Annotated in this window: 45 protein-coding genes and 1 pseudogene (1 of these 46 only partly in view); 30 read left to right on the forward strand and 16 right to left on the reverse strand. The window is 73.0% G+C overall.

Features of this window, described 5'->3' with window-relative positions; translation table 11 throughout:
* The 12 genes and pseudogenes from ACL02U_RS15390 to ACL02U_RS15445 all read left to right on the forward strand — a co-directional run.
* Positions 1–430: the 3' portion of a YqgE/AlgH family protein gene (locus ACL02U_RS15390; protein WP_412791378.1), read on the forward strand. It extends 143 nt beyond the left edge of the window; 430 of the gene's 573 nt are visible here — the last part of the coding sequence; the start codon falls outside the window, past its left edge; its stop codon occupies positions 428–430.
* Between the two features lie 30 nt (positions 431–460).
* Positions 461–742 (forward strand): DUF3039 domain-containing protein, encoded by a 282-nt coding sequence (locus tag ACL02U_RS15395; protein WP_412791379.1) that lies wholly within the window; start codon positions 461–463, stop codon positions 740–742.
* Between the two features lie 224 nt (positions 743–966).
* Positions 967–2,028: pseudogene (locus ACL02U_RS15400) on the forward strand (beta-N-acetylhexosaminidase); the annotation flags it as partial.
* Positions 2,029–2,537: 509 nt separating this feature from the next.
* Positions 2,538–3,431, forward strand: a complete 894-nt coding sequence (locus tag ACL02U_RS15405) for an FAD binding domain-containing protein (RefSeq protein ID WP_412791380.1) — start codon at positions 2,538–2,540, stop codon at positions 3,429–3,431.
* Entirely contained in the window at positions 3,428–5,539 is a 2,112-nt protein-coding gene (locus tag ACL02U_RS15410; RefSeq protein ID WP_412791381.1) for a 2Fe-2S iron-sulfur cluster-binding protein, read from the forward strand. Before ACL02U_RS15405 ends, ACL02U_RS15410 begins: the two co-directional genes overlap by 4 nt.
* Positions 5,536–7,851, forward strand: coding sequence for a xanthine dehydrogenase family protein molybdopterin-binding subunit (locus tag ACL02U_RS15415; RefSeq protein WP_412791382.1), 2,316 nt, complete (start codon positions 5,536–5,538; stop codon positions 7,849–7,851). Before ACL02U_RS15410 ends, ACL02U_RS15415 begins: the two co-directional genes overlap by 4 nt.
* A gap of 198 nt (positions 7,852–8,049) precedes the next feature.
* Entirely contained in the window at positions 8,050–8,538 is a 489-nt protein-coding gene (locus ACL02U_RS15420) for an SUKH-4 family immunity protein (protein WP_412791383.1), read from the forward strand.
* A 25-nt stretch (positions 8,539–8,563) separates the two neighbouring features.
* Positions 8,564–8,764: a CopG family transcriptional regulator gene (locus ACL02U_RS15425; protein ID WP_412791384.1), complete on the forward strand. Its 201-nt coding sequence runs from the start codon at positions 8,564–8,566 to the stop codon at positions 8,762–8,764.
* Entirely contained in the window at positions 8,761–9,150 is a 390-nt protein-coding gene (locus ACL02U_RS15430) for a type II toxin-antitoxin system death-on-curing family toxin (protein ID WP_412791385.1), read from the forward strand. The genes ACL02U_RS15425 and ACL02U_RS15430 overlap by 4 nt, the downstream gene beginning before the upstream one ends.
* 114 nt (positions 9,151–9,264) lie before the next feature.
* A complete protein-coding gene (locus ACL02U_RS15435) occupies positions 9,265–11,064 on the forward strand; it encodes a DEAD/DEAH box helicase (RefSeq protein WP_412791386.1) in 1,800 nt (599 codons plus the stop codon).
* A gap of 353 nt (positions 11,065–11,417) precedes the next feature.
* The gene (locus tag ACL02U_RS15440) at positions 11,418–12,059 is read left to right on the forward strand and encodes an IclR family transcriptional regulator (RefSeq protein WP_412791387.1); all 642 of its coding nucleotides are present in this window, start codon (positions 11,418–11,420) and stop codon (positions 12,057–12,059) included.
* 202 nt (positions 12,060–12,261) lie between these two features.
* A complete protein-coding gene (locus tag ACL02U_RS15445) occupies positions 12,262–13,053 on the forward strand; it encodes a S16 family serine protease (RefSeq protein ID WP_412791388.1) in 792 nt (263 codons plus the stop codon).
* 61 nt (positions 13,054–13,114) lie between these two features.
* Here ACL02U_RS15445 and ACL02U_RS15450 read toward each other — a convergent pair whose 3' ends face one another.
* The 3 genes from ACL02U_RS15450 to ACL02U_RS15460 are packed head-to-tail and all read right to left on the reverse strand — an operon-like array spanning position 13,115 to position 17,083.
* A complete protein-coding gene (locus ACL02U_RS15450; protein ID WP_412791389.1) occupies positions 13,115–13,729 on the reverse strand; it encodes a flavin reductase family protein in 615 nt (204 codons plus the stop codon).
* Positions 13,726–15,858: a tetratricopeptide repeat protein gene (locus ACL02U_RS15455; RefSeq protein WP_412791390.1), complete on the reverse strand. Its 2,133-nt coding sequence runs from the start codon at positions 15,856–15,858 to the stop codon at positions 13,726–13,728. Before ACL02U_RS15455 ends, ACL02U_RS15450 begins: the two co-directional genes overlap by 4 nt.
* Entirely contained in the window at positions 15,845–17,083 is a 1,239-nt protein-coding gene (locus ACL02U_RS15460) for a hypothetical protein (protein WP_412791391.1), read from the reverse strand. The genes ACL02U_RS15455 and ACL02U_RS15460 overlap by 14 nt, the downstream gene beginning before the upstream one ends.
* A gap of 697 nt (positions 17,084–17,780) precedes the next feature.
* Here ACL02U_RS15460 and ACL02U_RS15465 point away from each other — a divergent pair.
* A complete protein-coding gene (locus ACL02U_RS15465; RefSeq protein ID WP_412791392.1) occupies positions 17,781–18,140 on the forward strand; it encodes a transposase in 360 nt (119 codons plus the stop codon).
* Positions 18,141–18,703: 563 nt separating this feature from the next.
* Here ACL02U_RS15465 and ACL02U_RS15470 read toward each other — a convergent pair.
* The 5 genes from ACL02U_RS15470 to ACL02U_RS15490 are packed head-to-tail and all read right to left on the reverse strand — an operon-like array spanning position 18,704 to position 23,009.
* Positions 18,704–19,663 carry a glycine betaine ABC transporter substrate-binding protein gene (locus tag ACL02U_RS15470; RefSeq protein WP_412791393.1) on the reverse strand — a complete coding sequence of 320 codons (960 nt, stop codon included), beginning with the start codon at positions 19,661–19,663 and terminating at the stop codon, positions 18,704–18,706.
* Positions 19,660–20,511 (reverse strand): ABC transporter permease, encoded by an 852-nt coding sequence (locus tag ACL02U_RS15475; protein ID WP_412791394.1) that lies wholly within the window; start codon positions 20,509–20,511, stop codon positions 19,660–19,662. Before ACL02U_RS15475 ends, ACL02U_RS15470 begins: the two co-directional genes overlap by 4 nt.
* Complete coding sequence (locus ACL02U_RS15480; protein WP_412791395.1) at positions 20,508–21,863, reverse strand: betaine/proline/choline family ABC transporter ATP-binding protein; 1,356 nt, start codon at positions 21,861–21,863, stop codon at positions 20,508–20,510. Before ACL02U_RS15480 ends, ACL02U_RS15475 begins: the two co-directional genes overlap by 4 nt.
* Positions 21,856–22,503 carry an ABC transporter permease gene (locus tag ACL02U_RS15485; RefSeq protein WP_412791396.1) on the reverse strand — a complete coding sequence of 216 codons (648 nt, stop codon included), beginning with the start codon at positions 22,501–22,503 and terminating at the stop codon, positions 21,856–21,858. The genes ACL02U_RS15480 and ACL02U_RS15485 overlap by 8 nt, the downstream gene beginning before the upstream one ends.
* Positions 22,504–22,526: 23 nt before the next feature.
* Positions 22,527–23,009, reverse strand: a complete 483-nt coding sequence (locus ACL02U_RS15490) for an Lrp/AsnC family transcriptional regulator (RefSeq protein WP_412791397.1) — start codon at positions 23,007–23,009, stop codon at positions 22,527–22,529.
* Positions 23,010–23,135: 126 nt separating this feature from the next.
* Here ACL02U_RS15490 and hppD point away from each other — a divergent pair, with 126 nt between their 5' ends.
* The gene (gene hppD, locus ACL02U_RS15495; protein WP_412791398.1) at positions 23,136–24,281 is read left to right on the forward strand and encodes a 4-hydroxyphenylpyruvate dioxygenase; all 1,146 of its coding nucleotides are present in this window, start codon (positions 23,136–23,138) and stop codon (positions 24,279–24,281) included.
* Between the two features lie 197 nt (positions 24,282–24,478).
* Here the strand turns inward: hppD and ACL02U_RS15500 are convergent, their stop codons facing one another.
* Entirely contained in the window at positions 24,479–26,059 is a 1,581-nt protein-coding gene (locus ACL02U_RS15500; RefSeq protein ID WP_412791399.1) for a tetratricopeptide repeat protein, read from the reverse strand.
* 90 nt (positions 26,060–26,149) lie between these two features.
* Here ACL02U_RS15500 and ACL02U_RS15505 point away from each other — a divergent pair, with 90 nt between their 5' ends.
* Complete coding sequence (locus tag ACL02U_RS15505; RefSeq protein ID WP_412791400.1) at positions 26,150–27,607, forward strand: FAD-binding oxidoreductase; 1,458 nt, start codon at positions 26,150–26,152, stop codon at positions 27,605–27,607.
* Between the two features lie 16 nt (positions 27,608–27,623).
* Here the strand turns inward: ACL02U_RS15505 and ACL02U_RS15510 are convergent, their stop codons facing one another.
* Entirely contained in the window at positions 27,624–28,034 is a 411-nt protein-coding gene (locus ACL02U_RS15510; protein WP_412791401.1) for an SsgA family sporulation/cell division regulator, read from the reverse strand.
* A 232-nt stretch (positions 28,035–28,266) separates the two neighbouring features.
* Between ACL02U_RS15510 and ACL02U_RS15515 the strand changes: the two genes are divergently transcribed.
* Both ACL02U_RS15515 and ACL02U_RS15520 read left to right on the forward strand, forming a co-directional pair.
* Entirely contained in the window at positions 28,267–29,886 is a 1,620-nt protein-coding gene (locus ACL02U_RS15515; RefSeq protein WP_412791402.1) for an RDD family protein, read from the forward strand.
* An 89-nt stretch (positions 29,887–29,975) separates the two neighbouring features.
* On the forward strand, positions 29,976–30,608 hold the full coding sequence (locus ACL02U_RS15520; RefSeq protein ID WP_412791403.1) for an RDD family protein: 633 nt from the start codon (positions 29,976–29,978) through the stop codon (positions 30,606–30,608).
* Between the two features lie 72 nt (positions 30,609–30,680).
* Here the strand turns inward: ACL02U_RS15520 and ACL02U_RS15525 are convergent, their stop codons facing one another.
* Positions 30,681–30,971, reverse strand: a complete 291-nt coding sequence (locus ACL02U_RS15525; protein ID WP_412791404.1) for a hypothetical protein — start codon at positions 30,969–30,971, stop codon at positions 30,681–30,683.
* Positions 30,972–31,465: 494 nt separating this feature from the next.
* Between ACL02U_RS15525 and ACL02U_RS15530 the strand changes: the two genes are divergently transcribed.
* Together ACL02U_RS15530 and ACL02U_RS15535 are read left to right on the forward strand one after the other, a co-directional pair.
* Positions 31,466–33,817 (forward strand): immune inhibitor A domain-containing protein, encoded by a 2,352-nt coding sequence (locus ACL02U_RS15530; protein WP_412791405.1) that lies wholly within the window; start codon positions 31,466–31,468, stop codon positions 33,815–33,817.
* Between the two features lie 121 nt (positions 33,818–33,938).
* Positions 33,939–34,283: a hypothetical protein gene (locus ACL02U_RS15535; RefSeq protein WP_412791406.1), complete on the forward strand. Its 345-nt coding sequence runs from the start codon at positions 33,939–33,941 to the stop codon at positions 34,281–34,283.
* Positions 34,284–34,560: 277 nt separating this feature from the next.
* Here the strand turns inward: ACL02U_RS15535 and ACL02U_RS15540 are convergent, their stop codons facing one another.
* Complete coding sequence (locus tag ACL02U_RS15540) at positions 34,561–35,148, reverse strand: isochorismatase family protein (RefSeq protein WP_412791407.1); 588 nt, start codon at positions 35,146–35,148, stop codon at positions 34,561–34,563.
* Between the two features lie 238 nt (positions 35,149–35,386).
* A complete protein-coding gene (locus ACL02U_RS15545) occupies positions 35,387–36,733 on the reverse strand; it encodes a nicotinate phosphoribosyltransferase (RefSeq protein WP_412791408.1) in 1,347 nt (448 codons plus the stop codon).
* Positions 36,734–36,741: 8 nt separating this feature from the next.
* Here ACL02U_RS15545 and clpS point away from each other — a divergent pair, with 8 nt between their 5' ends.
* The 8 genes from clpS to ACL02U_RS15585 all read left to right on the forward strand — a co-directional run bounded on the left by clpS (position 36,742) and on the right by ACL02U_RS15585 (position 42,838).
* Positions 36,742–37,107, forward strand: a complete 366-nt coding sequence (gene clpS, locus ACL02U_RS15550) for an ATP-dependent Clp protease adapter ClpS (protein WP_412791409.1) — start codon at positions 36,742–36,744, stop codon at positions 37,105–37,107.
* A 161-nt stretch (positions 37,108–37,268) separates the two neighbouring features.
* Complete coding sequence (locus ACL02U_RS15555; RefSeq protein WP_412791410.1) at positions 37,269–37,871, forward strand: DUF2017 domain-containing protein; 603 nt, start codon at positions 37,269–37,271, stop codon at positions 37,869–37,871.
* Positions 37,872–38,224: 353 nt separating this feature from the next.
* Positions 38,225–39,655: an amino acid permease gene (locus tag ACL02U_RS15560; protein ID WP_412791411.1), complete on the forward strand. Its 1,431-nt coding sequence runs from the start codon at positions 38,225–38,227 to the stop codon at positions 39,653–39,655.
* A 149-nt stretch (positions 39,656–39,804) separates the two neighbouring features.
* Positions 39,805–40,227 carry a Mov34/MPN/PAD-1 family protein gene (locus ACL02U_RS15565; protein WP_412791412.1) on the forward strand — a complete coding sequence of 141 codons (423 nt, stop codon included), beginning with the start codon at positions 39,805–39,807 and terminating at the stop codon, positions 40,225–40,227.
* A gap of 98 nt (positions 40,228–40,325) precedes the next feature.
* Positions 40,326–40,421 (forward strand): putative leader peptide, encoded by a 96-nt coding sequence (locus ACL02U_RS15570; RefSeq protein WP_412791413.1) that lies wholly within the window; start codon positions 40,326–40,328, stop codon positions 40,419–40,421.
* A gap of 123 nt (positions 40,422–40,544) precedes the next feature.
* Entirely contained in the window at positions 40,545–40,868 is a 324-nt protein-coding gene (locus ACL02U_RS15575; RefSeq protein WP_412791414.1) for a MoaD/ThiS family protein, read from the forward strand.
* 2 nt (positions 40,869–40,870) lie between these two features.
* Positions 40,871–41,821, forward strand: coding sequence for a PLP-dependent cysteine synthase family protein (locus ACL02U_RS15580; RefSeq protein WP_412791422.1), 951 nt, complete (start codon positions 40,871–40,873; stop codon positions 41,819–41,821).
* Between the two features lie 444 nt (positions 41,822–42,265).
* The gene (locus tag ACL02U_RS15585) at positions 42,266–42,838 is read left to right on the forward strand and encodes a hypothetical protein (protein ID WP_412791415.1); all 573 of its coding nucleotides are present in this window, start codon (positions 42,266–42,268) and stop codon (positions 42,836–42,838) included.
* A gap of 83 nt (positions 42,839–42,921) precedes the next feature.
* Here the strand turns inward: ACL02U_RS15585 and ACL02U_RS15590 are convergent, their stop codons facing one another.
* Entirely contained in the window at positions 42,922–43,347 is a 426-nt protein-coding gene (locus ACL02U_RS15590; RefSeq protein WP_412791416.1) for a type II toxin-antitoxin system PemK/MazF family toxin, read from the reverse strand.
* Between the two features lie 221 nt (positions 43,348–43,568).
* On the opposite strand from ACL02U_RS15590, the gene ACL02U_RS15595 reads away from it, so the two are divergent.
* Positions 43,569–44,321 (forward strand): MBL fold metallo-hydrolase, encoded by a 753-nt coding sequence (locus ACL02U_RS15595; RefSeq protein WP_412791417.1) that lies wholly within the window; start codon positions 43,569–43,571, stop codon positions 44,319–44,321.
* A 90-nt stretch (positions 44,322–44,411) separates the two neighbouring features.
* On the opposite strand, the gene ACL02U_RS15600 is transcribed toward ACL02U_RS15595, so the two are convergent.
* Both ACL02U_RS15600 and ACL02U_RS15605 read right to left on the reverse strand, forming a co-directional pair.
* Positions 44,412–45,659 carry a PTS transporter subunit EIIC gene (locus ACL02U_RS15600; RefSeq protein WP_412791418.1) on the reverse strand — a complete coding sequence of 416 codons (1,248 nt, stop codon included), beginning with the start codon at positions 45,657–45,659 and terminating at the stop codon, positions 44,412–44,414.
* Between the two features lie 144 nt (positions 45,660–45,803).
* The gene (locus ACL02U_RS15605) at positions 45,804–47,117 is read right to left on the reverse strand and encodes a PTS transporter subunit EIIC (protein ID WP_412791419.1); all 1,314 of its coding nucleotides are present in this window, start codon (positions 47,115–47,117) and stop codon (positions 45,804–45,806) included.
* Positions 47,118–47,324: 207 nt separating this feature from the next.
* On the opposite strand from ACL02U_RS15605, the gene ACL02U_RS15610 reads away from it, so the two are divergent.
* Positions 47,325–47,558: a glucose PTS transporter subunit EIIB gene (locus ACL02U_RS15610; protein WP_412791420.1), complete on the forward strand. Its 234-nt coding sequence runs from the start codon at positions 47,325–47,327 to the stop codon at positions 47,556–47,558.
* Positions 47,559–47,642: 84 nt separating this feature from the next.
* On the forward strand, positions 47,643–48,380 hold the full coding sequence (gene rph, locus ACL02U_RS15615) for a ribonuclease PH (protein WP_412791423.1): 738 nt from the start codon (positions 47,643–47,645) through the stop codon (positions 48,378–48,380).
* Positions 48,381–48,443 lie beyond the last annotated feature (63 nt).

Raw genomic sequence — 48,443 nt, forward strand, 5'->3', positions numbered from 1 at the left:
CGTGGACGTGGGCGACATCCTGGAGGGCTGGGCCGACCTCGCGGGCGAACCCGGAGTCGTCTTCCAGGGCGGCCCCGTCTCCCTCGACTCCGCGCTCGGCGTCGCCGTCATCCCCGGCGGCAGCGCCGCGGAGGCCGCCCCGCTGGGCTGGCGGCGGGTGCACGGCGCGATCGGCCTGGTCGACCTGGAGGCCCCGCCCGAGCTGCTCGCCTCCGCCCTCGGCTCGCTGCGGATCTTCGCCGGGTACGCCGGCTGGGGCCCCGGCCAGCTCGAGGACGAACTGACGGACGGCGCCTGGTACGTGGTGGAGTCCGAGCCGGGCGACGTCTCCTCGCCGGCCCCGGAGCGACTGTGGCGCTCGGTGCTGCGGCGCCAGCGCAGCGAGCTGGCGATGGTCGCCACCTACCCCGACGACCCTTCGCTCAACTGATGCCCGCGCGCTTCGCTACCCTTGGCGGTTATGAGCACTCTCGAGCCCGAGCGCGGGACTGGTACCGGGACCCTCGTAGAGCCGACACCGCAGGTCTCCCACGGCGACGGTGACCACGAGCGCTTCGCCCACTACGTCCAGAAGGACAAGATCATGGCGAGCGCCCTCGACGGGACCCCCGTCGTGGCGCTGTGCGGGAAGGTGTGGGTGCCGGGCCGCGACCCGAAGAAGTACCCCGTCTGCCCCATGTGCAAGGAGATCTACGAGTCCATGAACGGCGGCGACGACGAGGGCAAGGGCGGCGACAAGTAGCCCGCGGGCCCTCCCGCCCGACCCTCACGGGCCCTCCCGGAGCGCCCCCGCCGCGCCCGGGGGCCCGTGCGAGCGCCCGGCCCCGGAACCGCGGCCGCACCCGTCGCCCGGTGACCGCTCCCCGCCCGGTGTCCGCTCCCCCGCCCGGTGAACGCTCCCCGTTCGGCGTGCGCTCCCCGGTCGCGGTCCTGCCCGGCCCGCGTCCTCCTCCCGCCCGGTGTCTCCCCCGCCTCACCCGGCGCGGCTCCTGGCGCACCCGCACGAAACGCGGCCACCGCGCCTCGCCGCTGTGGGACGACGCACCGCACGGCGGCCACTACGGCCCGGACGACATCCGCGAGATCGTCGCCTACGCCGCCGACCGGCACGTCACCGTCGTCCCGGAGATCGGCGTACCGGGCCACTCGCAGGCCGCCATCGCCGCCCACCCGGAACTCGGCAACACCGACGTCGTCGACACGACCGCCCTCGCCGTCCGGGACACCTGGGGCGTCAACCCCCACGTGCTCGCCCCGACCGAGGACACCCTGCGCTTCTACGAGGGGGTCCTGGAGGAGGTGCTGGAGCTGTTCCCCTCGCGGTACGTGCACGTCGGGGGAGACGAGTGCCCCAAGGACGAGTGGCGGGCCTCGCCGACCGCCCGGGCCCGCGTCAAGGAGCTCGGGCCGGCCGACGAGGACGCCCTGCAGTCCTGGTTCGTCGGGCACTTCGCGGCCTGGCTGGCAGCGCGCGGACGCCGGCTGATCGGCTGGGACGAGATCCTCCGGGGCGGGCTCGCCGAGGGCGCGGCGGTGTCCTCCTGGCGGGGCTACGCGGGCGGGATCGCGGCCGCCCGGGCCGGACACGACGTGGTGATGTGCCCCGAGCAGCACGTGTACCTGGACCACCGGCAGGCGCCCGGGGACGAGGAGCCCGTCCCGATCGGCCACGTGCGCACCCTGGAGAACGTCTACCGCTTCGAGCCGGTACCGCCCGAGCTGACGGGCGAACAGGCCCGGCACGTGCTGGGCACGCAGGCCAACATGTGGACGGAGGTGACGGAGGACCAGAGGCGCGTGGACTACCAGACGTTCCCCCGGCTGGCCGCGTTCGCCGAGGTGGCCTGGAGCGCGCTGCCCGCCCCGCGGGCACGCGACTTCGCCGACTTCGAGCGCCGGATGACCGCGCACTACCGGCGCCTCGACGCCCTCGGCGTCGCCTACCGGCCGGCGGAGGGGCCCCGGCCGCGGCAGCAGCGCCCGGGTGTACCCGGGCGGCCCCTCGACGGCCCACCCCCGCACCGGTAGGGGCTGCCACCGGCAGGGGCCGCCCTGCACCGGTAGGGGTTGCCCCCGCGCCTGTAGGGGTCGCTCCCGCACCGGTAGGGGTTCCCCGCCCCTGCCGGCCACCGTGCCGCCGCCCGTCCGTCACCGCGTCGCCGCCCGCCGGCCGCCGCGCCGGCACGGGCACCCGCCCGCCGCCGCCCGTCCGCCCGGTCTCCGCCCTGCCGACACCCGCCGGTCACCGCACCGGTGGCGGCGGAGGCCGCGCCCCGCGCTCCCGGCGGGGCGGTCACCCCGAACACGGGGTCGGAAAAACCCCGGCAGGGTCACCGAAGAGTGGCAATTCGAGCGCATCGCCGATGCTGTGCGAAAGCGGACCATCTCCACGGTGAAATGGGCGAACACCTCCTAGCGGACCCCTGTCCTCGGCCCTTGCGAAGATGTGCCAGAGTTGCCACGTCCGGCCTGTCAGCACGTACCGTACGGCGCAACAGGTGGGACCAGGTGGGGGCAGCGGGAAGGGGCAGCCGGTTTTGACCACGCACGCACCGCAGGCGGCGCAATCCGTCACGCTGCCCACGACGCTGGACGAGGCGGTGGCCGCGCTGGCCGCCATGCCCGCCGCCGTCCCCGTCGCCGGCGGCACCGATCTGATGGCCGCGGTCAACTCCGGCCGGCTCCGGCCCACCGCACTGGTCGGCCTCAACCGCATCAGCGAGATCCGCGGCTGGCAGTACCAGGACGGCCACGCCCTGCTGGGCGCCGGCCTCACCCACGCCCGCATGGGCCGCCCCGACTTCGCCGCCCTCATCCCCGCCCTGGCCGCCGCCGCGCGCGCCGCGGGGCCGCCGCACATCCGCAACGCCGGCACCCTCGGCGGCAGCATCGCCTCGGCCGCCCCCACCGGCGACGCGCTGCCCGTGCTGGCGGCGCTCGAGGCGACGCTGATCGTCGCCGGACCGGGCGGCGCCCGCCGCGAGGTACCGGTGTCGCACCTGCTGGCCGGGGTGGAGATGCTGCGCGGCGGCGAACTCATCGGCTTCGTGCGCGTCCCGCTGCTGCATGCGCCGCAGGTCTTCCTGAAGGCGACCGGAAGGACCGGCCCCGGGCGGGCGGTCGCCTCCGTCGCGCTGGTCCTCGACCCCGCCCGGCGCGGGGTCCGCTGCGCTGTCGGAGCCATAGCACCGATGCCGCTGCGGCCGCTGGAGGCGGAGCAGTGGGTCGCCGGGCTCATCGACTGGGACAACGACCGCGTCCTCGTCCCCGAGGCCCTGCACGCCTTCGGCGAGTACGTCGCCGCGGCCTGCATCCCCGATCCGGCCCCCGCCGAGGACGGCACCGTGGAGCAGCTCCCGCCCGCCGTACTGCACCTGCGGCGCACCGTCGCCGCGCTGGCCCGACGAGCACTGGGGAGGGCGCTCTCGTGACCGACGAACAGCAGGGACGGGGCACACCGCAGGGCGGCGGCCGCTGGGACCCGCTGCCCCAGGGCGACTACGACGACGGCGCCACCGCCTTCGTCAGGCTGCCCGAGGGCGGCGTCGACGCACTCGCGTCCGGCGACAGCCCGCTCGCCGCGCCCGGCCACGGCTACGTGCCGCCGCAGATAACGGTCGCCTCCGCCGCGACCGCGGGCACCGACCCGGCCGCGACCGGTAGCTGGACGATGCCCGCCGTGCCCGCGGACGGCGACCGGTGGCCCGACCCGCCGGCCGCCGCCGGGTACGAAGCGCCGCAGGGACCCGAGGGCGACCGCTTCCCCCACCATCCCGGCGGCACCGGCCAGTGGACCTTCGAGGACCCCGCCGCGCCCGACCCCGCCGCGCCCGACCGTGCCGCGCCGGAACCCGCGCCCGGCAGCGACGTGACCGGGCAGTGGTCGATCCCGGTCGCCGGCGGCGACCTTCCCGACGAGTCCGGCGAGTTCACGGCCTCCTCCCTGACCGAGCAGTGGGGCGGCGGCAGCCCGCCCGCGACCCTTCCCGGCGGCGCCACCGCGCCCTGGGCGCACGACCGGCCGGAACACCCCTGGGCGGAACGGGAGGCGGAGGCGGGCCCCGGGGCGCCGCCCGCCGACGGGCGCACCGGCGGGCACCCCGCGGACCGGGCGCACCCCGCCGACGAGGGCCGGACCGACCGGGCCGGGTCGGCGGGCGGGGCCGGGCGGTACCCGGACGCCGGGAACCCCGACGCACCGGGGCGGTCGGCACCGCACCACCCGGCGCACGGGCAGGCGCCCCCGCCGCACCAACTGCAGGGCCCCGCCGAGCCGTACGGTGCCCCGTACGGCGCCGACCCCTACGGTGCCGAACCCCACGGACGGGAGCCGTACGGGGAGCGCACGCACGCCCCCGGCGCCACGGTGCCCGGAGGGGGCCCCGAGCACCGCGGGGCGGAAACCGACCCCGCCCGGCAGGGTCCCGGTTCCGCCGGCGCGGGCCGCGGACACGGAGCCGCGGACCGGGAGGGCTCCGCGGAACCCCGGACACCCGGCCACGCGCCCGTGCCCGGCTCGGGGGAGGGGGCCTTCGACTCTTCCGGCCCCGCCGCCCCCTCCGGCCCTTCAGGCTCCTCCGACCCGACCGGACCGACCGCTCCCGCCGACCCGACCGGACCGACCGACCCGACCGGACCGACCGGAGAGCGCGCGGAGCACACGTCCGCACCGGACGAGTCCCCCGCCGGACCGGTCGACCGGGCAGCCGCGGAGACCGGCGGCGCACCGCGACCGGACTCCGCCCCCCGGGCGCACGAGCCGACGGCCGCCGGCGCCGACGCACCGGCAGCCCTCCCCCCGGACCCCGGCCCGACCGCCCTCGGGGAGACAGCCCTCGGGGAGACCGCCTCCGAGGAGACCGCACCGCCGCTGGACGCCCCCGCGCCCGCCCCGGAGGAGCACCCGCTGGCCTCCTTCGTGCTGCGCGTCAACGGCACCGAGCGCCCCGTCGCCGACGCCTGGATCGGCGAGTCGCTGCTGTACGTGCTGCGCGAGCGGCTCGGCCTCGCGGGCGCCAAGGACGGCTGCTCGCAGGGCGAGTGCGGCGCGTGCAACGTGCAGGTCGACGGGCGGCTCGTGGCGTCCTGCCTGGTGCCGGCCGTCACCGCCGCCGGCAGTGAGGTCCGCACCGTCGAGGGGCTGGCCGCCGACGGCCGTCCCTCGGACGTGCAGCGGGCCCTAGCCCGGTGCGGCGCGGTGCAGTGCGGCTTCTGCGTACCCGGTATCGCGATGACCGTGCACGACCTGCTGGAGGGCAACCCGGCTCCCGGCGAACGGGAGACCCGCCAGGCCCTGTGCGGCAACCTGTGCCGCTGCTCCGGCTACCGGGGCGTCCTGGACGCCGTCCAGGAGGTCGTCGCCGAACGCGAGGCCGCGCACGCCGCAGCCGACGCGGACGGCGGGACGGACGAGGCGCGCATCCCGCAGCAGGCGGGCCCGGGCGCCGGCGGGGTCCGGCCGAGCGCGTTCGGAGCGCCGGGTGCCGAGGGGCCGCACGAGGAGACGTACGGCCGGGGACAGGACGGAGGCCAGGCGTGAGCGAAGAAGCCGCCACCGTGACGGGCGCCGCGGAGGCAGTATCCGCCCCGGAGCCCGTCCCGCACGGCCTGGGCGCCTCCCTGCCGCCCGCCGACGCCCGCGCCAAGACCGAGGGCACCTTCCCCTACGCGGCCGACCTCTGGGCCGAGGGACTGCTGTGGGCGGCCGTACTGCGCTCCCCGCACCCGCACGCGCGCATCGTGTCCGTCGACACCGGCCACGCCCGCGAGATGCCCGGCGTGCGAGCCGTCCTGACGCACGAGGACGTCCCCGGCACCTCGCGGTACGGCCGAGGCAGGGCCGACCGCCCGGTCTTCGCCTCCGACGTCGTCCGCCACCACGGCGAACCGATCGCGGCGGTCGCCGCCGACCACCCCGACACCGCGCGGATGGCCGCCGCCGCCATCATCGTCGAGTACGAGGTGCTCGACCCGGTCACCGACCCCGAACAGGCCTTCGAGGCCGAGCCGCTGCACCCCGACGGCAACCTGATCCGGCACATCCCGCTGCGCCACGGCGACCCGGACGCGGTCGGCGAGATCGTCGCCGAGGGCCTCTACCGCATCGGCCGGCAGGATCCGGCACCGATCGGCGCCGAGGCCGGCCTCGCCGTGCCCCGCCCGGACGGCGGGGTCGAGCTGTACACCGCCTCCACCGACCCGCACGCCGACCGCGACGCGCTCGCCGCCTGCTTCGGTCTGGAACCGGAACGGGTGAAGATCGTCGTCACCGGCGTCCCGGGCGCCACGGCCGACCGCGAGGACCGGGGTTTCCAGCTCCCGCTCGGGCTGCTGGCGCTGCGCACCGGCTGCCCGGTCAAACTCACGGCGACCCGCGAGGAGTCCTTCCTCGGCCACGCCCACCGCCACCCCACCCTGCTGCGCTACCGCCACCACGCGGACGCCGAGGGCAGGCTGGTGAAGGTGGAGGCGCAGATCCTGCTCGACGCGGGCGCCTACGCGGACACCTCGGCCGAAGCGCTCGCCGCCGCGGTCTCCTTCGCCTGCGGCCCGTACGTCGTACCGCACGCCTTCATCGAGGGCTGGGCCGTACGCACCAACAACCCGCCGTCCGGGCACGTGCGGGGCGAGGGCGCGATGCAGGTCTGCGCCGCCTACGAGGCGCAGATGGACAAGCTGGCGAAGAAGCTCGGCCTGGACCCGGACGAACTGCGCCTGCGCAACGTGCTCGCCACCGGCGACGTCCTGCCCACCGGGCAGACGGTGACCTGCCCCGCGCCGGTCGCGGAACTCCTCCAGGCGGTACGCGACTTCCCCCTCCCACCGCTGCCCAAGGACACCCCCGAGGAGGAGTGGCTGCTGCCCGGCGGCCCCGAGGGCGCGGGCGAACCGGGCGCGGTGCGCCGGGGCGTCGGCTACGGCCTCGGCATGGTGCACATGCTCGGCGCGGAGGGCGCGGACGAGGTCTCCACGGCGACCGTGAAGGTCCACGACGGCGTGGCGACGGTGCTGTGCGCGGCGGTGGAGACCGGGCAGGGCTTCACCACGCTCGCCCGGCAGATCGTCCAGGACACCCTCGGCATAGACGAGGTGCACGTGGCGCCCGTCGACACCGACCAGCCCCCCGCGGGCCCGGGCTGCCGCGGGCGGCACACCTGGGTGTCGGGCGGCGCGGTGGAACGCGCGGCGAAGATGGTCCGCACCCAACTGCTCCAGCCCCTCGCGCACAAGTTCGGCATGTCCACCGAGTTGCTGCAGATCACCGACGGCAGGATCACCTCGTACGACGGTGTCCTGTCGACCACGGTCACCGAGGCGATGGACGGCAAGGAGCTGTGGGCGACGGCCCAGTGCCGGCCGCACCCGACCGAGCCGCTGGACGAGGCCGGGCAGGGCGACGCCTTCGTCGGCATGTCGTTCTGCGCGGTCCGCGCCGTCGTCGACGTGGACGTCGAGATCGGCTCGGTGCGGGTGGTGGAACTGGCGGTCGCCCAGGACGTGGGCCGGGTGCTGAACCCCGCACAGCTCACCGCGCGGATCGAGGCGGGCGTCACCCAGGGCGTCGGCATCGCGCTGACGGAGAACCTGCGCAGCCCGCGCGGCCTGATCCGCCACCCCGACCTGACCGGCTACGCCCTCCCGACGGCCCTGGACGCCCCGGACATCCGGATCGTGAAACTCGTCGAGGAACGCGATGTGGTCGCCCCCTTCGGCGCGAAGACGGTCAGCGCGGTGCCGGTGGTGACCTCCCCCGCGGCCATCGCCTCCGCGGTGCGCGCGGCGACCGGACGTCCCGTCAACCGCCTCCCGATCCGCCCGCAGGCCGCGGTCGTGACGGCGCCGCGGTCGTGACGGCGCCGGGGTCCTGGCGCCGCCGCCGTCCTGACGGCTCCGCGGTCCCGGAACGATCCGGGCTCGCGGGCAACGCCGGGAGGTCTCCGGGCGTCTGAGAGGACGAGGGCCGCTGTCAGTGGCGAGCCGTAGTGTGGCGGTCGGTGGAACAGCCCCTCCCCGCCCGGGGGGCCGGGAACTGTCACGCACGGGGGAACCATGAGCACCATCACTCTCACCCAGGACCGTCCGGCCCTGCGCACACCGGCGGGCCCGCACACCCGGTCGGGCCTGTCGCTGGACCTGCCGGCCCGCCTCCTCGACGAGGCTTTCGGCCGCGGCCGCGTGGTCCGCTTCGAGGACCTCGACTTCCCGCCCGCGCTCGGCCACGGGCCGACCCGGCGCTTCCTGCGCGAGGTGGGCCTGCCGGAGGAGGCCGCAGGCTTCCGCCTGGACCTGGACGCGCCGCTGCGCACGCTCGCGGAGTACGCCGCGGACGAGTTCCCGGCCCCGTGCGCCCTCCCGTCCGGCCCGCACCGGCTGATACGGCTCGCCCGCCTCACGCACGACACCAGCGCCGTCCTGGTCGCGGCGACGGGCGAGGTACTGCGCTGGCACGAGCGGGACGCGCTGCTGACCGCCCTGGAGCCGGACGTGTCCTCGCTGGCGTTCTCGCTGTGGCGGTCGGCCCGAGTGGTACTGCTCTGACCCCACACGGCGGTACCATTCTGGTATGGCGATGAACCTGCGTCTCCGCGACGACCAGACGGAAGCCCTGAAGCTGCGCGCCGAGGAAGAGGGCGTCAGCATGCACGCCATAGTGCTGCGGGCCGTGGACGACTACATGGCCAGGACGGCGCACGAGGCGCTGGTCCGCAAGGCGGCCAAGGAGCAGACCGCCAAGTGGGCCGAACTGCTGGAGCGGCTCAAGTGACCTCCGTCTACCTGTCGGCCGAGGACGCCCTGGCCGTCGCGGAGCAGGCCGTCGACGACCAAGGCGTCCTCGTCCGCGACGTCGGCCTGTTGGAGTCGGCCGTGCACCGCCCTTCCGCCGCGATGTTCGGCCAGGAGGCGTACCCGGACCTCTTCGGCAAGGCGGCTGCGCTGCTGCAGTCGCTCGCGGTCAACCACCCCTTCGTCGACGGGAACAAGCGCACCGCCTGGGTGTCCTGTGTCGTCTTCCTGGCGCTCAACGAGGTGCAGTTGCGACCGGACATCGACGCGGCCGAGCGACTGGTCGTCGCCGTGTCCACCGGAGCCCTGGACGAGCTCAAGGCGATCGCCGAGGCCCTGCGGGAGTTGGCCGAGCCGCCGATGTGACCTGAATCCCACCCGCGCACCACCAGGCCCCGTTCGCGCGTGGACGGGGTCGGGGCGCCGGTAGGGTGGCCCGGTTGTCATACGTAGCCGCCGCCCTACCCCCGTACGGAGACCGTGACTACCACCGCCGCCAGCTCGTCCCACTCGCACCACCTCTCGCCCGCCTTCCCGGGCCGCGCCCCCTGGGGCACCGCCGGCAAGCTGCGCGCCTGGCAGCAGGGGGCGATGGACAGGTACCTCCAGGAGCAGCCCCGCGACTTCCTCGCCGTCGCCACACCGGGCGCCGGCAAGACGACCTTCGCGCTCACCCTGGCCTCCTGGCTGCTGCACCACCATGTCGTGCAGCAGGTCACCGTCGTCGCGCCCACCGAGCACCTGAAGAAGCAGTGGGCGGAGGCGGCGTCCCGGATAGGGATCAGGCTGGACCCCGAGTACAGCGCCGGACCGCTCAGCCGGGAGTACCACGGCGTCGCCGTGACCTACGCCGGTGTCGGAGTGCGGCCCATGCTGCACCGCAACCGCGTCGAGCAGCGCAAGACCCTCGTCATCCTCGACGAGATCCACCACGCGGGCGACAGCAAGTCCTGGGGCGAGGCCTGCCTGGAGGCGTTCGAGCCGGCGACCCGCCGGCTGGCGCTGACCGGCACCCCGTTCCGCTCCGACACCAACCCGATCCCCTTCGTCGCGTACGAGGAGGGCAACGACGGGATCCGGCGGTCCGCCGCCGACTACACCTACGGCTACGGCTCCGCCCTCGCCGACAACGTCGTCCGCCCGGTCATCTTCCTCTCCTACAGCGGCAACATGCGCTGGCGCACCAAGGCCGGCGACGAGATCGAGGCCCGGCTCGGCGAGCCGATGACCAAGGACGCGATCAGCCAGGCCTGGCGCACCGCGCTGGACCCGCGGGGCGAGTGGATGCCGTCCGTGCTGCGCGCCGCCGACCAGCGGCTGACCGAGGTCCGCAAGGCCGTCCCCGACGCCGGTGCCCTAGTCATCGCCTCCGACCAGGACTCCGCGCGCTCCTACGCCAAGCTGATCCGCGAGATCACCGGCCGCCCGGCGACCGTCGTGCTCTCCGACGACGCGGGCGCCTCCGACCGGATCGACGAGTTCAGCCACGGCACCGACCGGTGGATGGTCGCCGTCCGCATGGTCTCCGAGGGAGTCGACGTGCCCCGCCTCGCGGTGGGCGTGTACGCGACCACGATCTCCACACCGCTGTTCTTCGCGCAGGCCGTCGGTCGTTTCGTGCGGTCGCGGCGGCGGGGCGAGACCGCCTCCGTGTTCCTGCCGACCGTTCCCGACCTGCTGGGCTTCGCCAACGAGATGGAGCGCGAACGGGACCACGTCCTCGACAAGCCGAAGAAGGACGGCGAGGAGGACCCGTACGCCGAGGAGGACAAGCTCCTCAAGGAGGCCGAGCAGCAGCAGGACGAGGACACCGGCGAGCAGGACATGCTGCCCTTCGAGGCGCTGGAGTCCGACGCCGTCTTCGACCGGGTCACCTACAACGGCGCCGACTTCGGTATGCAGGCCCATCCCGGCAGCGAGGAGGAGCAGGACTACCTCGGCATCCCGGGCCTCCTGGAGCCGGAGCAGGTGGAACTGCTGCTGCAGAAGCGGCAGGCCCGGCAGATCGCGCACAGCCGCAAGAAGCCCGACGCGGAGGCCGACCTGCTGGAGCTGCCCGCCGAGCGCCGGCCGGTCGTCAGCCACAAGGAGCTGATGGAACTGCGCCGGCAGCTCAACACCCTGGTCGGCGCCTACGTCCACCAGAGCGGCAAGCCGCACGGGGTGATCCACACCGAGCTGCGCCGGGTGTGCGGCGGCCCGCCGAGCGCCGAGGCGACCGCCGGACAGCTGCGGCAGCGCATCGCCAAGGTGCAGGAGTGGGCGACGCGGATGAAGTGACCCCCTCCGGCGGGGGGTGCGGTCGCGGCCCGCGCGCGACCTCCCGCGGTGGTCACCGATGCCCGCCGACGCCGCCGTGCGCGGTACGTATCGGGACGAACGGAAGAAGTCACCACCGGTCGATGACCGGATTCTGGACGGAGGCTTCCGCTGAGCGAACCTGCTTCGCTACTGTCCCGCTACGCACACGCCCCGTGGCAGCGCCGCCGCGGAGCGCAGCCGTGAAGCGACTCGGGTCCGGGGCAAGCCGGGCCTTCACCGATCGGCGGCCTCTGAAGCGCGTCGCTGACGGGACTCGGCGACGCACCGCCGCGAGGAGGCCGCGGACCTCACCGCTTGGAGGAATGGGCGTCGTGACCGCGGAGACCTCCCAGACGCTCGACCGAGGACTACGGGTCCTCAAACTGCTGGCCGACACGGACCACGGGCTGACCGTCACCGAGCTTTCCCTCAAACTGGGCGTCAACCGGACCGTGGTGTACCGGTTGCTCGCCACCCTGGAGCAGCACGCGCTCATCCGGCGCGACCTGGGCGGCCGCGCCCGGGTCGGGCTCGGGGTGCTGCGCCTGGGCCGCCAGGTGCACCCGCTGGTGCGGGAGGCGGCACTGCCCGCGCTGCGGGCGCTCGCCGAGGACATAGGGGCGACCGCGCACCTGACGCTGGTGGACGGCACCGAGGCGTTGGCCGTGGCGGTCGTCGAGCCGACCTGGACGGACTACCACGTGGCCTACCGGGCCGGGTTCCGGCATCCGCTGGACCGGGGGGCCGCCGGCCGGGCGATCCTCTCGGCCCGCGGGCAACTGCCGGCGGACCCCGGATACACCCTCACCCACGGCGAGCTGGAGGCGGGCGCCAGCGGTGCCGCCGCGCCGCTGCTGGGTGTGACCGGGGTCGAGGGCAGCGTGGGCGTGGTGATGCTGGCCGACGCGGTGCCGGAGCGGGTGGGGTCGCGGGTCGTCGACGCGGCACGGGAGGTGGCCGAGGCGCTGCGCTGACGGCGGCCGGCACCCACCGGCGCCCGCACACGGCAGCCCGCGCAGCGCCCCCGGGCGGGGGGCCCGTGCGGGGCCGTTGCGGGGCCCGTGAGGGCGCCGTACGGGCGCCGCAGCGTTCCGGACGCCGCCCGGCGGGGCGCGGCGCCGGTCGCGGCCGGGGCGGCCGGAGGGCCGGTCCGCGGCCCCGGGTTAGATTGACCCCGTGCTCTCTCGCCTCACACGCCCCCAGGCCGTCGCCGTCTGCGCCCTGCCCGCCGTGGCCCTGCTCGCCACGGCGGTGTTCGCGCCGCTGCCGTTCACGGTGGCGCAACCGGGCCTGACCGCGAACGTCCTGGGCGACCACCAGGGCACCCCGGTGATCACGATCTCCGGTGCCCCGGTCCGCACCACCAGCGGTCAGCTGCGGATGACGACCATCGAGGCGACCTCCCCGAACACCCACGTCTCACTGGGCGATGTGATCGACGGCTGGTTCGACACCGACCGGGCGATCATGCCGCGCGACGCGGTCTACCCGAGCGGCGAGAGCGTCAAGGAGATCGAGAAGCACAACGCCCGGCAGATGCAGCAGTCGCAGAACGCGGCGACCCGGGCCGCCCTGCGCTACCTCAAGCTGGGCGGCGAGGACGTCAAGGTCACCCTCACCCTGGCCGACGTCGGCGGCCCCAGCGCCGGGCTGCTCTTCACCCTCGGCATCATCGACAAGCTGGACGGCGACGGCGGCGGCGGCGACCTGACCGGAGGGCGCACCATCGCCGGCACCGGCACCATCACCGCCGACGGCACGGTCGGCCCCGTCGGGGGAGTGGCGCTGAAGACGCAGGCCGCGCGCCGTGACGGGGCGACGGTGTTCCTGGTCCCCCGGGCCGAGTGCGCCGACGCGCGGGCCGAGTTGCCCCGCGGACTGCGGCTGGTCCCGATCACCACCCTGCAGGGCGCGGTGAACGCCCTGACCGCGCTGGAGAAGGACAAGGGAGCAGTGCCGAGCTGCTAGGGGCGCTTCGCCTGCCCGGCACCGGTGGGAGCCCTGCCCGGCGCCGGGGCAGCGTCGAACGTCAGGACGGTGGACGGCCCCGGTCCGGCTCCGCGGGCGTGACCGCGGCGCCGGCGCTCCGGGGGGCCGGGGCCGCCGGACCCTCGTGGTAGGCGCCGTCGGCGAACAGCAGCACCCGGCGGCCGGTACGGGTGTGCTGCTCCACGGCCCCGAGCAGCAGGAGGTGGTCGCCGGCGGGCACCAGCCCGGAGCGCCGGCAGCACAGCGTCGCCGCGGCGCCCGGCAGCAGCGGCTCCCCGTGCGGCCCGGACCGCACGGCCAGCCCGCGGAACCGGTCGCCCGGGCCGGCGAACCTGGCCGCCAGGTCGCGCTGGCCGGCGGCGAGCACGTTCACGGCGAAGTACTCGGCGGCGGTGAAGGCCGGCCGGGCCCGTGAGGACAGCGCGAGGCACCACAGGACCAGGGGCGGGTCGAGCGAGACGGACGTGAACGAGTTGACCGTCAGCCCGGCCGGGCCGCCCGGCGCCCCGGCGCAGGTGACCACGGTGACGCCGGTGGCGTACCGGCCCAGCACGTCGCGCAGCGCTCGCTCGCCGGGACCGGCCGGTGCGGCACGCCGCGACGGCGTACCGGCCGCGCCGCCGGGCACCAGCGCGGCTTCGGGCCGGGTCGTCATGCTCCGTCCGGCCGGCCGCGCAGGGCGGCGAGCGCCTCGGCGGTCTCGGCGTCCTCGGGGTCGAGCACGGCGGCCAGCTCCAGGTCGTCCAGGGCCTCCTGCCGGTGGCCGGCCTCCTGGTGGAGGAAGGCGCGGTTGTAGCGCAGGGCGGGGTCCTTCGGCGCGAGTTCGACCGCACGGCACAGGTCCGCCAGGGCGTCCTGCAGGCGTCCCGCCTCGTAGCGGACGCCGGCCCGCCCGGACAGGGCGCTCACCAGGTCCGGGTCGGCGGCCACCGCGCGGTCGTAGGCGGCCTCCGCCTCGCCGGGTTCGCCGCTCTCGGTGAGCGCCTGTCCGACCGCCGCGTGCAGATGGGCGTTGTCGGGGTCGACCCGCAGTCCGGCCCGGGCGTCGGCGAGGGCCGCGGCCGGGTCCCCGGCCTCCAGGTGGATGGCGCAGCGGTTGATGTACGCGTCGACGAACTCCGGGTCCTGCTCGATGACGTAGCCGAAGTCGGCGAGCGCCCCGTCCACGTCGCCCTCGTTCAGCCGCAGGTCGCCGCGGTTGTAGTAGATCTCGGGGAACGGCGGCGACAGGCTGAGGGCGCGGGAGTAGTCCGCGAGCGCCTCCCCGGTGCGGCCCAGGCGGCGGAACAGGTTGCCCCGCTCCAGGTAGTGCTCCGCGTGGTTGGGGTCCTGCTCGATGACGACCGCGTAGTCGGCGAGCGCGTCGTCGAGTCGGCCCAGGCCCGCGTACACCCGGGCGCGGTTGTTCTTGAGCACCGAGCGGTGCAGCCGGTGCTCGTCGGGGGTGAGCCGCTCGTCCAGGTCCTCGATGCACTCGGTGACCAGCCGCAGCGCCTCCTGGGGGTCCCCGAGGTTGACCTCCACGAGCGCGCGGCCGTTCCGGTAGAACGCGCTCTGGAAGGCCCGTTCCACCCGGTCCTGCAGCAGGGACGCGGTGGCGATCGCCCCGTTGAGGAGCGCCTTGGCCTTCTTCTCGTCGCGGTCGGCCGGGTCGTTGTGGCGGGTGTACAGCATGGCGGTGGAGTAGGCGCACGCCATGTGCACCGCCGGGTCGGTGGAGAGCAGCCGCGCCTCGTCGTAGACCGCCTCGGCCTCCTTCGTGCGGCCCAGGATCGACAGGGCCAGGCCGAGCTGCACGCCGAACCTCCACCACCGCCCGCTGTCCTGCCGGCCGTCCACCAGGCGCTGGCCGCGGCGGCCGTAGTCGACGACGGCGTCGTAGAAGCCGTTGACCAGGCAGTGGTCCGATGCGGTCCACAGGGCGGGCACGGCCTCGGCCACCGGGTCGCTGCCGCGCTCCAGGTGGTACGGCAGCGCGCCGAGGGCGAGCGAGAACTCCTCCGCCTCCCGCAGCCGTGCGGCGCGCCGGTCGTGCAGGGCGGCGCGGTCGGCGTCCGGCAGCGACCGGTAGGCTCTGCGGGCGGCCTCGCCGTCGGGGCCGTCGAGCAGCCCGTCGGCCTCGACCCAGCGCCGGGCCTGCTCCTCGTCGCCGCCGTCACCCGCGTCGGCCGCCGGCGCGGAGTCGTCCGGGCGCACGGCCACCTCGGTGGTGCGGTGCTCCAGGACGGAGGCCAGCACGCCGCCGGGGTCCGGGGCGTGGGCGCCGCACAGCACGACGGTCAGGACGTCCGCGTCGACGCGCCGCAGCAGCGCGGCGAGGAACTCCCGGTCCGTGGCCTCGGCGTGCTCGACGTTCTCCACCAGCAGGCACCGCGGACCGTCATGGCCGAGGGCGGGCAGCGCGTCGCGGACGAACTCCACCAGTCCGCCGGCGATCCGCCGGGTGCGCAGCCGGGCGTAGAAGCGGGTGCGTTCCGCGGGCAGCGCCATGGAGGTCAGGGTCTCCCGCGAGTTGGGCACCAGGTCCGCCAACTCGGGTGCGACGGAGAGCAGTTCGATGTCGTGTCGGCGTACCAGCTCGGGGTCGGCCGCGAGTACCGCCGGCACCAGCGCCCGTGCCACGGTGCCCGCCGCGGTGTACGGTCCGCGCAGCCTGCGGTGCGCGTCGACCGGTTCCAGGAGCCCGGGCGGCAGCCGGCGGGCGCCCACGGCCGCGGCCCGGGAGCGCCGGGTCCCGCCGTGGCACCTCAGATGTCCGGGGGCCGTGGGGTCAGCCTGCTGCATGTGCGGTCTCCTTCGCGGTCGGGACGGCCGGGCGGCTGCGGCGCCGCCAGGCACGGAACGCCAGGTAGGCGGCGAGGACCGGTTCCCAGAAGTTGAGGACGAGGAACGTCAGCACGTCGGCGACGTTGACCGGGGACAGGTCGGTGTGGAGCTTGTGGACCGCGACCTCGGTCAGGCGTATGCCGGTGGGTATCGCGGCGGTCAGCAGGGTGACGGTGAGGAAGACGTACCCGGCCAGCATCAGCCAGGAGTACCAGCGGGCGACGTCGCGGTCGCGCTCGCGCCAGGTGCTCTCGTCCACCGTCCGCTCCGGCCTGCGCAGCAGCCGCATCAGGCGGTTGCGCAGCATCTGGCGGGCCGTGGTCTGCAGGTCGTTGCAGCCGAGCACGGTGATGGCGAGGTAGTACAGGTCGGTGCGGAGGAAGAAGTAGAACTGCCAGACCAGCCGCAGCACGGCCGCGAAGGCCATCGACAGGCACAGCCGCCGCACCAGGCCCCCCGCGCCGGTCGCGTCGTGCAGCGCCGCGGCGACCAGGGTCAGGCCGCAGACGGCCACCACATCGGTGATCATTCCGGCGAGCATCGGCAGGTAGCGCTTGCGCCGGGGTACGGCGACCAGGCCGTCGAGCGCGGTCACGAAGACCACGTAGTAGAAGCGGCGGCTGATCGACAGCGTGGAGTTGAGTCCGAGGCGGCGGCCCGCGAGCGCGTGCGCGGCCTCGTGCAGCAGGATCAGCGGCACCTGGCCGATGACGATGCCGAGGGTGAGCAGCACCAGTGACCGGCGGGTGAAGAACAGGTTCTGGTAGTGCGGCGCCAGGTCGGGCCGGCGGATCATGGCGACCACGGCGGCCAGTACGAGCAGGCCGTAGCCGGCCCACGCGAGCGGGGAGAAGACGGCCGCGCCGAGACGCTGCCAGCGCACCGGGCCCGTCGGCGCGGACACCTGCTCCCCGTCCTTGACCACCAGTTCGAGTTCCTCGAGCACCTCGAGGAACTCGGCCATGTCCACCTGCTCGCCGTACTGCTCGGTGTACCAGCGGGCAGCGGCGTTCGGCGGCGTGCCGGCCTCCAGGCGGCGCAGCAGTTCGGCTCCGTCCGGCGGGAAGAGGCCGTAGGAGTCGATGTCGGCCCGCCCGACGGTGACTTCCTCGCCCTCCGCCAGGTAGGTGAGCGGATGCAGCCGCACAGGTTCGTCGAAGTCCCGGGACGGCGGTGTCGTCACTGCCTCACCTCACTGGTCGGCGGCCGGTGTGCGGTGCGCGCCGGGCACCGGGCCCGGCGCGCACCTGCCTGGGATCAGGCGGGGTTGGTGCCGCAGCAGTACGTGGCCGCGGCGGCGGACGTCAGGCGGACGGTCCCGGCCTTGCGCACGGCGATCTTCTTCATGGGGATCTCCTTCTCTGCGAGATGGTGCACAGCGCCGCCGGGGACCCGGCCGGCGCACCCGATTTCTCGGGCGTTCTTGGGTGGGAGCGAGAAGGAATGCCTGGAATTATTCCAGGGAATTTCGCACGGGAATTCCGTCGGTGCGATGAATGAGAAGCCGCGTGAAAAGGCCGTGGGCAGGGCTGCAGACGTCCGTTGTGAACTCGTCGAAAACCGCTTCGTCATGGCATCGGGATTTTCACCCCCTGATTCGATGCGTGACAGATTTACATCCCGTTCACAGGCATGTCAACGGCCCCGGCACGGTAGCCATGACCACCGTGTAAGGCCGTTCACGTGCTGCGGCCAAGGGGAATTGAACGTTCTGTAATGGCGGTCGCGTGCGGTGGACAGGCGTCGTGGGGCAAGGCATGGTCGCCGGATCGAGCCCGACTTCGGTCCGATGCCGGGCGATTCCATGTCTCACGTGGTCGGGTCGACGGCACATAAGGCGGACGGCCGAATGCGAAAGGCGTCCGCGGAATGGGGGAACGATGGAATACGAGCTGGCCCGGCGGCTGGTGCCGGACGGGATGTGGGGCGTGGTCGAACCGCTGCTGCCCGCCTTCACCGGCCGCCGGCAGGGCGGCGGCACGGCCCCGCTGGACGAGCGGCGGGCCTTCACCGCGGTGGTCTACGTGCTGGTCTCGGGCTGTGCCTGGCGGCAGCTGCCGTCCTCGTTCGCGGTCTCCTCGGCCACGGCGCACCGCAGGTTCACCACCTGGACGCACTCCTCGCTCTGGGACCGCCTGGAGGAGGCCTGCGTCGGGCATCCCGACGAGCGGTGGATCGGCGACGTCGCGGCCGCGGCCCGCAGGAGAGCCGCGGGCCGGGCGGTCCTGGAGGGGTCCTGAGGTCGGCCACGTGAGATGCACGCAATGCCCGGATTGCTGTTCCGGTGGGGCGGCTCCGCGTGGACGGGGCCCGGACCGGCGCGGGTCCCCCACGGCGGTCGCGCGGTCACGGATCGTCATCGCCCGGGTGCCCGACTGCAGGCCCCTTCCGGGCGCCGGCCCTGTTTTGGCAGGTTCCTGCCATTGGGGTGGAGGCCCCCCGGCGGGCCGGCCGGCACCGCCGCGGGCCGCGTCCCGGCCGGTCCCGGCACGCCCCGAGCGGAACCCGGGCCCGCCGCTGCTCCCACCCCGTCGGCCGCAGCGCCGGCCGGAATCCGCGAGCCGTCCCGGACACTGCCCTTTCCGCCGCCGAACCGGTCGTGTTGCCCGCCGATGCCACGCCCGGCGGAATGCCCGGCCGGCGCCGCGGTACTCCGGCCCAGCCGGAGGAAGCCGCCCTCACCGGACCCCCGGTCGACGCGGCGCCGTCCCGGCCGAGCGGGCGGCGAACACCGCACGGGCATGCGGGGACGGGTGCGGCGCCGGATCCGTGCCGCCCCCGCCCGGCCCTCGGCCCCCTACCCCTACTTCACGAAGCCCTCGTTCTTGAGCCAGTCCAGTGCCACCTGGTGCGGGTCCTGGCCGTCCACGTCGACCCTGCCGTTCAGATCCTGCGCGACCGCGTTGGTCAGCTTCCTGGTGATCGGGTTCAGGACCTCGGCGATCTCCGGGTGCTTCTCGAAGGCCTTGGTGTTGATCTCCGGGGCCGCGTTGTAGTTGGGGAAGAACTTCTTGTCGTCCTCCATCACCACCAGGTTCATGGACTTGATCCGTCCGTCGGTGGTGAACACCTCGCCGTAGGTGCAGGCGCCCTTCGCGACCTGGGTGTAGATGATGCCGGTGTCCATCTGCGTGATGTTCGCCGCCGGCAGGTCCATCCCGTACTTCTTCTGCATCCCCGGCAGCCCGTCGGCCCGGTTGGCGAACTCGCCCTCCACGCACAGGGTCACCGCGCCCGGGTCGGACTTGGCCAGCTCGGCCACCTGGGACAGCGTCTCCGTGCCGTACTTCTTGAAGTTGGCCTGGTTCATGGCCAGCGCGTAGGTGTTGTTCAGCGGGGCCGGCGGCAGCCAGGTCAGCCCGTTCTTCGCGTCGGCCTTGCGGACCGCCTCCCACTGGGCCATGGGGTCGGGGATGGGGTTGCTGTGGCCCAGGTAGGTGATCCAGGCGGTGCCCGTGTACTCGTACATGCCGTCGGCGTTCCCGCTCTTGACGGCCTCCCGGGCGCCGATCGACCCCTGGATGCCGGTGCGGTCCAGGACGTTCGCGCCGGCCGCCTCGAAGGCGATGCCCATGATCGCCCCGAGGATCAGCTGCTCGGTGAACTCCTTGGAGGTGACCGTCAGATCGGCACCCTTCAACGGCAGGCCCTGGCCGATCGAGCCGGGCGAGACGTCGTCGACCATCGGGGAGCCGCTGGTCAGACCGCAGCCCGCCGGGAGCAGCAGCGCGCCCGCCAGGACCAGACACAGACGCCGCCTCATGTCCCCACCTCCAGTCCGCGCGGCCTGAGCAGCAGTTCGGCCAGGGAGGCCAGCCAGTCCACCAGCAGGGCGAGCGCGATCGTCAGGATCGACCCCAGCAGCAGCACCGGCATCCGCTGGGTGGTGATGCCGGTGGTGATCAGCACGCCCAGCCCGCCGCCCCCGCCGAACACCGCCAGGGTCGCCGTGCCGACGTTCAGCACCAGGGCCGTGCGGACGCCCGCCAGGATCAGCGGCACCGCCAGCGGCAGCTCCACCTTCTGCAGCACACCCAGCGGGGACATCCCGATACCGCGTGCGGCCTCCAGCAGCGTCGGGTCGTTCGCCCGCAGCCCGGTGATCGTGTTCGACAGCACCGGCAGGATGGCGTAGATGATGATGCCGATCAGGGCGGACCTGCGGCCGATGCCGAGCCAGATCACCAGCAGCGCCAGCAGGCCCAGCGCCGGCGTCGCCTGACCCATGTTGGCGAACGCCATCGCCACCGGGGTCGCCTTGCGGAACATCCGGCGGGTCAGCAGGATGCCCAGCGGGATCGCGATGATCAGTACGAAGAAGGTGGAGATCGCGGTCAGCTGGACGTGCTGCCACAGCGCCTTCGACACCTCCCCCTTGGCCAGCGCGTTCTTGGAGATGGTGTCCAGTTCCGCCTGCTGGAACCACGCCCAGGTCGCCAGCAGCACCGCCACCAGGAACGCGGGCAGGAACACCAGCTTCTGCCAGGTGATCGCGCTGACCCTCCGGGAGGGCGACGGGGGAGGGGGCGCCTCGGTGTCCTCGCCGTCGTGGAGAAGGTCGCCCTCGACCTCGGGCTCGCCCTCGGGGCGCCGGTCCGAAGAGGTCGTCACGCCTTCGCCTCCCCGCCCGTCATGCCCTCCTGCTCGAAGTGCGTCTGCGAGCTGCGGGTCTCCTCCAGTTCGTGCTGGTGCTCCAGGGCTTCCAGGCGGTCGGCCTCCAGCAGCTCGTGCACCGAGTTCATCAGCGTCTCCATGTCGACGACGCCCGTGTACTCGCCGCGCCGCCCGGTCACCGGCACCCGGCCCGCGTTGTCCGTCAGCACGGCCTCCAGCGCGTCGCGCAGCGTCGCGTCCCGGGTCACCGTGTCGTTCACCAGCGTTCCGGCCCGTGCCAGCGAGCCCTTGGCCCGCATCAGGTCGCCCCGCCGCAACCACTTGTAGGGGCGGCCGCGCCGGTCCAGCATCAGCAACTCGTTGGTGCCGCCCGACCGCAGCTTGACGAAGATGTCCTGGAGCGGGTCGTCGATCCGCACGGTCGGGTAGGCGGTGATGCCGACATCCCGCACCCGGGTCAGGTTGAGCCGCTTCAGCGCCGCGCCCGCGCCCACGAAACCGGACACGAAGTCGTCCGAGGGGTTGGTGAGGATCGCCTCCGGCGTGTCGAACTGGGCGATGTGCGACTTCTCCCGCAGCACCGCGATCCGGTCGCCGAGCTTGATCGCCTCGTCGAAGTCGTGGGTGACGAACACGATGGTCTTGTGCAACTCGTGCTGCAGCCGGATCAGTTCGTCCTGGAGGTGGTCGCGGGTGATCGGGTCGACCGCACCGAACGGCTCGTCCATCAGCAGTACCGGAGGGTCCGCCGACAGCGCCCGGGCCACGCCGACGCGCTGCTGCTGTCCACCGGAGAGCTGGCGCGGATAGCGCCCCTGGAACTCGCCCGGGTCCAGTCCCACCAGGTCGAGCAGCTCCGCCACCCGCGCCTTGATCCGCGACTTCGACCAGCCGACCATCCTCGGCACCAGCGCGACGTTCTCCGCCACCGTCATGTGCGGGAACAGACCGGCCGACTGGATCGCGTACCCGACCTGGCGGCGCAGCTTGACCGGGTCCATGTCGGTGACGTCCTCGCCGCCGATCCGGATCCGGCCGCCGGTCGGCTCGATCAACCTGTTGATCATCTTCAGGGTCGTCGACTTGCCGCAGCCGGACGGCCCGACCAGGATGACGATCTCGCCCGCCTTGATCTCCATGTTGACGTTGTCGACGGCCGGGTTGGGGTTGCCGGGGTACAGCTTGGTGAGGTTCTCCAACTCGATGGTGGCGCCGGTCGCGGGGGCGCCGTTCGCGCCGGTGCCACCGTCCGCCGCGGCACCGGTCCCGCCGCCCTCGGAGGGACCGTCGGCCGGACCGGCGGGCTCGGCGGTCGTGTTGCCGTCCGGGCTGTCAGGGCTGTCAGGCACGGATCCCCCTGGAAATGGTCAGCCGTCCGAGAAGGACGTACGCGGCGTCGAACAGGAGGGCCAGGATGATGATCCCGACCGTGCCCGCGAGCACCTGGTTCAGGGCGTTCGCGCTGCCCAGCGAGGCGATACCGCGGAAGATCTCGTTGCCCAGCCCGGGGCCGGAGGCGTACGCGGCGATGGCCGCGATGCCCATCAGCATCTGCGTCGACACCCGGATGCCGGTCAGGATGGGCGGCCAGGCCAGCGGCAGCTCCACCCGCAGCAGCCTCCCCATGCGGGACATCCCGATGCCCGTGGCCGCGTCCACCAGGGCCGGATCGACCCCGCGCAGTCCCACGATCGCGTTCCGGACGATCGGCAGCAGCCCGTACAGCGTCAGCGCGATCACCGTCGGCGGCACGCCCAGACCCACGATCGGGATGAGCAGACCGATCATGGCCAGCGAGGGGACGGTGAGGATCGTCGACGTGGCCGTCGTGGCCAGGGTGCCCGCCCACTCCGAGCGGTAGGTGACCACGCCGATCACCACACCCAGCGCCGTCGCCACCACCATGCACTGGAACACGGCGCTGGCGTGCTGGTAGGCGTCGGCGAGCAACTGCTGGTGCTGGCCGCCCAGGTAATCCCAGAAGTTCACACGCGGTCACCCCACAGGTTCGGTCACTCCCGTTGCCGCCGGTCCTCCGCCGCCTGCTCCACCAGCGGGATGATCCGCAGCGGAACGGGATTCTCCATCACGATCGCGGTGGAAGCCCGAACAATGCCATCAAACCCGACAACCCGGTCGATCACGCGCTGGAGATCGGCGTTCGAGCGGGCCACCAGACGGCACAGCATGTCCCCGCCGCCCGTCGTGGTGTGCAGCTCCAGCACCTCCGGGACGGTCGCCAAGTGGGCGCGCACGTCAGCCCCTTGACCCTGCCGGATCTGCAACGTCGCGAAGGCGGTCACCGGATACCCCAGTGCCGCCGGGTCGACCTGGGGCCCGAATCCGCGGATGACTCCATTCGACTGAAGCCGGTCCAACCGGGCCTGCGCCGTCCCCCGGGCCACCCCCAGCCGCCGGGACATCTCCAGCACCCCGATACGCGGCTCCCGGGCCAGCAGCAGGACGATCCGCGCGTCCAGATGATCGATCGCCATCGACGAACCCCTTCCGGGTGGTCATCCTGTACAGAAAGGCGGCCCTTGCGCCCATTCGGCTGAGCATATTGTCCAGTGAACGAGCGAACTATTGCGCACCTTGCAGAGCGGCGCCAGGCTGCGGACATGACGCAGACCACACACCACACTCCCGACACCGCCCGGCAGGCCGACCCCTTCCCGGTCAAGGGAATGGACGCGGTCGTCTTCGCCGTGGGCAACGCCAAGCAGGCGGCGCACTACTACTCCACCGCCTTCGGCATGAAGCTGGTCGCCTACTCCGGACCGGAGAACGGCAGCCGCGAGACGGCGAGCTACGTCCTGGAGAGCGGCTCCGCCCGCTTCGTGTTCACCTCGGTCGTCAAGCCCGCCACCGACTGGGGCCGCTTCCTCGCCGAGCACGTGGCCGAGCACGGCGACGGCGTCGTCGACCTCGCCATCGAGGTTCCGGACGCGCGCGCCGCGCACGCCTACGCCGTCGAGCACGGCGCCCGCTCGGTGACCGAGCCGCACGAGGTGAAGGACGAGCACGGCACGGTCGTCCTCGCCGCGATCGCCACCTACGGCGAGACCCGCCACACCCTGGTCGAGCGCACCGGCTACGACGGCCCCTACCTGCCCGGCTACACGGCCGCCGCACCGATCGTCGAGCCGCCCGCCCAGCGCATGTTCCAGGCCGTCGACCACTGCGTCGGCAACGTCGAACTCGGCCGCATGAACGAGTGGGTGGGGTTCTACAACAAGGTCATGGGCTTCACGAACATGAAGGAGTTCGTGGGCGACGACATCGCGACCGAGTACAGCGCGCTGATGTCGAAGGTCGTGGCCGACGGCACCCTCAAGGTCAAGTTCCCGATCAACGAGCCCGCCGTCGCCAAGAAGAAGTCCCAGATCGACGAGTACCTCGAGTTCTACGGCGGCGCCGGCGTCCAGCACATCGCGCTCAACACCAACGACATCGTGCAGACGGTCCGCGCGATGCGGGCGGCCGGCGTGCAGTTCCTGGACACCCCCGACTCGTACTACGACACCCTCGGCGAGTGGGTCGGCGACACCCGGGTGCCGATCGAGACGCTGCGCGAAATGAAGATCCTCGCCGACCGCGACGAGGACGGCTACCTGCTGCAGATCTTCACCAAGCCGGTCCAGGACCGTCCGACCGTCTTCTTCGAACTCATCGAGCGCCACGGCTCGATGGGCTTCGGCAAGGGCAACTTCAAGGCCCTGTTCGAGGCCATCGAGCGGGAGCAGGAGAGGCGCGGCAACCTCTAGGACGCGGTCCGGGACGCGGCCGGCGCCGGCCCTCGGGCACCCGCCCGCGCCCGTCCGCCCGCTGTCCGCGCCCGTCCGCACGCCCGCCCCGTCCGCCCGTCCGCTGTCCGCCCGCGCCCGCCCGCCCGGAGCCCCGGCCCCGGGCGGGCGGCGCGGTGGGCGGCGCGGTGGGCGGCCGCAACCGTCCGGCCGCCCCGTCAGGCGCCCCCGTCCGGCGGCGGCTCCGCCGCCGGCTCGCCCAGTCCCGCCAGCGCCGCCCGCGCCTCGGGCGCCCGCACCGGCGAGAAGTACGGATTGATCCGCAGCGCCTCCCGCAGATGCCGCCGCGCCGGGCCCTCCAGCGCCAGCGCCTTCTCGATCATGCCGCGGTGGAACGCGTACGGGGCGCTGCGCACCCCGCCGCCGTGCTTCTCGTCCGTGGCGAGCACCGCGTACCGCAGCGCCTCCCGGTCGTCCCCCGCCCGGTGCAGGGCCCAGCCGAGCGCGTCGGCCACGGGGGTGCCCGGCTGCCGCCCCCACTCGGCCCGCAGCCGGCGCACCGCCGCCGCCGGATCACCGTGATCCGCCTCGAACCGGCCCAGCAGCAGAGCGCCGTCCACTCCGCCGGCCGCCTCGGAGCGCACCCTGCTCCGCAGCAGGTCGTACTGGACGCGCGCCGCCTCCCGCAGACCCAGGGACTCGTACAGCTCGCCCAGTTCCAGCGCGTACTGCGGTTCCGGCTGTCGGGCGAGCGCCGCCCGGTACGCGCGCAGCGCCTGGGAGGTGCGGCCCAGCGCGGCCAGCGCCCGGCCCTCCCCGGCCTGCGCGGCCCGCAGATCCGGGTCGATCCGCAGCGCCGCCCGGAAGTGGCGCAGTGCGTCCTGCCGGTCGCCGCGCTCCCAGGCCAGCCGCCCGCCGCGCTCCAGGTAGGCAGCCCGCTCGGCCGGCCGCCCGGCGGCCGCCGCCGCGTCGGCCAGCGCGGCCGCCGCGTCCTCGCGCCGGCCGCCGTCCCGCTGGACCGAGGCGGCCTGCGCCCGCACGGCCGGCCCGGAGCGCAGCCGCAGCAGCCGGTCCAGGGCCTTCCGGGCCGCCGAGTGGTCGCCGAGGCCGGTGTCCGCCTCGATCAGCAGCGGGTACGCCGTCCACCGCTTCGGATGCCGCTCGAGCACGGCCCGCGCCCACCGCTGCCCGGTCCGGAAGTCGCGGCGGGCGTTCGCCAGCGCCGCCAGTCCCTCCAGGGCCTCGGGGTTCCCCGGGGGACCCGCCTTCAGCGAGGAGTGCAGCGCCCGCTCCGCCTTCGGGTAGAACTCGGCGGCACCCGCCGTCCGCCTGCCCTGCTCCACGTAGGCGGAGCCGAGCAGTGCCCAGGCCCGCGCGTCCCGCGGATGCGTCCGCACCCGGGCCTCCCGCCCGGCGATCAGGGCGGCCAGCTCGGGCAGCCCGACCGGCAGGTGCGCACCGACCGCGGCCTGCGCCCGTGCGCCGGCCGCCGGGGCGGGCGGCCCGCCGCCGGACTGCCTCAGGGCGGGCAGGAACAGCAGCGCCGCACCGCCCAGCACGGCACAGCCGACCAGGGCGGCACAGCCGACCAGGGCGGCGGCCGCCGCCCTGACCGCCCCCCGCCCGCGCCCCCGCGCCGCGCCCCCGGCCGCCGCCTCGCCGGCCCCGCTCCCCGCTCCGTCCTCCGTCCCGCCCGCGGTGTCCGTCCCGCCTGCGGTGTCCGTCCCGCCTGTCCTGTCCGTGTCGGCCGTGTCGTCCGCTGCGCGGCCCTCCACGGCGCCGCCCGTCCGGTTGTCCATGGCGTCACTGTGCGTCCCGGCGGGGACCGCGCCCGGACGGCCGAAGCCGGCCGCCCACGGGTTCACACCGATGGCCCCGGGTGCGAACCTGTGATCGTGAGCCGTACCGCAGCACCCGACGACGACGTGACGGGCAGCCTCGTCGACCGACTGCTCGCCGGCCTGCCGGCCGACGCGGTCCTGACCGACCCCGACGTCACCGCCTCCTACGCACACGACATGGCGAGCTTCTGCCCGGCCGGCGTTCCGGCCGCGGTCGTCCTGCCGCGCACCGTGGAACAGGTGCAGCACGTCATGCGCACCGCCACCGCACTGCGCGTCCCGGTCGTCCCGCAGGGCGCCCGCACCGGCCTGTCGGGCGGCGCGAACGCCTCCGACGGCTGTATCGCCCTGTCCCTGACCAGGATGGACCGCATCCTGGAGATCAACCCGGTGGACCATGTCGCCGTGGTCGAGCCCGGGGTCGTCAACGCCACCCTCTCCCGCGCGGTCGACGAGCAAGGCCTCTACTACCCGCCCGACCCCTCCAGCTGGGAGACCTGCACCATCGGCGGGAACATCGGCACCGCCTCCGGCGGCCTGTGCTGCGTGAAGTACGGGGTGACGGCCGAGTACGTCCTCGGCCTGGACGTCGTCCTCGCCGACGGCCGCCTGATGTCCACCGGCCGGCGCACCGCCAAGGGCGTCGCCGGATACGACCTGACCCGCCTCTTCGTCGGCTCCGAGGGCTCCCTCGGCGTCGTCGTCCGGGCGGTGCTGGGCCTGCGGCCGCGGCCGCCGCGGCAGCTCGTGCTGGCGGCGGAGTTCGCCTCGGCGGCGGACGCCTGCGACGCCGTGTGCCGGATCATGAAGGCGGAGGGGCGGGAACGGCGTCCGCGGAAGGGCGACGGCGGGCGGACGGCGGGCGGGCACCTCCCCTCACTCCTCGAACTGATGGACCGCACGACCGTCAAGGCGGTCAACGACCTCGCCCGCATGGGCCTGCCCGAGACCACCGAGGCCCTGCTGCTGGCCGGCTTCGACACCGCCGACCCGGCAGCCGACCTGGCCGCCGTCGGAGCGCTGTGCGAGGCGGCCGGAGCCACCCGGGTGGTCCCCGCGGAGGACACGGCCGAGTCCGAACTGCTCCTGGAGGCCCGGCGACTGTCCCTGACCGCGCTGGAGGCGGTCAGGGGCGTGACGATGATCGACGACGTGTGCGTGCCGCGCTCCCGGCTCGGCGACATGCTGGACGGGGTCGCTGCCATCGCCGACCGGTACCGGCTCACCATCGGTGTCGTCGCGCACGCCGGGGACGGCAACACGCACCCGACGGTCTGCTTCGACGCGCAGGACCCCGACGAGTCCCGGCGGGCCCGCGAGTCCTTCGACGAGATCATGGCGCTCGGCCTGGAACTCGGTGGCACCATCACCGGCGAACACGGTGTGGGCGTGCTGAAGAAGGACTGGCTGGCCCGCGAGATCGGTCCGGTGGGGGTGGAGATGCAGCAGCGGATCAAGGAGGTCTTCGACCCTCTGGGCATCCTCAACCCGGGCAAGCTGTTCTGACCGGCCCGGGTGCCGCTCACCGGGCGAGCAACCGGTCGAGGCCGTCGTCGATGCCGAGCTGCCCGGCCTCCGACCCCGGCGGCACCACCCGCAGCGTCCGCTCCAGCCAGGCCGACACCTGGGCCGTCGGCGCCTGAAGCAGCGCCTCCCCGTCCGGGGAGCTGAGCGCCACCAGGACCACGCTGCGGCCGTCCACCTTCGTCGGCCACACCCGGACGTCCCCGTGCCCGCACGGCCGGAAGACCCCCTCCACCAGCAACTCGCGTGCGAACGTCCAGTCGACGGGGTGCTCGGAGTCGATGTGGAAGGTGATGCGGACGGCGTAGGGGTCGTCGGTTCGGTAGACCAGCCGGGCCGGCACCGGGATGCTCCGCTCCGGCGCCAGGATCAGGTGCAGTTCCAGTTCACGCTCGACCACGGTGTGCATGGCGTCTGGTTCCTCTCGTCGGGGACCCCCGGACGGGGCCTGTACGAGGAGAGACAGGGCCGAGCCGGAAGCATTACGCGGGTCCGGGAAAATTTTCTTCCCCGGCCGTGCGGACGGATGCACGAGGTTGCCCGGAAAGGGGCGGGTCGGACGGGATCGGCGGTGGCTGAGGCGCTCGTCTGGTAGATGTGGAGCCCCCTATGGCCCCCGAGACAGATACGGGACGACGGACATGAGCGCCCCAACCCCGGCCCCCGGTGAAGACCGGCCCCGCGAAGGGTATTACCCGGACCCGTCCATCCCTGGATACGTCCGGTACTGGAACGGAGCATCCTGGGTGCCGGGCACCAGCCGCCCCGCACCGAGCGACGGCGCACCGCTCGCGCCCCCTCCGGGTGCGGCCCCGGTCCCTCCGGCGCCGGCACCGGCGGCTCCGGCGGCGGCCGCCGCACCGGTCGGCCCGGCCGCCTCGGTGGAGGAGACCGGCCCCCACTTCTTCGACGAGGACCCGCAGCCGCCCGCCGACCCGCACGCCGCCCGTCCGGAACCCGCCTCCGCCTGGGGTGCCGACCGGGCCCTGCAGTCCGGTTTCGGCGACCGGGACCGCCGGGTGTTCTGGGGCGCCGCGCCGGGAGCCGACCCGCGCGTCCCGCCGTCCCGTCCGGCCGGTCCCGCCCCCGCCACCGGTCCCGCCACCGCCCCCGCCACCGGTCCCGCCCCCGGTCGCGCGCACACCTCCGGCGCCGGGACAGGCGCCGGGGCCGCAGGCCCGACCGCCGAAACCGCCGGGGACTCCTCGCCCGGCACCTTCGTCCTCGGCCGTCCGGTGGCGCCCTCCGCCGCCGAGCCGGCCTCCCGGGAACCGAACGCCGCCGCCGCGCCCGCCGCGCCCGACGCGCATGGCGACCGCGGCACCGTGACCTTCCGTCCGGCGCCGCCCCGGACAGGGCACCCGGGCGCGCCGGCGGCTCCCGGCCCGGAGGACGCCGGCGGCCCCCGGCCCGCCGCCCCAGCCGCGCCGGCCCCCGGCCCCGCGCCCGGCCCCGGTTTCGGCGCCGGCCGGGCCGCCGCCGACCGGGTGGCGGCACAGGCGCCCGCCGCGGGGCCCGCCTCCGGCGCCGCGGCGCCGCCGCAGGGACCGCGCCAGGTCGTGCAGGCGCCCGCCCCGGGCCTGCCGCAGCAGCCCGCCGGTGCCGCCTCCCCGCCCGGACCCGCCTCCGGCCCGGTGACCAGCGGCCCCGGCGGCGGTGCGGCGTCCTGGGCGCAGCAGGTGCACCGGCTGGCCGGCGGAGCGGAGGGCGAGCAGCCCGCCGCGCCCTGGAAGCCCCCCGTGGACGACCCCTTCCAGGCGGCCGCCCGGCGCCAGGCGGCCGCGCGCCCCGCGGGCCTCGGCAAGCGGCTGGCGGCACGGCTCGTCGACACCGTCGTCCTCGCCGCCGTCACCTCCGCGGCGGCCGTGCCGCTGGGCCTTCGGGCGGCCGACCACGTCAACGGCAAGGTCGACGCCGCCCGGGCCACCGGCCACACCGTCACCGTCTGGCTGCTGGACGGCACCACCGCGGTGTACCTGGGCATCGTGCTGGCGGTGCTGCTGCTCGGCGGCATCCTGTACGAGGCACTGCCCACCGCACGGTGGGGCCGCACGCTCGGCAAGAGGCTGCTCGGCATCGAGGTGCGCGACATCGAGGGGCTCGGCGCGCCCTCGTTCGGCGCCGCGCTGCGCCGCTGGCTGGTGTACAGCGTGCCCGGTCTGCTGGTGGTCGGTGCCGTGGGAGTCCTGTGGTGCCTGTTCGACCGGCCGTGGCACCAGTGCTGGCACGACAAGGCGGCGCACACGTTCGTCGCGGAGTGACCGGGTACCGCGGACGGCCCACGTGAACCGGTACTCCGGACGGCCCCGCGCCGGATGCGGAGCCGGAGGGTTCGCGGTGCACTCGGGCCATGAGCAGCGAACCGCCCCCGGGCTCCGGACCGCCGCCGGAAGACGACCCGTTCAGGAAGCAGCCCCCGACCGGTGAGGGGGCGGGTTCGCCGTACGGCGAGGAGCCGCCCCCGTCCGGAGGCCGTCCGCCCTACGCAGCCGGCCCCTACGGCGGCGGGGCGGGCCCCACCGATCCGCTCGCCGGAATGGCCCCGCTCGCCGACAGCGGCAGGCGCACGCTCGCCCGCATCATCGACATGATCCTCGTCGGTATCGTCGTCTGGCTGCTCACCTGGGGTTTCGGCGTCAACGAGTACGACGTGAACGGGGACCGCGTCGAGGTCGGCAAGTCGCTCGCCCAGTCGTTCATCGGCGCACTGCTCTACGTCGGCTACGACACCTACCTGATCACCAAGACGGGGCAGACGTTCGGCAAGCGGTGGCTCGGCCTGCGCACCGCGAACCTGTCCGACGGTTCCACGCCCTCCGTGCAGACCTCCCTGGTCCGTGCACTGGTGCTGTGGATCCCGTTCTCCTTCTGCTGCTTCTGCATCTGGACGGCCATCTGCGGAGGATGGAGCTACTTCGACAAGCCCTACAAACAGGGCCTGCACGACAAGGCGGCCAAGACGGTCGTGGTCAACGTCAGTTGACGCCGTCCGGCGACGTTCCACGTGGTTCGATGCGGTCCGATGCCGTGTGATGCCGTCGGCGGTTTCCTCCGGTCAGGGAGCCGACGGCTCGCGCACGGGTTCGGCCGGCGCGGCCCCAGTGTGCGAGGACTCCGCGGCCTCGCCGGCGGGCTGCTCGGCGGGCTGCTCGGCCGGGGACGGTCCGGCCGCCGTCCGCGGCGCCGGCACGGTCATGGCGACGAGCAGGCCGAGCCCGAGGGCCGCCGCGGCGATGACCGCGATCCCCGGCCCCGAACTCGTCCGGGACAGCAGCAGCATGGCCATTGTCGAGAAGACCACGGTGCACGAACCGTAGGCGAACTGAGCGACGGACGGACGAGGCATGGCAATCGTGTCCTCGGAAGCGGGCGGGTCTCGACTCTCTTCGCGTGCATGCCCGAGCGGAGTGAACGGCAAGCGTGACCTAACCAACAGTGCCGGTGCACGGGGGGCGCACGGAGTCACCGTTGTATCACCGGCGAAACCGCGGTGAGTCGCCGGTGCTGCGACCCTGAGCCCGTGCCGAACCTGTGCCGAGCCCGTGCGGCGCCTGTGCCGTTCCTGTGCGGTGCCTGTGTGGCGCCCCGCCGGGCGCGTGCGGCGGACGCGCCGGCTCGGTGGCGGGCCTCCGTGCGTACGCGGCTCCGAGGCCTCGGCGTCCGCAAAGCGGACGTCAACTCCGCATAGTGCAATTGATTTGTTCAAGTCAAGGTCTGTCTTTTCTCCTGAACCTCTAGTCAAATGTGGTCACTTGACTGAACGCGTCGAACGCCCGCGCGCGGATCCTCCATGACCAGGACCCCCTGTCCGCGCGCGCCGGCGCGTGGGGAGGAAAGCAAGTGACCAGTAGACCCTGGACGTTCAGAGCAGCGGCGGTCGGCGTCGCGCTCGCCGCGGCCACCGCGACGTTCTCGACGTACGCCGTCGCCCAGGCCGCGGAGACCCCGGCGGCGAAGGCACCGGCGGCGGGCCAGCAGGACCCGCAGCCGGTGAAGGCCAAGGAGCACGACTTCGACGGCCCGCTCACCAAGAGGCAGGAGGCGCAGCACGAAGAAGCCCTGAAGCAGGTCATATCCGGCAAGGCGACCGTCAAGAACGAGCACGGCTCGAAGGTCGTCAAGCTCAACAGCCACCGCGGCCAGAGCAAGTACGTCGAGCTCGGGCGTGAGAAGACCGACAAGATCTTCACGATCCTCGTCGAGTTCGGCGACAAGACCGACAGCCGCTACGGCGGCACCGCCGGCCCGCTGCACAACCAGATAGCCGAGCCGGACCGCACTCAGGACAACAGCACGGCCTGGCAGGCGGACTACAACCAGAAGCACTTCCAGGACCTGTACTTCGGCACCGGAGACGGTGTCGAGTCGCTGAAGAAGTACTACGAGAAGCAGTCCTCGGGCCGCTACTCGGTCGACGGCGAGGTCACCGACTGGGTCAAGGTCCCCTACAACGAGGCCCGCTACGGCTCCAACGACGCCCCGCACGGCGCCTGGTACGCGGTGCAGGACGGCGTCAACGCCTGGGTCGCCGACCGCAAGGCCGAGGGTGAGACCACCGCCCAGATCAAGGCGGAGCTGTCCCAGTTCGACCAGTGGGACCGCTACGACTACGACGGCGACGGCAACTTCAACGAGCCCGACGGCTACATCGACCACTTCCAGATCGTGCACGCCGGCGAGGACGAGTCCGCGGGCGGCGGCGCGCAGGGAGCGGACGCCATCTGGGCGCACCGCTGGTACGCCTTCGGCACCGACGCCGGCTCCACCGGCCCCGAGAACAACAAGCTCGGCGGTACCCAGATCGGTGACACCGGCATCTGGATCGGTGACTACACCATCCAGCCCGAGAACGGCGGACTGGGCGTCTACGCCCACGAGTACGCCCACGACCTCGGCCTGCCCGACGAGTACGACACCTCCGGCGCAGGCGAGAACGGCACCGGTTTCTGGACGCTGATGTCCTCCGGCTCCTGGCTGGGCACCGGCAAGCAGGCGATCGGCGACCTGCCCGGCGACATGAGCGCCTGGGACAAGCTGCAGCTCGGCTGGCTGAACTACGACACCGCCAAGGCAGGCAAGTACTCCCTGCACAAGGTGGGCGTCTCCGAGTACAACACCAAGAACCCGCAGGCCGTCGTGGTCTCGCTGCCGGACAAGACGGTCACCACCGACGTCGTGGCCCCGGCGCAGGGTTCCATGCAGTGGTGGAGCGGCAGCGGTGACGACCTGCGCAACACGCTGACCCGCACCGTCGACCTGACCGGCAAGTCCTCCGCGAGCCTCGGCCTCGACGGCTGGTGGGACATCGAGACGGACTACGACTACCTCTACACCGAGGTCTCCACGGACGGCGGCGACACCTTCACGCCGATCGACGGCACGCTCGCCGACGGCACCGCCATCCCGCGCGACGGCAGCGACCAGCCGGCCCTCACCGGCACGGTGGACGCCTACCAGAAGCTGACGTTCCCGCTGGACGCCTACGCCGGCAAGAAGATCCAGCTCCGCTTCCGCTACGCCACCGACGGCGGCGTGGCCCAGAAGGGCTTCGCGGCCGACGAGATCAGCGTCACCGCCGACGGCGCGACCCTGTTCGCCGACGACGTGGAGTCCGCGGACGACGCCTGGACGGCGAACGGCTTCTCCCGGATCGGCGCGTCCATCACGGACGACTACGCCCAGTACTACATCGCCGAGAACCGCCAGTACGTGTCGTACGACAAGACGCTGAAGACCGGCCCGTACAACTTCGGCTTCTCGACGACCCGTCCGGGCTGGGTGGAGCACTACCCGTACCAGAACGGCCTGCTGATCTGGAAGTGGGACACCTCCCAGCCGGACAACAACACCAGCGCCCACCCGGGCGAGGGCGAGATCCTTCCGATCGACGCGCACCCGGCGGCGCTGAAGTGGTCCGACGGCACCCCGATGCGCAACCGCATCCAGACCTACGACTCCACCTTCAGCTGGTACCCGACGGACTCGCTCACCCTGCACAACGCCGACGTGGCCACCAAGGTCAAGTCGCAGTGGGGTGTCCCGTTCTTCGACGACGGCACGTCGAACTACTACGACGCGTCGAACCCGACGGCTGCGGTCAAGGCCACTGACACCGACACCAGCATCCGGATCCTGTGGGAGCCGTGGAGCGGCTCCACGATGACCCTGCTGGTCGGACCGTCGATCAAGTAGTCGACGTTTCCCCAGGTCAAACGCGTATCGGCGGTAACCCTCTGGCGGGTTGCCGCCGATCGTGTTTAGGTGCGTGCTGTGCTTCGCTTATTGACACCGACCGAAACGGGGATGTGACCGCATGGCCGCAGGAGGGTATTGCAAGCTGCCGAACGGCACGGTGGTGGTGGCGCTGAACCTGCCCAGCCCCGCCGGCGGCGGAGCGGGCTCGGTCCGGGTCCTCGTCCACGCCCAGAACCGCGCCCGCGCCCTGACCAGGCTGCGCAACCTGGGCCTGCGGGCCGTTTACCTCAGGGGCAACGCGGCCGGGCCGACCCCGGACGAGGTCACGGCGGTCCTGCACCACCCCGACGGCCTGATATGGCGCACGGCACCGGACGGCGGTCCCGCGGGACCGGAACTGGTGACCGAGCTGTGGCACCCGATCAGGGCACTCCTGGGCCGTCCCGCACCGCAGCGCACCTGAGCCCCGGCATCCCCCTGCCCGCACCGCGGTGGCAGCACGCCGGCCGGTGGCCCGCACGTTCCCTCCGCGGACCTGCGGGCGGGACCTGCGGGCGGAGCGGAGGAAGGACCGGGCCACCTGCCCCGCGGCCGCCCTCAGACGGGCCGTCCGTCCTCCGCCGTCCGTCCTCCGCCGTCCGTCCCCCGCCGTCCGGCCGTCCTCTGCCTTCCGGCCCGTCTCCGGGCCCGGCCTGTCTCCTTCCGGGCCCGGCCCGTCCGGCGTGCGGGGTCGGCCGCCCTCAGACCACCACCGGCTTCCCGGACAGCTCCACGCCCGCCTCGCGCAGCTCCTCCAGCGCCCGGTCCGTGGTCTCCTGGGCCACGCCGGCGGTGAGGTCGAGCAGCACCCGCGTGCGGAAGCCCTCCCGTGCACAGTCCAGCGCGGTGGCGCGCACGCAGTGGTCCGTGGCGATGCCGACCACGTCCAACTCGTCGATCTGCCGCTCCCGCAGCCAGTCCGCCAGCCGCACGCCGTGCTCGTCGGCGCCCTCGAAGCCGCTGTAGGCGGCCTCGTAGGCGCCCTTGTCGAAGACGGCGTCGATCGCGCCGGAGGCCACGGCGGGCGCGAAGTTAGGGTGGAAGCCCACGCCCTCGGTGCCGGCCACGCAGTGCGCGGGCCAGGAGCGGACGTGGTCCGGGTCGTCGGCGAAGTGCTCCCCGGGCGCGACGTGGTGGTCGCGGGTGGCGACCACGTGCCGGTAGCCCGCGGGGGCCTGCCCGATCAGCTCGGTGATCGCGGCGGCGACGTCGGCGCCGCCGGCCACCGCGAGGCTGCCCCCCTCGCAGAAGTCGTTCTGCACGTCTACGACGATCAAGGCGCGGCGCATGGTCGGTGTCCTTCGGTGTGAGTCGGGAGCCGGGTGGCGGGGCGGGTGGTGGGCGGGGAGGGCGGGTGCCGGGCCGGCGCGGTGCGCGGAGCGTGCCGGTGGGCCTTTCCGAGCCTATTGACTCCCTGCGCGGTCCGGGAGGGGGTGTGCCGGACGGGCGTGGCGGCCGCACCGGCACCGGAGCCGGGGGCGCGGTCCGGCTCCCTGCTCGGCGGACGACGGCACTGTCGGACAGGTGCTAGCTACCCGAGGCCCCGTGGACGTATTCCGTCGGAATGACGGGTTCTCCACGGGAGAGCTGGGTCGCGGACAGCGGCAGTCCGGCCCGGGCCGCGATGTGCCGGTCGCGGACCGCGTCCAGCGGCTCGCGGCCCACCACCCGGCCGCCCTTGACCAGCTCGACCAGCAGCTGCCGGCCGGCCAGCTCGTCCGGTACCGGGCCGGTGCCCACCACCTCGGCCTCGGCGGCCCCGTCCGCGTCCGTCCGCCGTGCGGCCCACTTGCGGCCGCCGAGGGAGGTCTTGCCGCCGGAGGACTTCTTCGCCACCGGGGTCAGCGGGGCGTCCGGGCCGGCGCCGTCGGCCCGCGCGACCAGCTTGTAGACCATCGAGCAGGTGGGGTGCCCGGAACCGGTCACGAGCTGGGTGCCGACGCCGTAGGCGTCCACCGGCGCGGCGGCGAGCGAGGCGATGGCGTACTCGTCCAGGTCGGAGGTCACGATGATCCTCGTGTTGCGGGCGCCGAGCTCGTCGAGCTGCTGGCGGACCCGGTGCGCGACCAGCAGCAGGTCGCCCGAGTCGATGCGGACGGCGCCCAGCTCCGGACCGGCGACCTCCACGGCGGTGCGGACGGCCTCGGCGACGTCGTAGGTGTCGACCAGCAGCGTGGTGCCGCGGCCCATGGACTCCACCTGGGCCCGGAAGGCGTCCCGCTCGCGGTCGTGCAGCAGGGTGAAGGCGTGCGCGGAGGTGCCGACGGTGGGGATCTGGTAGCGGAACCCGGCGGCCAGGTCCGAGGTGGAGGTGAAGCCGCCGACGTAGGCGGCCCGCGCCGCGGCCACCGCGGCCAGCTCGTGGGTGCGGCGGGCGCCCATCTCGATCAGCGGCCGACCGCCCGCCGCCGAGGACATCCGGGAGGCGGCCGCGGCGATCGCCGAGTCGTGGTTGAGGATCGACAGGATCACGGTCTCCAGCAGCACGCACTCTGCGAAGGAGCCCTCCACCCGCAGTACCGGCGAGCCCGGGAAGTACACCTCGCCCTCGGGGTAGCCCCAGATGTCGCCGCCGAAGCGGTATCCGGCGAGCCAGTCGCAGGTCGCCTCGTCGACGACGGCGCGATCCCGCAGGAAGCCCAGGAGGTCCGGGTCGAAGCGGAAGTTCTCCACGGCGTCCAGGACCCGACCGGTGCCGGCGACGACGCCGTAGCGTCGCCCGTTCGGCAGCCTGCGGGTGAACACCTCGAAGACGCTCCGCCGTTCGGCGGTACCCGCCCTCAGGGCGGCCTGCAGCATCGTCAGCTCGTAGTGGTCCGTGAACAGCGCCGTGGAGGGGACGTCCACCGGCAGCCCGAGGTCCGCTGTGTTCATGACGAAGGATGGTACCCCCATTTCGTCAGTGTGACGATTTCTGCGGTGCGTGGCAGCATGGTCATGTGACGTCACCCGCTCCCCTGGAGATCGAACGCACCGAGTCGTCGGAGGAGGTCCAGGCCGTCCCAGAGCCGGACGTCCCCTGGGTCACGATCGTCCACAACGACCCGGTCAACCTGATGAGCTATGTGACCTACGTCTTCCAGACGTACTTCGGCTATTCGAAGGACAAGGCCACCAAGCTCATGCTCGACGTCCACCACAAGGGCCGTGCGGTCGTCTCCAGCGGCAGCCGCGAGGAGATGGAACGCGACGTGCAGGCCATGCACGGCTACGGTCTGTGGGCGACGCTCCAGCAGGACCGCAAGTAGCGGGACTGCGAGAAGCACGACCGCGAACCGCCGGCCCGCGGGGGTGTGCCGGGCCGCACCGCATCCCGCACGGCCGGGGCGACGGGGCCGCCCACGGCCCACGCCGCGACCGGCCGTGCCGCCAGTAACCGTCCGCAACCGCCAAGCACGGAAACGAGTCCATGCCAGGCCACTTCGAAGCTCTCCCCGGCGGCGGCGCGGCCGTCGCCCTCGACGACGTCGAGATCTCCATCATCCGCTCGCTGGCGGTGCAGCTGCTGGAGCTGATCGGCCCCGGCCCCGCCGGGGACGCGCCCGAGGACCCGCTCGCCGAGCTGTTCACCGAGGGCCCGAGCGAACCCCCCGCCGACCCGGTGCTCAGGCGGCTCTTCCCGGACGCCTACGGCGACCCCGAGGGCGCCCCGGACCCGCGGCGGGCCGAGGAGGAGAAGGCCTACGCCGCCGAGTTCCGCCGCTACACCGAGAACGACCTGCGGGCCGGGAAGCGCGACAACGCCCTCGCGGTGATCCGCTCCCTGGACGCGCTGACCCCGGCGGGCGACGGAGGGGCCGTCCTCGAACTGTCCACCGAGGACTCCCGGTGCTGGCTGAGCGCCCTCAACGACCTGCGCCTGGCGATCGGCTCCCGGCTGGAGATCACCGAGGAGGACGACACCGACGCGCTCTACCGGCTCCCCGACGAGGACCCGCGCAAGCCGATGGTCATGGCCTACCTGTGGCTCGGCAGCCTCCAGGAGACCCTCGTGTCGACCCTCCTGCCCTGACGCGCCGTCCCGTCGCCGCCGGGTTCGGCCGGTCGTCGTGCGGTCCGGCCGTCCGGCTCAGCGGACGCTCAAATCCGCATAACGATCACACCAAAGGATCAGTGCGGTTGCGCGGCCTACACCCCTTTTTGCCTGCCTTCTTCCGTGTGGTGCGCCGCCGGCGGCGGCGCCGGGACCGCGTTGCACCGTGATAGACCTGCACGGTCATCCGCGGGACGCCACCCCTGTCCCGGGATGCGCCACCACGCCGGCGGACCGCCGGCCGGCACCACTCCATCGCATCCGGGGGGGGGATCGGAACCCGGTCCGCGGCCGACGAGGCCCGGGCCGGCATGGAGAAAGGCGCACCACACATGACCTCAGCGCAGGTCACCGAGGACCACCGCCCCGAGGAGGGGTACGAGCGCGGCCTCGGCAGCCGCCAGGTCCAGATGATCGCGATCGGCGGCGCCATCGGCGTCGGCCTGTTCCTGGGGGCCGGGGCCAACATCGCCAAGGCCGGGCCCAGCCTGATCGTGATGTACGCCCTCGCCGGCGTGATCATCTTCTTCATCATGAGGGCGCTCGGCGAGCTGCTGCTCTACCGCCCGGTCTCGGGCTCCTTCGCCGAGTACTCCAGGGAGTTCCTCGGCCCGTTCTTCGGCTACTTCACCGGCTGGACGTACTGGCTGATGTGGGTGGTCACCGGCATGGCCGAACTGACGGCCGCCGCGATCTACGTGAACTACTGGTTCCCGTCCGTACCCCGCTGGGTGACCGCACTGGTCTTCCTGGTGGTCCTCTTCGGGGCCAACCTGATCTCCGTCAAGGTCTTCGGGGAGCTGGAGTTCTGGTTCTCCATGGTCAAGGTCACCGCCCTGATCGGCATGATCGTGATCGGCCTGGGCGTGCTCACCCTCGGCTTCTCCGCCGCGGGGGACACGGCCGCGGTGTCCAACCTGTGGGCCTTCGACGGCTTCTTCCCGGAGGGCGTCGGCTCCTCCCTGATGACGCTGCAGGGCGTGATGTTCGCCTACCTCGCCGTCGAACTGGTCGGCGTCACCGCGGGCGAGTCCCAGAACCCGGAGAAGACCCTGCCCAAGGCGATCAACACCCTGCCCTGGCGCATCGCCCTCTTCTACGTCGGCGCCCTGACCGTGATCCTCTGCGTCGTGAAGTGGACCGAGTTCGACGCGGGCGTCAGCCCCTTCGTGAAGGCCTTCGCGGTGATCGGCATCCCGGCCGGCGCGGGCATCGTCAACTTCGTGGTGCTCACCGCCGCCCTGTCCTCGTGCAACTCGGGCATGTACTCCACCGGCCGCATGCTGCGCACCCTCGCCGACAACGGCGAGGCCCCGGCCGCCTTCCGCAGGCTGTCCGCCTCCAGGACCCCCGCGCTCGGCGTCACCGTCTCGGTCGCGTTCATGGCGATCGGCGTCGTGCTGAACTACGTCGTCCCCGAGAAGGCCTTCGGCTACGTCACCTCGGTGGCCACCGCGGCGGGCATCTGGACCTGGCTGATGATCCTGATCAGCCACGTCCGCTACCGCCGCGCGGTGGTCGCCGGCCGGCTGCCCGCCTCCGCCTTCCCGGCGCCGGGCGGCGCACTGTGCAGCTGGATCGCCATCGTCTTCCTGGTCTTCGTCACCGGGCTGATCGCGGCCGACGCCGACTCGCGCACCTGCCTGTACGTCATGGCCGTCTGGGCGCTCGCGCTCGGCGTCGGCTGGACGGCGCTCAAGGCCCGCCGGCCCGAGGTCACCCGGGCCCGCGAACCGGAGCTGGAGGAGGCCGTCCGGCCGTAGCGGACCCTCCCCGGCGCCTCTCCCGGCGACCGCCCGTGCGGAGCACTCGTGGCGCTCCGCACGCGTCCGCCGCCGTCGACCGTCCGGCATGTGGGCCGCCCCGTATCAACCACCGGTACGGGGTGGCCCATCCGCTTATGCTGACCGCCATGCTGACCATCACCCAGGAGCTCCACGACGAGATCGTCGCGCACGCCCGCCAGGACCACCCCGACGAGGCCTGCGGCGTGGTCGCCGGCCCGGCGGGCTCCGGCCGCCCCGAGCGCTTCGTCCCCATGCTGAACGCCGCCCGCTCGCCGACCTTCTACGAGTTCGACTCGCAGGACCTGCTCAAGCTCTACCGGGAGATGGACGACCGCGACGAGGAGCCGGTGGTGATCTACCACTCGCACACCGCGACCGAGGCCTACCCCTCCCGCACCGACATCTCCTACGCCAACGAGCCCGGCGCCCACTATGTCCTGGTCTCCACCGCCGACACCGACGGTCTCGGCGAGTTCCAGTTCCGCTCCTTCCGGATCGTGGACGGCGAGATCACCGAGGAAGAGGTCGAGGTCGTGGCGGCCTACTGAACCGGCCCCACCCACAGCTTCTCAACCATCGGACAGAAAACGTCCGCCATGCGGGATCACACTCCGAGGCGGGGGCCGGGAATCGATACGATGAGCGCATGGTTGTCCACGACGTGAGCGACAAGACGCCGGGCATGCTGCTCGTGGCGCGGCTGCACGTCGACCTGTGCAGGCTCGCCAGCGCCATCTGTTGACGCTGCCCCCTGCCGCCGTACGGCCGTGAGCCGCGGCGACCGCTCCCCTGCGTACGACACGCCGCCCCCGGGCCGCCGCGCGCCCACCGACCAGACGACACCTTCCGACAGGAGCCCTGAGCCATGGCCATCGAGGTCCGCATCCCGACCATCCTCCGCCAGTACACCGACGGTCAGAAGGCGGTGGAGGGCAGCGGTGACACCCTCGCCAAGCTCTTCGCCGACCTCGAGACCCGCCACCCGGGCATCCAGGCCCGGATCGTCGACGGGGACCAGCTGCGCCGGTTCGTCAACGTCTACCTCAACGACGAGGACGTCCGCTTCCTCGACGGCATCGACACCGCGCTGTCCGACGGCGACAGCGTCACCATCCTGCCGGCCGTCGCCGGGGGCGCCCCCGACGCCGACCCCCGCGCGGCCGGGCGACCGGCGGAAACGGCTCGATGACGATGCGTTACGACTCCCCGCTCGCCGCGGTCGGCAACACCCCGCTGGTGTGCCTGCCGCGGCTGTCGCCGTCCGAGGACGTCCGCATCTGGGCCAAGCTGGAGGACCGCAACCCCACCGGCTCGGTCAAGGACCGCCCCGCCCTGTACATGATCGAGCAGGCGGAGAAGGACGGCCGCCTCACCCCCGGCTGCACCATCCTGGAGCCGACCTCCGGCAACACCGGCATCTCGCTGGCCATGGCGGCCAAGCTCAAGGGCTACCGCATGGTGTGCGTGATGCCCGAGAACACCTCCCAGGAACGCCGGGACCTGCTCGGCATGTGGGGCGCCGAGATCATCTCCTCCCCGGCCGCGGGCGGCTCCAACACCGCCGTACGCGTCGCCAAGGAGATCGCCGCCGAGCACCCCGACTGGGTCATGCTGTACCAGTACGGCAACCCGGACAACGCCGGCGCCCACTACGCCACCACCGGGCCGGAGATCCTCGCCGACCTCCCCTCCATCACCCACTTCGTCGCCGGGCTCGGCACCACCGGCACCCTGATGGGCGTCGGCCGCTACCTGCGCGAGCACAAGCCCGACGTGCGGATCGTCGCCGCCGAGCCGCGCTACGACGACCTCGTCTACGGCCTGCGCAACCTCGACGAGGGCTTCGTGCCCGAGCTGTACGACGCCTCCGTGCTCACCACCCGCTTCTCCGTCGGCTCCGCCGACGCCGTGACGCGCACCCGTGAACTCCTCCAGCAGGAGGGCATCTTCGCGGGCGTCTCCACGGGCGCCGCGCTGCACGCCGCGATCGGCGTCGGCCGCAGGGCGCTCAAGGCCGGGGAGAGCGCCGACATCGCCTTCGTCGTCGCCGACGGCGGCTGGAAGTACCTCTCCACCGGCGTCTACACCGCGGCCACCACCGAGGAGGCCGTCGAGACGCTCCAGGGCCAGCTCTGGGCCTGACCGGCTCCGCAGCACCTCCGCCGCGGCGGGCGGCGCGGAGGCGCCCGCTCCGCAAGCAGCCCCACCACCGGGCGTGTACCGCCGCACAGGCCCCCGACCGGGCAGAATCCGACGCTGTGGATATCAGTGGCGTCGGGCCGCCGGCCGGGGGCTTTCGCGCGTGCGGGGACCGCCGCGCGGGTGGGGCCCCTGCATGGGTGGGGCCGCCCTCTGCGCGGGTGGGGCCCTCGCGCGGGCGGCGACACCGGCGGCGCGGGCTGCCTCGCACCGGGCGGGAACCCACCCGGCGGCGTCCCCCGGGAGACCGGATTCCGCAGTCGGGTGACGCCGGCGGGATCCGCCGGGGCGCGGCGTACGTCCCATGGGCAGCACGGCACGGCGCCCGGCACCACGGCACCGTGAAGGACGAGACCAGAGCCCGCACCCGGAAAGGCGGCCCGCGCCATGCGCCCCACCAGTCTCCCGAGAACCGTCGTCACCACCGTCACCGCAGCCGCGGTCACCGCACTGCTCGCCGCGGGCTGCGGTACGACCGGCGGACCGGCGGACGCAGGAGCGGTGTCCTCCTCACCCACCCCCACCTCCTCCTCGTCCACCGCCACCGCCACGGCACCCGCTCCGTCCTCCTCGCCCACCGCACCCCCCGCCACCTCGGCACCCCCCGCCACCTCGCGGCCCCCGGCGGCCTCCACCCCGACCCACTGCTCGGCACAGGTGCAGCTCACCGCCGACGACGACAACCGCACCGTCTGCCTGAGCAGGGGCGGCGAGGTCCGCGTCACCCTCGACGGCACGGCCGAACGGCCCTGGGCGCTCGTCAGGACGACCGGCGACGACGTCCTGGAACCCATCAACGCCGGAGTCGCCGTCCTGCCCGGCGACGCCCTCGCCGCCTACCGCGCCACCGGACCCGGCACCGTCCGCCTCACCTCGTCCCGACCGGCCTGCGCCACCGGATCCGGTCACATGTCCTGCAAGAGCATCCGCGCATGGACGGTCACCGTGCGGGTCGAGTGACCCGCCGCACCGTCCCGGCCGAGCGCCCCGGGCCGGCCGGCCTTCCGGTTCCGGCTGCCCGGCCCCCGGCTGCCCGGCCCCTGCTATCCGGCCAGGTCCCGGACCTGGTTCCACAGCACCGGGTCGACCACGCCCACCCGCCGCCGGAAGTCCCGCACCGGCACCTCGCGCAGCTCCTTCGTCTCCAGGAAGCTCGCCCGGCCGCGCGCGTCGTCCACGGCACCCGGCGGCAGCGGGATCACACCGGCCCGCGCCCCGCGGTACTTCGTGGTGATCTTCGCGACGACCACCCGCCGGCCCTGCACCGACAGCACCAGGCAGGGCCGGTCCTTCCCCGCGGGACCCTCCTCGAACGGCACCTGGGCCCACCAGATCTCCGCCGGCGCCGGCCGTCCGGCCACCCCGGCCCCACGGGCCGGACGCCCGCTGCGCCCCCACCCGTCCACCAGTACCGCGACCAGAGCGAGCAGTACCACCGCGGCGAGCGCCAGCCACCAGGACGTGTCCATAGCGACGACGGTACCGGCGCACCGCCCCGGTGCGCGCCCCCTCGCACCATCAGTACGCCCACCAACCAGCCGAACCGGTGACAGCGCAGGTGAGTTCGCCCACAACCGCCCTTGGCGGAGGAGCGACCCCGGGTTTTGCGCCTTACTCTCAACGAACCGCACGACCCCCGTCGTCCCGTTTCGTGATCTTCACATTCCCCGCCAGCGGAGGTTTCTGTTTCATGAAGCTCACCGTCGTCGGCTGCTCGGGGTCGTTCCCGTCCGCGGAATCGGCCTGCTCGAGCTACCTCGTCGAGGCCGACGGCTTCCGGCTGCTCCTCGACATGGGCAACGGCGCCCTGGGCGAGCTGCAGCGCCACTGCGGTCTCTACGACCTCGACGCGATCTTCCTGAGCCATCTGCACGCCGACCACTGCATAGACATGTGCGCCTACTTCGTGGCCCGCTACTACCGCCACGACGGCGGCCGCTGCGCCCCGCTCCCGGTGTACGGCCCCGAGGGCACGGAGCACCGCCTGACCACGGCCTACGCGGACACTCCCTCGGCGTCGTCGATGAGCGAGGTCTTCGACTTCCACACGGTCAAGCCGTCCACCTTCGACATCGGCCCGTTCACCGTGCACACCGAGCGCGTGGCGCATCCCGTGGAGGCGTACGGCATCCGCATCGAGCACGGCGGGAAGGTGCTCACCTACTCCGGGGACACCGGCGTCAGCCCGGCGCTGGACGCGCTCGCCCGGGACGCCGACCTGTTCCTGTGCGAGGCGGCGTTCACCTTCGGCAAGGAAGACATCCCCGACCTGCACCTCAACGGCCGCGAGGCCGGCCAGACGGCGGCCCGCGCCGGCGCCCGGCACCTGGTCCTGACCCACGTGCCGCCGTGGACGGACCCGGAGATCAACCTCGCGGACGCGCGCGCGGTCTACGACGGCCCGGTGGAGCTGGCGGCGCCCGGCCGGACGTATCCGGTCTGAACCGGCGGACGCGAGCAAGGCCCCGGAACGGAGAGGCCCCGGAACCGGCAGGTGCCGGTTCCGGGGCCTTCTCGCCGTTCCAGGGGCGGCTCACGCCTTGGTGAGGTCCTCGATCTCGTCCTCGGGCTCGCGGCCCGGGGTGGGCAGGTCGAACCTGGTGATCGCGAACCGGAAGACCACGTAGTAGACCACTCCGAACACCAGGCCGATCGGGATGATCAGCCAGGGCTTGGTGGCGAGGTTCCAGTTCAGCGCGTAGTCGATGAACCCGGCGGAGAAGGTGAAGCCGGCGTGCACGCCGAGCGCCCAGGTGACCGCCATGGACAGGGCGGTCAGCACCGCGTGGATGACGTAGAGCACCGGCGCGATGAACATGAAGGTGAACTCGATGGGTTCGGTGACACCCGTGACGAAGGAGGTCAGCGCGAGGGAGACCATCATGCCCAGCACGGCCTTGCGGCGCTCGGGACGGGCGGCGTGCGCCATCGCGAGGGCGGCGGCCGGGAGGCCGAACATCATGATCGGGAAGAAGCCCGACATGAACTGTCCGGCGGTCGGGTCGCCGGCGAAGAAGCGGTTCAGGTCGCCGTGGACCATGTCGCCGGCGGCGTTCTGGAAGTCGCCGATCTGGAACCAGGAGACCGTGTTCACGAACTGGTGCATGCCGATCGGGATGAGCGCGCGGTTGACCAGGCCGAACAGAGCCGCACCGAGGGAGCCGAGGCCGGTGATCCACTGGCCGACGTCGGAGATGCCCTCGCCGATCGGCTTCCACACCAGACCGAAGAAGACGCCCATGACCGTGCCGACGAACGCCATGATGATCGGGACCAGGCGGCGGCCGTTGAAGAAGCCGAGCCAGTCCACCAGCTTCTTGCGGTGGAAGCGCTGCCACAGCACGGCGGCCAGCAGACCCATCACGATGCCGCCGAGGACGCCGGGGTTGTTGTAGGTCGCCGCTATGTCCGCGCCGTCCTGGACCTTCGCCTCGGTGACCGGGAACGCCTTGAGGACGTTGCTGTACACCAGGAAGCCGACCAGGGCGGCCAGCGCGGTGGAGCCGTCCGCCTTCTTGGCGAAACCGATCGCGACGCCGAGGCAGAACAGCATCGGCAGGTTGTCGAAGATGGCCCCGCCGGCCGTGGCGAACACCGCCGTGACCTTGTCGGGCAGGTGGAGCTTGTCGTGCACGTCCGACTGCCCGAACCGCAGCAGAATTCCGGCCGCCGGCAGCACGGCGATCGGAAGCTGCAGACTGCGGCCCACCTTCTGCAGGCCCTGGAAAAGGCCGGATCCCCGCTTCTTCGCGGGAGCCGCCGTTGCGGTGGCGGTGCTCATAGACTTCCTCCATCGGGTGGTGGTCTACACCACTCAGTGGTGTAGACCTGTTGTAGCACGATGAAGGCGCTATAAGGAACCCGCGATTCCAGTAATTCTCGCGGTGCTCTCCGTGATGAAGTTGTGCCTGGTGACGGCCGTCTCCTAGGCCTTGGTGGTGTCCTCCACCTCCTCCTCCCGCTCCCGCCCCGGCGTCCTCAGGCCGAACCGCGTGATCGCGAACCGGAAGACGACGTAGTAGACCAGCCCGAAACCCAGACCGATCGGGACGATCGCCCACGGTCTCGTCGCAAGACCCCAGTTGATCACATAGTCGATCAGACCCGCCGAGAAGCTGAACCCGTCATGCACGCCCAGCGCCCAGGTCACCGCCATCGACACACCCGTCAGCAGCGCGTGCACCACGTACAGCACCGGCGCGACGAACAGGAACGAGTACTCGATCGGCTCCGTGATACCGGTCACGAACGAGGTCAGCGCCACCGACAGCATCAGCCCGCCCACCTCCTTGCGGCGCTCCGGACGGGCGCAGTGCGTGATGGCCAGCGCGGCCGCCGGCAGCGCGAACATCATGATCGGGAAGAAGCCGGAGGTGAACTGGCCCGCATTCGGGTCCCCCGCCAGGAACATGTTGATGTCGCCGTGCACCGGCCTCCCACCGGGAGGCGTGTACGTCCCGAACTGGAACCAGATCGGCACGTTCAGGAACTGGTGCAGGCCGACGACGAGCAGCGCCCGGTTCGCCACCCCGAACACACCCGCACCCCACGACCCCGCATCGCGCAGCCACCCGCTGAAGCTCTCCAGGGCGTCCCCGACCGGAGGCCACACCCACAGGCACAGCGCCGCGAAGGCGATCGCTACGAACGCCATGATGATCGGCACCAGCCGCCGCCCGTTGAAGAAGCCCAGCCAGTCCACCAGCCTGGTGCGGTGGAAGCGGGCCCAGAAGAAAGCCGCCAGCAGGCCCATCACGATCCCGCCGAACACCCCCGGGTTCTGGAACGTGAACGGCGTCACCGCCCCCGTGCCCGCACCGACGGTCACCTGGCAGCCCACCCCCTCCACCACCTCCGCCCCGCCCGGGCAGCCCTCCGGAAACTGGTGCAGGACCCCGTAGTAGACGAGGAAACCCGCCACCGCCGCCAACGCCGTCGACCCGTCCGCCTTCCGCGCCATCCCGATCGCCACACCGACGCAGAACAGCAGCGGCAACCCCAGCGAACCGTCCAACAGGGCACCCCCCGCGCCCGCCATCACCTTCGAGACGTCCGTCCAGCCCAGCCCGTCGTCCCCGAACACGTCCGGCTGCCCCAGCCGGTTCAGGATGCCCGCCGCCGGAAGCACCGCGATCGGCAGCTGCAGACTCCGCCCCATCTTCTGCAGCCCCTGGAACAGGTGCCCCCAGCGCTCCCGCAGCGGACCGGCCCCACCCACGGCAGAACTGTCGGCGCTCATCGGCGGCCTCCTTCCGGCCCCCGTCCGGGAGGCGGGTTTGGCGACCGCCCGCCAGCTGGTGTAGACCAGTTGAGGTACGGTTCGGTACGGTTCCGCTGTCGTGACCGCCATCATTCGGTACGGACGACATGACCGCTCGCAAAGTTGGGCCAACTGTGGATTACTGCCACAAAGCGGTACGGACCAGGGAAATCAGGGAGACGCAACATGGCCAGCAAGGCTGAGAAGATCGTCGCCGGCCTCGGCGGCATCGACAACATCGACGAGATCGAGGGCTGCATCACCCGCCTCCGCACCGAGGTGCACGACGCCTCACTCGTCGACGAAGCCGCCCTGAAGGCCGCCGGCGCCCACGGCGTCGTCAAGATGGGCACCGCCATCCAGGTCGTCATCGGCACCGACGCCGACCCGATCGCCGCGGACATCGAAGACATGATGTGAGCCCACGCTCACCCGAAGGGGCCCCTTTCCACCACCGGAAGGGGCCCCTGCGCCACTACGGCTAGGCTCGACGCCATGTCCTCCATGCCTCGACTCGACGGCCGCACCCCCGCACAGCTCCGCCCCATCTCCATCGAACGCCACTGGAGCAAGCACGCCGAGGGCTCCGTCCTCGTCTCCTTCGGCGACACCAAGGTGCTGTGCACCGCCTCCTTCACCGAAGGCGTCCCGCGCTGGCGCAAGGGCAGCGGAGAAGGATGGGTCACCGCGGAGTACGCCATGCTGCCCCGCGCCACCAACACCCGCGGCGACCGCGAGTCGGTCAGAGGCCGCATCGGCGGCCGCACCCACGAGATCTCCCGCCTCATCGGCCGCTCCCTGCGCGCCGTCGTCGACTACAAGGCGCTCGGCGAGAACACCGTCGTCCTCGACTGCGACGTCCTCCAGGCCGACGGCGGCACCCGCACCGCCGCCATCACCGGCGCCTACGTCGCCCTCGCCGACGCCGTCTCCTGGGCCCGCGCCAAGAAACTCGTCAAACCCGGCCGCCAGCCGCTGACCGGCACCGTCTCCGCCGTATCCGTCGGCATCGTCGGACAGGTCCCCCTCCTCGACCTCTGCTACGAGGAGGACGTCCGCGCCGAAACCGACATGAACGTCGTCTGCACCGGCGACGGCCGCTTCGTCGAGGTCCAGGGCACCGCCGAAGCCGAACCGTTCGCCCGCGAGGAACTCGACGCCCTGCTGGACCTCGCCGTCACCGGCTGCACCGAACTGGCCGCCCACCAGCGCGCCGCACTCGACACGGCCGCCGAAGGGTAAAACGCGCACCAAGAAGTGGAGGCGGGGGGGGGGGGCACACGCCTCCCCCCCCCCCCCCCCCCC

This window comes from Streptomyces sp. MS06 (assembly GCF_047200655.1).
Classification (GTDB): domain Bacteria; phylum Actinomycetota; class Actinomycetes; order Streptomycetales; family Streptomycetaceae; genus Streptomyces.

What these genes read in the sequence shown, in the direction of transcription:
- hppD (WP_412791398.1), top strand. Translation starts at nt 23,136, where the DNA reads ATGACGCAGACCACACACCACACTCCCGACACCGCCCGGCAGGCCGAC.
- ACL02U_RS15605 (WP_412791419.1), bottom strand. Translation starts at nt 47,117, where the DNA reads ATGAGCGCCGACAGTTCTGCCGTGGGTGGGGCCGGTCCGCTGCGGGAG.
- ACL02U_RS15455 (WP_412791390.1), bottom strand. Translation starts at nt 15,858, where the DNA reads ATGCAGCAGGCTGACCCCACGGCCCCCGGACATCTGAGGTGCCACGGC.
- ACL02U_RS15510 (WP_412791401.1), bottom strand. Translation starts at nt 28,034, where the DNA reads ATGCACACCGTGGTCGAGCGTGAACTGGAACTGCACCTGATCCTGGCG.
- ACL02U_RS15470 (WP_412791393.1), bottom strand. Translation starts at nt 19,663, where the DNA reads ATGAGGCGGCGTCTGTGTCTGGTCCTGGCGGGCGCGCTGCTGCTCCCG.
- ACL02U_RS15540 (WP_412791407.1), bottom strand. Translation starts at nt 35,148, where the DNA reads ATGCGCCGCGCCTTGATCGTCGTAGACGTGCAGAACGACTTCTGCGAG.
- ACL02U_RS15575 (WP_412791414.1), top strand. Translation starts at nt 40,545, where the DNA reads ATGGCCATCGAGGTCCGCATCCCGACCATCCTCCGCCAGTACACCGAC.
- ACL02U_RS15580 (WP_412791422.1), top strand. Translation starts at nt 40,871, where the DNA reads ATGCGTTACGACTCCCCGCTCGCCGCGGTCGGCAACACCCCGCTGGTG.
- ACL02U_RS15570 (WP_412791413.1), top strand. Translation starts at nt 40,326, where the DNA reads ATGGTTGTCCACGACGTGAGCGACAAGACGCCGGGCATGCTGCTCGTG.
- ACL02U_RS15520 (WP_412791403.1), top strand. Translation starts at nt 29,976, where the DNA reads ATGAGCAGCGAACCGCCCCCGGGCTCCGGACCGCCGCCGGAAGACGAC.
- ACL02U_RS15555 (WP_412791410.1), top strand. Translation starts at nt 37,269, where the DNA reads ATGCCAGGCCACTTCGAAGCTCTCCCCGGCGGCGGCGCGGCCGTCGCC.
- ACL02U_RS15535 (WP_412791406.1), top strand. Translation starts at nt 33,939, where the DNA reads ATGGCCGCAGGAGGGTATTGCAAGCTGCCGAACGGCACGGTGGTGGTG.
- ACL02U_RS15515 (WP_412791402.1), top strand. Translation starts at nt 28,267, where the DNA reads ATGAGCGCCCCAACCCCGGCCCCCGGTGAAGACCGGCCCCGCGAAGGG.
- ACL02U_RS15420 (WP_412791383.1), top strand. Translation starts at nt 8,050, where the DNA reads ATGAGCACCATCACTCTCACCCAGGACCGTCCGGCCCTGCGCACACCG.
- ACL02U_RS15500 (WP_412791399.1), bottom strand. Translation starts at nt 26,059, where the DNA reads ATGGACAACCGGACGGGCGGCGCCGTGGAGGGCCGCGCAGCGGACGAC.
- ACL02U_RS15490 (WP_412791397.1), bottom strand. Translation starts at nt 23,009, where the DNA reads ATGGCGATCGATCATCTGGACGCGCGGATCGTCCTGCTGCTGGCCCGG.
- ACL02U_RS15395 (WP_412791379.1), top strand. Translation starts at nt 461, where the DNA reads ATGAGCACTCTCGAGCCCGAGCGCGGGACTGGTACCGGGACCCTCGTA.
- ACL02U_RS15450 (WP_412791389.1), bottom strand. Translation starts at nt 13,729, where the DNA reads ATGACGACCCGGCCCGAAGCCGCGCTGGTGCCCGGCGGCGCGGCCGGT.
- ACL02U_RS15565 (WP_412791412.1), top strand. Translation starts at nt 39,805, where the DNA reads ATGCTGACCATCACCCAGGAGCTCCACGACGAGATCGTCGCGCACGCC.
- rph (WP_412791423.1), top strand. Translation starts at nt 47,643, where the DNA reads ATGCCTCGACTCGACGGCCGCACCCCCGCACAGCTCCGCCCCATCTCC.
- ACL02U_RS15590 (WP_412791416.1), bottom strand. Translation starts at nt 43,347, where the DNA reads ATGGACACGTCCTGGTGGCTGGCGCTCGCCGCGGTGGTACTGCTCGCT.
- ACL02U_RS15545 (WP_412791408.1), bottom strand. Translation starts at nt 36,733, where the DNA reads ATGAACACAGCGGACCTCGGGCTGCCGGTGGACGTCCCCTCCACGGCG.
- ACL02U_RS15585 (WP_412791415.1), top strand. Translation starts at nt 42,266, where the DNA reads ATGCGCCCCACCAGTCTCCCGAGAACCGTCGTCACCACCGTCACCGCA.
- clpS (WP_412791409.1), top strand. Translation starts at nt 36,742, where the DNA reads ATGGTACCCCCATTTCGTCAGTGTGACGATTTCTGCGGTGCGTGGCAG.
- ACL02U_RS15465 (WP_412791392.1), top strand. Translation starts at nt 17,781, where the DNA reads ATGGAATACGAGCTGGCCCGGCGGCTGGTGCCGGACGGGATGTGGGGC.
- ACL02U_RS15560 (WP_412791411.1), top strand. Translation starts at nt 38,225, where the DNA reads ATGACCTCAGCGCAGGTCACCGAGGACCACCGCCCCGAGGAGGGGTAC.
- ACL02U_RS15610 (WP_412791420.1), top strand. Translation starts at nt 47,325, where the DNA reads ATGGCCAGCAAGGCTGAGAAGATCGTCGCCGGCCTCGGCGGCATCGAC.
- ACL02U_RS15425 (WP_412791384.1), top strand. Translation starts at nt 8,564, where the DNA reads ATGGCGATGAACCTGCGTCTCCGCGACGACCAGACGGAAGCCCTGAAG.
- ACL02U_RS15525 (WP_412791404.1), bottom strand. Translation starts at nt 30,971, where the DNA reads ATGCCTCGTCCGTCCGTCGCTCAGTTCGCCTACGGTTCGTGCACCGTG.
- ACL02U_RS15600 (WP_412791418.1), bottom strand. Translation starts at nt 45,659, where the DNA reads ATGAGCACCGCCACCGCAACGGCGGCTCCCGCGAAGAAGCGGGGATCC.
- ACL02U_RS15595 (WP_412791417.1), top strand. Translation starts at nt 43,569, where the DNA reads ATGAAGCTCACCGTCGTCGGCTGCTCGGGGTCGTTCCCGTCCGCGGAA.